Genomic DNA, 57671 nt, shown 5'->3' on the forward strand with positions numbered 1-57671 from the left:
CAGGGGCTGACGCTATCGCGAGCAGGCTCGCTCCTACATGGATTACATGCAACCTTTAGCTCATCTCCCCCTCAACCCGATCCCTTCCCGCCTGCTTCGCCGCGTAAACCCCCGAATCCGCGCGCAACAGCAAGGCATCGGCGCCCTCCCCGACCCGCCAACCGGCAATCCCGAAACTGGCGGTGACCGTACCGACTCCTTCAATGGGTGAACTGCGCAAGCCTTGCCACAATTGCCGGGCCAACATATAGGCCTGTTCGCCGCTGATATCCGGGCACAGCACCATGAACTCCTCTCCGCCCAGGCGGCAGAACACATCGGTGCGCCGCAACCGGTGGCCGATCCGTTGGCACACGGCCTGCAACACCCGATCACCGATGGCATGGCCATGCAGGTCATTGATGCGCTTGAAATGGTCGATATCGAGCATGATCACCGACAGATTCCCACCGCCACGCTCCACCCGGGCCATTTCGATGGTCAGGCGTTCCTGGAAATAACGGCGGTTGTGGATACCGGTCAGCGAATCGGTGACCGACAGCGCGCGCAACTCTTCTTCCACCCGCTTCATATCGGAAATGTCCGAGATGTAGCCGTGCCAGAGCACACCGCCACCGGGCAGTTCCTCCGGCGTGGCCTCGCCACGCACCCAACGCAGACCCCGTTGCGGCAGTTGCACGCGGTATTCCTCGCGCCAGGGGCTGAGGGTGTCGGCCGAGGCTCGGATCGAGGCGCGGACACGGGTGGTGTCCTGGGGATGAATCCGGGTGAAGATCGCTTCGGCATTGAGTAGCAGCACGTCAGGTTCGAGCTCGTAGATCTCGCGAATGCCGTCGCTGGCGTAGATCACACTGAAGCGTCCGTCGAACTCCATCTTGAACTGGTAGATGCCACCAGGCACGTGGGCGCTGAGCTTCTTCAACAACAGGTCCCGCGCCGCGAGTGCCTCGTGGACCCGCTTGCGTTCGGTGATGTCGATGCACACCGCCAGGTGCCCGACCCACAGGCCTTGTTCGTCGAGCACCGGCGTGGCGAGCATGTTGACCATCAGATGGCTGCCATCGCCGCGTACCAGCGTCCACTCCCGCGCCTCGTGGTCGCCCTCCGTGTCGCCTTCGACCAGCATCGCCTGGCAGGTCGGCACCGGTTTGCCATAGCGGGTGCTCAACTCTGCCGAGCGAGCGACCAGTTCCCTGGGCAGGTGCAGGTTCTCCAGGGTCATATGCCCCACCACTTCGGCACTGGAATAGCCGAGCATCTGCTCGGCACCGGCGTTGAAGGTGCTGATGACCCCGCGCAGGTCGGTGGCAATGATCGCGACCTGGGTGGCGGCATTCAGCACGCCACGCAACTGGCCGTGGGTGCCACGCAACTCCTGCTCTCGATCGCGCAGCTCCCGAGTGCGTTGCTCCACCAGTTTCAACGCCCGCTGCCGCTGACTGACCAACACATACAGCAAGGCACTGAGCATCACGCTGAGCAATCCACCCAACACCACCACACTGGTCACGGAGGAATGGTTGGCCTGCACGAACGCGTCGCTGGGCTGGATATCGACTTGATAGTCGTGGTCGGCCATGCGCAACAGGCGCGTGGTGGACAGCTCGCCGATGGCCGGCGGGTTGGGTGACTCAAACAGCACTTCGTGCTGGTCATCGGTAGACAAATCGAGGATGCGCACCGAGAGATAGTCATGGCTGGCGTCCGGCAGTCCGTCCGCCAGCAACTGGCGCATGCTGATCACGGCCATGACATAACCGTAGGGCTTCACGGCCTTGTGGTCTTGACTGTTGTGCTGCGTGACCGGTGCGACCAGCAGCACACCACGCGCATAAGCCGGCTCGATACTCACCAGATGCATCGGTTGCGACACCGCCATGCCGCCATGCCGATCGGCCCGATCGAGCGTGGCACGCCGCAGCGGCTGGGCCAGCAAGTCGTAACCGAGAGGAGAACCGAGTTTGCTTTGGGTCTGGCTATACAGCACCGCCACGTACTCATCTCGTTCTCCGGCCAGTTGCAATTGGCCGTCCGCGTTGAGTTCTCTCAGGGTGAAACTGCTCAAACCTTCGTCACGCACTCGGCGCTCGAACGCCGAACGCTCGTCACGGGTGACCCGCTGGGCGTAGGAATACGCCTGGGTCCGCAGCAGTAAAGGTTGGGTGTAGCCGTCGAATTCCGCTCGGGACACCGAATCGGAATTGGCGAAAAACCGGCGCAGACCGTCGAGGCGCTGCTCCTGATCTTCGAAACGCTCTTCGATACGGCTGTAACGCTCACTGACCAGCAGTTGGAAGCGTTGCCGCAATTGATGGTGAAACAGATTCAGCGTCGACCACGCCAGCAACCCGGTGAGCACCCCGCCGATCAGCAATACCAGCAGTGCGACCAGCCAGGCCGAGGCATCTTCGCTGATAAACCCCAGGATCTTTGGGCGCATGGCGTGCAACGACATAAAACACAACTCAAAACGCCAGGTGCGGGAAAGCCCTTTGGCCCTGAGTTGAGTTATAGCTATTAGCCACTAATTTGACCAGCACTGTAGGAGCGAGCTCTGCTCGCGATGGTCGATAACGATAACGCATGCTTTCTGAATACACGCGGCGCTTTCGGGTTCATCGCGAGCAGGCTCGCTCCTACAGTGAATCAGCACAGCTATTTAGCGAGCCGTGACTTTCCAGGCGCGATGGATCTTGGTGTTGCGGGCAAAGTCCGGATCGATGGTCTGGGCGGTGATCTCCTCGACCGCATAGCGCTCGCCGAGATTGGCTTCCAGTTCGAACTTGCGGAAGTTGTTGGAGAAGTACAACACGCCGCCGGGCGCCAACCGCGCCATGGCCAGGTCGATCAGTTGCACCTGGTCGCGCTGCACGTCGAAGACACCTTCCATGCGCTTGGAGTTGGAGAACGTCGGCGGGTCGATGAAGATCAGGTCGTACTCGTCACGACTGGCTTCAAGCCAGGCCATCACATCACCCTGCTCCAGGCGGTTCTTGTCGGAAAAACCGTTCAGCGACAGGTTGCGCCGAGCCCAGTCCAGGTAGGTTTTCGACAGGTCGACACTGGTGGTGCTGCGCGCACCGCCCTTGGCCGCATGCACACTGGCCGTCGCGGTGTAGCAGAACAGGTTGAGGAAGCGTTTGCCGGCCGCCTCTTTCTGGATACGCATGCGCATCGGCCGGTGGTCGAGGAACAGACCGGTGTCGAGGTAGTCGGTGAGATTCACCAGCAGCTTGATCCCGCCTTCATTGACCTCGACGAACTTGCCCTGTGCCGCCTGGCGCTCGTACTGCCTGGTGCCGCTCTGACGCTCGCGGCGCTTGACCACCACACGGCTCTTGTCGATGTTCAACGCCTGCGGGATGGCTGCCAGGGCATCGAACATACGGCCCGAGGCCTTTTCCGGATCGATGGATTTCGGCGCGGCGTATTCCTGGACGTGGACCCAATCGTGATACAGGTCGATGGCCATGGAATATTCCGGCATGTCGGCATCGTACACGCGGTAGCAGTCGATGCCTTCACGCTTGACCCACTTGCCCAGGGCCTTGAGGTTCTTTTGCAGGCGGTTGGCGAACATCTGCCCGCCTTCGCTCAGGCGCGGCTGCTCGACCACCGGAGCCGGTGCCGGCGTCGGTTTGATCGGATTACCGTTTTTGTTGAACTTGCGTTCCTGCGGTTCATTCGGTGTCTGATCGTAGGCGGCTTGCTCGCGCTCGACCTGACGCTGTTCCGGAGTACGACGCTCGCCGGTGACGAATTGGTCCGGCAGCACCTTGATCAGCAGCAGCTTGCACGGCAAGGCACCGTTCCAGAACGAATACTGCTTGTGGCTGCGGATACCCATGCGCTTGCCCAGGTCCGGCGCGCCGGTGAACACCGCCGCTTCCCAGTTCAGGCAGGCCTGACGCAGGCGCTCGCCGAGGTTCTGGTAGAGATAGAGCAGGCTCGCCTCATCGCCCAGACGCTCGCCGTACGGAGGGTTGCAGATGACCAGGCCTTTCTGGTTCTGGTCCGGGCGCGGTTCGAAAGTCGCGACTTCGCCCTGGTAGATCTTGATCCACTCGCTCAGGCCGGCGCGCTCGACGTTATTGCGGCCCGGTTGAATCAGTCGTGGATCGGCTTCGTAGCCGCGGATCCACAACGGAGTCTTGGCCAGGCCGGCAGCGGCGCGCTCGGACGCTTCTTCGTGGAGTTTTTTCCACAGCGCCGGGACGTGACCGAGCCAGGCGGTGAAGCCCCACTGCTCGCGGCGCAGGTTCGGCGCGATGTCGGCGGCGATCATCGCCGCTTCCACCAGGAAGGTGCCGACACCGCACATCGGGTCAGCCAGTGCGCCGCCTTCGGCCGCGATTCGTGGCCAGCCGGAACGGATCAGGATGGCGGCCGCGAGGTTTTCCTTGAGCGGCGCCGCACCTTGCTGCAGGCGATAGCCGCGCTGGTGCAGGCTGTGGCCCGACAGGTCCAGGGACAGAATGGCTTCGCCGCGATCCAGGCGCAGGTGAATGCGCAGGTCCGGGTTGAGCTTGTCGATGGACGGACGGTCGCCTTGCGGGGTGCGCAGTTTGTCGACGATGGCGTCCTTGACCTTCAGCGCGCCGAAGTGGGTGTTGTCGATACCCGAGCCATGGCCGCTGAATTCGACGGCCAGGGTGCCGTCATTGAGCATGTGGTCTTGCCACTCGATGTCCAGCACGCCGTGGTACAGGTCTTCGGCGTCCTTCATCGGAAAGCGCTTGAGCACCAGCAGCACGCGGTTGGCCAGGCGCGACCACAGGCACAGGCGATAAGCGGTTTCCATGGTAGCCATGCCGCGCACGGCGGAGGTGTGTTCCCGCGCTTCCTCAAGGCCAAGCCCGACGGCTTCCTCGATGAGCAGGCCTTCAAGGCCTTTTGGGCAAGTGAGGAAGAGTTCGAAACGATCGGACATGGGAATTCCAGAACCTTTAGCTGAGTGACCGGGCAACGCATTGCCGGTCCGGTTTTCAATCAGGCGCTTTTCTCGAAGAGCGCCCGCGTGGCACGAAGGTGTGCCGCTCCACCCCTGCTGCCCGGGTTAAATGAGCTTAGATGCAAGGACAGATAAAAAAGTTGATGCAACAAAATGTCATAAGTCGACCCTTCGTCGAATAGTGCATCCCGGCAACGGGAGCCATTCTCACTAAAGGATTAAGCCCATCATCCAGCGCAGGGCCGATCATACCGGGGTTTGGTCAATAAATACGCTACAAACGCTCTGTTACTTATGGCGTTAGCACATTAATGGTTACGTCCTTATGACAAAACGATCATTCCCTCGATGTGACGCATTGGTTAGAACTCAATACAGGTTGGCGCCGCAATGACGCCAACACCTTGGCTCGTCACGCCGGCAACGAGCCCCCAACGGCAGAGTTTTTCTGCCAGACCTCAATAGAGGTCGACGCGATAAATACAGTCAACAAGTGAGGGCAACACCCTATGAGAAGACTTAAGCGTGATCCGTTGGAAAGAGCATTTTTGCGCGGATATCAATATGGCGTTGGTGGTAAATCCCGTGAGCTTTGCCCATTTACTCTACCGTCGGTACGTCAAGCCTGGATCAACGGCTGGCGAGAAGGACGCGGCGACAACTGGGACGGTATGACCGGCACTGCGGGAATCCACAGACTCAACGAACTTCACGCCGTCGGCTAATTACAGGGCACAACACTCCGACACGACAATCTGAACTTGTACTGAATTAACCACGCACGTCCCATCCGGACGGCGGGCTCCGGCCCAGGGGCTCCTTTATGGAGCCCTTTTTTATGCCTGCTCGTTGGTCCAAACAATCCCCTGTAGGAGCGAGCTTGCTCGCGATGGACCCGAGAACACCGCGTGCATCCAGAAATCACGCGTCATCGTTACCGACCATCGCGAGCAAGCTCGCTCCTACAGGGGATCAGCGTAGCGCTGCGATGGCGTCTACCGACTCGCGAATCAGCGCCGGGCCTTTGTAGATGAAGCCCGAGTAGATCTGCACCAGGCTCGCGCCTGCGGCGATTTTCTCTGCCGCGTGCTTGCCTTCGGTAATGCCGCCCGCCGCAATGATCGGCAAACGCCCGCCCAGCTCCGACGCCAGCACTTGCACGGTGTGGGTGCTCTTGTCACGAACCGGCGCACCGGACAGACCGCCGGCTTCTTCGCCATGCTCCATGCCTTCGACGCCTACGCGGCTCAGGGTGGTGTTGGTGGCGATGACGGCATCCATCCCGGTTTCGATCAGCGCTTGCGCAACTTGTGCGGTTTCTTCGTCGTTCATGTCCGGCGCAATCTTGATCGCCAGCGGTACATGTTTGCCATGACGCAATGCCAGTTCCGCGCGGCGTTCGGCCAGATCGGCCAGCAACTGCTTGAGCGAGTCACCGAATTGCAGGCTGCGCAGGCCCGGTGTGTTCGGCGAACTGACGTTGACTGTCACATAGCTGGCGTGGGCGTAGACCTTGTCCAGGCAGATCAGGTAGTCGTCCACGGCACGCTCGACCGGCGTATCGAAGTTCTTGCCGATGTTGATGCCCAGCACGCCCTTGTACTTGGCCGCCGCCACGCGGGCCAGCAGGTGGTCGACGCCGAGGTTGTTGAAACCCATGCGATTGATGATCGCCTCGGCTTCCGGCAAGCGGAACAGGCGTGGCTTCGGGTTGCCTGGTTGCGGGCGCGGCGTGATGGTGCCGATTTCGACAAAACCGAAACCCAGCTGGGCGAAACCATCGATGGCCGCGCCATTCTTGTCCAGGCCGGCGGCCAGGCCTACCGGATTGGGAAAGTCCAGGCCCATGACATTCACCGGCAGCTTCGCCGGGGCCTTGCACAGCAAGCCGTTGAGCCCAAGACGCCCGCCCGCGCCGATCAGGTCCAGGGACAGATCGTGGGAGGTTTCCGGGGAGAGTTTGAACAACAGCTGACGGGCCAGGGTGTACATGGGCGGATTTGACTCGATTGGCGGCGAATTGAGGGGGCGATTATAGCCGGGCAACGGTGTGGCAAGCGAGGCGCGTGATCAAATCAGCGGTTAATGGCATATGCCTTGCACCACTCTGGGCACCAGCACCCATGCCAACGACCGAATGTGTGCAAAGACAATGGCGTCGTCCCCGGCCTGCTCATGCAAGAACCCGGACGACGTTTTTTTTGCAAGGTGAATACACGATGAACGAACCGTCAGCCGGCCCCCTGGCCTGGGTCCATGGCAGTGATGCCCCGGAAAAAACCGAAATCAATCTCGGCTTCATGGCCCTGAGCGACTGCGCCTCGGTGGTTGTCGCCGCCACCCAGGGCTTCGCCCAACCCCACGGTTTGACCCTGAACCTCAAGCGACAATCGTCCTGGGCCAACCTGCGGGACAAATTGGTCAGCGGCGAACTCGATGCCGCCCACAGTCTCTACGGTCTGATTTATGCCGTTCACCTGGGCATCGGTGGCGTGGCCGCGACCGACATGGCCGTGTTGATGGGCCTGAATCAGAACGGCCAGAGCATCAACCTGTCCCGCGGTTTGCAAGCGCTTGGAGTGACCAGTCCTGAAGCACTGGATCGGCACGTGCACCAAACTCGCTCAAAACTCACCTTCGCCCAGACGTTTCCCACCGGAACCCACGCCATGTGGTTGTATTACTGGCTCGCCAGCCAGGGCATTCACCCGCTGCTGGATGTCGACAGCGTGGTGGTACCGCCACCGCAAATGGTCGCGCATTTGCGGGCCGGGCGTATCGACGGCTTCTGCGTCGGCGAACCCTGGTCCGCCAGCGCCGTGCAACAGGACCTCGGCTTCACCCTGGCCACGACTCAGACCATCTGGCCCGATCATCCGGAAAAGGTCCTCGGCTGCACCCGTGCGTTCGTCGAGCAATACCCCAATACCGCCCGGGTGTTGGTGATGGCGGTTCTGGAAGCCAGCCGCTTCATCGAAGAAAGCACCGAGAATCGCCGCAGTACCGCACAATTGCTCAGTGCCGCGCAGTACCTTGACGCGCCACTGGACTGCATCGAACCACGCCTGCTGGGCGAATACGCCGACGGCCTTGGTCACCGCTGGCAAGACCCGCACGCGCTGCGCTTGCATGGGGATGGCGAGGTCAACCTGCCGTACCTGTCCGACGGCATGTGGTTCATGACCCAGTTCCGCCGCTGGGGCTTGTTGCGCGATGACCCGGACTATCTCGAGGTGGCCCGGCAGGTCCAGCAACTGGACCTCTACCGTGAAGCCGCTCGTGCCGTCGGCGTCGCTTCATCAGCCGGGGAAATGCGCAGCAGCCAATTGATCGACGGCAAGATCTGGGACGGCTCGGACCCGGCCGGTTACGCCCGCAGTTTCAAACTGCACGCCATGAGCGACAGCTCGCACCGATCCGCCAGCCGCTGACAGGAGACCACGAACATGCTGCGTATCCTGCTGATCAACGACACCGCCAAGAAAGTCGGACGCTTGAAGGCCGCCCTGACCGAGGCCGGATTCGAAGTGATCGATGAATCCGGCCTGACCATCGACCTGCCTGAACGCGTCGAAACGGTGCGTCCGGATGTGATTCTGATCGATACCGAGTCACCGGGTCGCGATGTGATGGAACAAGTGGTGCTGGTGACGCGCGACCAGCCACGACCGATTGTGATGTTCACGGACGAACACGACCCCGATGTGATGCGACAGGCGATCAAGTCCGGGGTCAGCGCCTACATCGTCGAAGGCATTCACGCACAACGCCTGCAGCCGATTCTCGATGTGGCCATGGCACGCTTCGAGAGCGACCAGGCCCTGCGTGCCCAGTTGCATGCCCGTGACCAGCAATTGGCCGAGCGCAAGCGCATCGAACTGGCCAAGGGGCTGCTGATGAAAATGAAGGACTGCAACGAGGAAGAGGCCTACACGCTGATGCGCCGCCAAGCGATGAGCCGCCAGCAGAAGCTGATACAGGTGGCGGAGCAGATCATTGCCATGAGCGAGTTGCTCGGCTGAAGTCCTGTAGCGCCTGTCCGGGCGCCATCGCGAGCAGGCTCGCTCCCACAGGTGATTTGTGTTCGACGCCATTCCCTTGTGGGAGCGAGCCTGCTCGCGAATGGCGGCGACTCGATTTCGAGTGTTGGCACAGATCTCGCTAAGTAATCACCACAGGTAACCAACGGCGGTTGCCCCACCTACGACAAAGACGTCGCTCACCTCATTTGCCCTTGGCGGATCGGGTGGCGGCGTTTTTTCGTTTTGGCCCCACAGCACGGGGTCGGTGGTGCGGCCGTATCGGCGCCCCACCTGCAAGCTCATGACTCCTTTCGAGACTCTTCACAGCTGAGGTGCGCAATGAATTCAAGCTTCTGGAAATCCGGCCATACCCCCACATTGTTCGCAGCCTTCCTCTATTTCGACCTGAGTTTCATGGTCTGGTACCTGCTCGGTCCTCTGGCGGTGCAGATCGCCGCCGACCTGCACCTGACAACGCAGCAAAGGGGGCTGGTAGTCGCCACGCCGATTCTGGCCGGGGCGGTGTTGCGCTTCGTGATGGGGATGCTGGCTGATCGCCTGTCGCCAAAAACCGCCGGCCTGATCGGCCAGGTCATCGTGATCTGCGCCCTGTTCGGCGCCTGGAAACTCGGGATCCACAGCTACGAGCAGGCGTTGCTGCTGGGCCTGTTCCTCGGCATGGCCGGCGCTTCGTTCGCCGTCGCCCTGCCCCTGGCCTCGCAGTGGTATCCGCCGCAGCATCAAGGCAAGGCCATGGGCATCGCCGGCGCGGGCAACTCGGGCACAGTGCTCGCCGCATTGATCGCTCCGGTGCTGGCGGCGGCGTTTGGCTGGAGCAACGTGTTCGGCTTTGCCCTGATTCCGTTGATCCTGACCCTGATCGTCTTCGCCTGGCTGGCCCGCAATGCCCCCGAGCGGCCAAAAGCCAAATCCATGGCCGACTACTTCAAGGCCCTGGGTGACCGTGACAGCTGGTGGTTCATGTTTTTCTACAGCGTGACGTTCGGCGGCTTCATTGGCCTGGCCAGCGCCCTGCCCGGTTACTTCAACGACCAGTACGGCCTGAGTCCGGTGACTGCCGGTTACTACACCGCTGCCTGCGTGTTCGGCGGCAGCCTGATGCGCCCCTTGGGTGGTGCACTGGCTGACCGGTTCGGCGGCATTCGGACTCTGTTGGCGATGTACACCGTCGCGGCGACCTGCATTGCCGTGGTCGGTTTCAATCTGCCGAGTTCCTACGCCGCACTGGCACTTTTCGTCTGCACCATGCTCGGTCTGGGTGCAGGCAATGGCGCGGTATTCCAGTTGGTGCCCCAGCGTTTTCGCCGGGAAATCGGCGTGATGACCGGCCTGATCGGCATGGCTGGTGGCATCGGCGGGTTTGCCCTCGCGGCCGGCATGGGCGCGATCAAGCAAAGCACCGGCAGTTATCAATTGGCGCTGTGGTTGTTTGCCAGCCTCGGCGTCCTGGCCTGGTTCGGTCTGCACGGCGTGAAACGTCGCTGGAGAACCACCTGGGGTTCGGCCGCCGTGACGGCTGCGCGGGTCTGACGCCTCGATGAGCCTGCAACTGAGTTTTGCCGAAGCCAGCGCCATCGGTCCTCGCGAGGAAAACCAGGACGCCCTGCGCCTGGTCACGCCGGCTCCGGCGCTGGCCGCGAGCAAGGGTTACCTGTTCGCGATTGCCGACGGTGTCAGCCAATGTGCCGATGGCGGGCTCGCCGCCCGTTCGACCTTGCAGGCACTGGCGCTGGACTACTACGCCACCCCGGAAACCTGGGGCGTCGCCCAGGCACTGGATCGCCTGCTACTGGCACAAAATCGCTGGTTGCAGGCTAACGGTGGCGGCCAACCGCTGCTGACCACCGTCAGTGCCTTGGTGATGCGCGGCCGGCGTTTTACCTTGGCACATGTCGGCGACTGCCGGGTTTATCGCTGGCACGCCGACACGCTGCAACGGGTGAGCGAGGATCACGTCTGGGACCAGCCTGGCATGCAGCATGTGCTTAAACGGGCCCTGGGGCTGGATCAACATCTGGTGCTGGACTTTCTGGATGGCGAACTGCGTTTGAACGAGAGTTTCGTGCTGCTCAGCGACGGCGTCTGGGCCGTCCTGGGCGATACCGCCATTGCGGGCATTTTGCGCGATCAACCTGACCTGAACAGTGCCGCGCAGACGTTGGTCAGCGCCGCGCACCTGGCTGGCAGTCAGGACAACGCCAGCGCCCTGCTGGTGCGGGTCGATGCCCTTGGCGAAACCAGCATCGGCGATGCACTGATTCATCTGCAGCAATGGCCACTCCCGCCTGCATTGAAGCCAGGCCAGACCTTCGAAGGCTGGCAGATTGAAGGGATCCTCGGCCAAAGCCAGCAATCACTGCTCTACCGGGTACGAGATGCTCAACAACAGCCTTGGCTGCTGAAAACCTTGCCCGGTGCGCTTCGTGACGATCATCAGGCCGGGCAGGCATTGTTGTCGGAGGAATGGTTCCTCAAACGTGTGGCCGGGCGGCATTTTCCTGAAGTTCATGCCGCCAGTCAGCGTCAGCATTTGTACTACGTGATGCGCGAATATTCCGGATATACCCTGGCTAAATTGCAGGAGCGTGTCGGAACGCTGCCACTGGCTCAATGGCTGGACCTGGCCGAACGCCTGCTGCGAGCGGTCGGCATACTGCATCGACGCCAGATTCTGCATCGTGATATCAAACCGGAGAACCTGCTTCTGGGGGACGACGGCGAGTTGCGCCTGCTGGATTTCGGTCTCGCGTACTGTCCCGGGCTGTCCGAAGATCAAGCCTTCGCCCTGCCCGGAACGCCCAGCTATATCGCACCGGAAGCCTTTCGCGGGGATTTACCGACACCGCAACAGGATTTGTATGCGGTCGGCGTGACCTTGTATTACCTGCTTACCGGGCATTATCCCTACGGCGAAATCGAAGCGTTCCAGCGCCCACGGTTTGGTGTGCCGGTCAGCGCCAGTCGCTACCGGCCCGACCTGCCGGAATGGATCGCGCAAAGTCTGGAACGCGCGGTGGCGGCAGCTCCGGATCAGCGCTTTGAAACAGCGGAAGAATGGTTGTTGCTGCTGGAACAGGGAGAACGACGCAGTTTGAGCGTGCGCCCCAAACCTTTGCTAGAGCGCGAACCGTTGAAAGTCTGGCGGACGTTGGCGCTGGTGTCCTTGCTGGTGAATCTGGTGCTGCTGTTTTTGTTGTTTCATGGCTGAGTTTTTCACTGCACCCAACAGATTTTTTGATTTTTCTGCTTCAAAACCGGGCGTCGCGCCTTGAACCAGTGCACGCAAACACCCTCCTCCCATGACGAGAGCCCATAAATCGGGCCCTTGCGAAACTTGGCACAACCACTGCATTACCTTTCCCAACATACATAAAGCCCGGCCTTCAACGTAGAAAGCTGCGCTGCCCGAGAGAACGGGACCAGGACAAAGGCGTCCTCGCTAGGCAACTAGCGGGACGCCTTTTTTTGTTTGCGCAAAATTTGTCGAGCATGGCCTGAACCCTGATGAGGCAGGCCTGAGCTCCCCCGGAGAACCTGATGAAAAAACTAAAACTGGTGATGATCGGCAACGGCATGGCCGGGGTTCGTACCCTGGAAGAACTGCTCAAGCTGAGTAATGAACTGTACGACATCACGGTCTTCGGCGCCGAACCGCACACCAACTACAACCGCATCCTGTTGTCGCCGGTGCTGGCGGGCGAACAGACCTTCGAAGAGATCGTGCTCAACGACCTGGACTGGTACCTGGAAAACAACATCAAGCTGCTGCTCAACCGCAAGGTGGTGGAGATCGACCGGGTCAAGCGCCGGGTCATTGCCGAAGACGGCAGCGAAGCCGAATACGATCGCCTGCTGATCGCCACCGGCTCGACGCCCTTCATCCTGCCCATTCCCGGCAACACCCTTGAGGGCGTGATCGGCTACCGCGACATCGCCGACACCCAGGCCATGATCGACACCGCGAAAACCCACCGGCACGCCGTGGTCATCGGTGGCGGCCTGCTCGGCCTGGAGGCCGCCAACGGCCTGATGCTGCGGGGCATGCACGTGACCGTGGTGCATATCGGCGAGTGGTTGCTGGAACGACAACTGGACAAGACCAGCGGCCAGCTGCTGCAAAGCGCGCTGGAATCTCGCGGCCTGCACTTTCGCCTGTGCGAGCAGACCCAGGCCTTGCATGACGCGGGCAACGGCCGGGTCGGTTCGGTGCAATTCAAGAACGGCGACATCATCCCCGCCGACCTGGTCGTGATGGCCGCTGGCATTCGTCCCAATACCGAACTGGCGGAGAAATCCGGCATTCCGTGCAGCCGCGGGATTCTGGTCAACGACACACTGCAAACCTACGACCCACGGATCTATGCCATCGGTGAGTGCGCCAGCCACCGCGGCATCGCCTATGGCTTGGTGGCGCCGCTGTTCGAACAGGCCAAAGTCTGCGCCAACCACCTCGCCCAACTGGGGTTTGCCACCTACAAGGGGTCTGTGACCTCAACCAAATTGAAGGTCACCGGCATCGACCTGTTCTCCGCGGGCGACTTCATGGGCGGTGAAGGCACCGAGACCATCACCCTCTCGGACCCGATTGGCGGGGTCTACAAGAAACTGGTGATCAAGGATGACGTGCTGGTCGGCGCCTGCCTGTACGGCGATACGGCAGATGGCGGCTGGTATTTCCGGCAGATCCGTGAGAATCACGCCATCGACGAGATCCGCGATCATCTGATGTTTGGCGAAAACGCTTTGGGCGACGTAGGACATCAGGGCCAGGACAAAGCCATGAGCATGGCCGAAACGGCCGAAGTCTGCGGCTGCAACGGCGTGTGCAAAGGCACCATCGTCAAGGCCATTCAGGAGCATGGTCTGTTCAGTGTCGACGACGTCAAGAAACACACCAAGGCTGCCAGCTCCTGCGGCTCCTGCGCCGGCCTCGTCGAACAGATCCTGATCAACACCGTGGGCGGCGCGGCGGACGTCAAACCGAAAAGCGAAAAGGCCATCTGCGGCTGCAGCGACCTCAATCACGGGCAAATCCGCCAGGCCATCCGCGAGCAGCACCTGCTGACCATCGCCGGCACCATGAGCTACCTGAACTGGCGCACCCCCAACGGCTGCGCCACCTGCCGGCCGGCGCTCAACTACTACCTGATTTCCACTTGGCCGGGCGAGGCCAAGGACGACCCGCAATCGCGCCTGATCAACGAACGCGCCCACGCCAACATTCAGAAAGACGGCACCTACTCTGTAGTCCCGCGGATGTGGGGCGGCGTGACCAATCCTTCAGAGCTGCGGCGCATTGCCGACGTCGCCGACAAGTACAACGTACCGATGGTCAAGGTCACCGGTGGCCAGCGCATCGACCTGCTGGGCATTCGCAAGCAAGACCTGCCGGGGGTGTGGAAAGACCTGGACATGCCGTCCGGCCACGCCTACGGCAAATCCATCCGCACGGTGAAAACCTGCGTCGGCAGCGAGTTCTGCCGCTTTGGCACGCAGAACTCCACACAACTTGGCATTGAACTGGAACATGACCTGTTCAACATGTGGTCGCCGCACAAGGTGAAGCTGGCTGTCTCCGGTTGCCCGCGCAACTGCTCGGAAGCCGGTATCAAGGATGTAGGAATTATCGGTGTGGACTCCGGCTGGGAGATGTACATCGGTGGCAACGGCGGGATCAAGACCGAAGTCGCGGAATTCTTCGTCAAACTGAAAACCGCCGAAGAAGTCCGCGAATACAACGGTGCATTCCTGCAGCTCTATCGCGAAGAAGCCTTCTACCTCGAACGCACCGTGCACTACCTGCAACGGGTCGGCATGGAACACATCAAGAAAGCCGTGCTGGAAGATCCGGAGCGGCGCAAGGCACTCAACGATCGCCTGCAATTCTCCCTGTCGTTCGAACAGGACCCGTGGAAGGAGCGCCTGGAGCAGCCGCAGCTGAAAAAAGAATTCGACGTCATCCCCGTGAAAAACCTGGAGGTGCTGGCATGAACTGGCTGGATATCTGCGCACTGGAAGAGATCAATGCCCTGGGCTCGCGGATCATCGCCGGACCAAAGGGAGACATCGCGATTTTTCGTACCAGCGACGACGAAGTGTTCGCCCTTGACGACCGCTGCCCGCACAAGGGCGGCCCGTTGTCCCAAGGTCTGGTGTACGGCAAGCGGGTGGCCTGCCCGTTGCACAACTGGCAAATCGACCTGGAAAGTGGCGAAGCCCTGGCCCCGGACATCGGCTGTGCCCATCACCATCTCGCCCGGGTGGAAAATGGCCGGGTGATGCTGGCCCTGCGGGATGCAGGCTGATGGACCGCCAGATCACTGCGTCCACCTGCTGTTACTGCGGGGTCGGCTGCGGGGTGCTGATCGAGCACGACGGTTCACGCATCCTCGGCGTCAGCGGCGATCCCGCGCACCCGGCCAATTTCGGCAAACTGTGCAGCAAGGGTTCGACCCTGCACCTGACCGGCGACTTGACGGCGCGGGCGTTGTACCCCGAACTGCGCCTCGGTAAAGGCCTGGCCCGCCACCGCACCGATTGGGATGCCGCCCTCGATCATGCCACCAGTGTATTCGCCGCGACCATTGCCGAGCATGGCCCGGACAGCGTGGCGTTCTACATTTCCGGGCAACTGTTGACCGAGGACTACTACGCCTTCAACAAGCTGGCACGTGCCCTGGTAGGCACCAACAACATCGACAGCAATTCGCGTCTGTGCATGTCCTCGGCGGTGGTCGGCTACAAGCGCAGCCTGGGTGCCGACGCCCCGCCCTGCAGCTACGAAGACCTGGAGCTGAGCGATTGCGTGATGATCGTCGGCAGCAACATGGCCTACGCCCACCCGGTGCTGTTTCGCCGGCTGGAAGCCGCCAAATCCCGCCGACCGCAGATGAAGGTCATCGTCATTGACCCTCGTCGTACAGATACCTGCGATCTGGCTGACCTGCACCTGGCGATCTTGCCTGGCACCGACGTCGCCTTGTTCCATGGGATTTTGCATCTGCTGCTGTGGGAAGACTGGATCGATCGTGACTTCATCCGCGACCACACCGAAGGCCTGGCTGAACTGAAAAACCTGGTGCGTGACTACACACCGCAAATGGTTTCGCAGCTCTGCGGTATCAGCCTCGAACAATTGCAGCAGTGTGCCGAGTGGATCGGCACATCACCGAGCTTTCTGTCGCTGTGGTGCATGGGGCTTAACCAGTCCACTGCCGGCAGCGCGAAAAACAGTGCATTGATCAATCTGCACCTGGCCACCGGGCAGATCGGTCGTCCCGGTGCCGGACCTTTCTCTCTCACCGGTCAGCCAAATGCCATGGGCGGACGGGAAACCGGCAGCCTGTCCAACCTGCTGCCCGGCCATCGTGACGCCGCCAATGCGCAACACCGCGAGCAAGTGGCATCCTACTGGGGCGTCGAGCAACTACCGGAAAATCCCGGGCTCACCGCGATCGAGCTGTTCGAGCAAGTGCGCAACGGCAAGATCAAGGCACTGTGGATCGCCTGTACCAACCCCGCGCAATCCATGCCGGACCAGACGGCCGTGCGCGCAGCCTTGCAAGGCTGCCCGTTCGTGGTGTTGCAGGAAGCCTTCAGCACCACTGAAACCGCGAAGTTCGCCGACCTTCTGCTGCCCGCCGCCAGTTGGGGGGAAAAGGAAGGTTGTGTGACCAACTCCGAGCGACGCATTTCCCACGTACGCCAGGCAATCGTCGCACCGGGTGAGGCGCGGCCGGACTGGGCAATCACCGTAGATTTCGCACAACGCCTGGAAAAGCACCTGCGTCCCGGCCAAACCAGCCTGTTTGAATTTGATAACCCCGCTCAGGTCTTTGACGAATACAAACAACTGACTCAAGGTCGCGATCTGGATCTGTCCGGTATCAGCCATGCACTGATCGATCGTCTCGGCCCGCAGCAGTGGCCCTTCCCTGCAGGTGCCGTTGAAGGCACGGCACGGCTGTACGTCGACGGGATATTTGCCACTGCCAATGGGCGCGCACAGTTCGTGGCCGATCCATACCGCGCCGCCAAAGAGCAACGCGATGCACGCTTCCCGCTGACCCTGATCACCGGCCGCCTGCGCGATCAATGGCACGGCATGAGCCGCACCGGCACCGCCGCGCAGCTATTTGGCCATGTCAGCGAAGCGGAGTTGAGCCTGCACCCGGACGAACTGCGCCGCCATCGCCTGCAGCCGGGGGATCTGGTCAGTCTGAAAAGCCGACGCGGCGCAATCGTCGTCGCAGTTGCCAGCGATGACAGCGTGCGCCCGGGCCAGGCCTTTTTGCCGATGCATTGGGGCGACCGTTTTCTCAAGGGCGGGGTGAACAGCCTCACCCTGCCCGCATTCGATCCTTTGTCGAAACAGCCCGAACTTAAACACAGCGGCGTTCGCCTGGATCCGGTGGATTTGCCCTGGAAACTGTTCGCACTGATCGAGGGCGATGTTCAACGGCACTTTGAGACGCTACGACCGCTCTGCGAGGCGTTTTCCTACGTCAGTCTCAGTCTGGTTGGTCGTGAGCGCCCTGCCCTGCTTGTACGGGCTGCCAATACTTCAGCGCCTTCGGTAGAGCTGCTAAGCGAAATCGATAAAAACCTGGCGCTCGATGACGGCCCGGTGCTGGCATACGACGACCCTCGACGGGCCATTGGCAAGCGCGTGCGAATCGAAAATGGCCGGATCACTGCCATTCGACTGGCCGGTGAAACCCTTGCCCAACACTGGTTGCAGGGGCTTTGGCTCGAAGGTCGCACGGACCAGCAATTGCGGCGCTGGTTGCTTGCGCCACTGAGCGCACCACCGGGCAATCTCGATGCGCCGGTCAATGCGAACAAGATCCTGTGCAATTGCAAGAACGTCGACCAGAACGCGATCCGCGCCGGTATCAGCCGAGGCCTGGACTTGCAGGGACTCAAGCAAGAACTGGGTTGCGGCACCCAATGCGGGTCCTGCGTTCCGGAAATCAAACGCCTGCTGGCTGCCACGGCGCGGCCAATCACCGTCATCTCGTGAGGAAAACACTATGAGTGCAAAAGTCTGGCTGGTAGGTGCGGGCCCTGGTGATCCGGAGTTACTCACGTTGAAAGCGGTACGCGCCTTGCGGGAAGCAGATGTGGTGCTGATCGATGATCTGGTCAATGTCGCGGTACTCGAGCATTGCCCTGGCGCGCGGATCATTCCGGTGGGCAAGCGCGGCGGCTGCCGCTCTACCCCGCAAGCGTTCATCCATCGCTTGATGCTTCGCTATGCCCGGCAGGGTAAATGCGTGGCGCGGCTCAAGGGCGGCGATCCGTGCATTTTCGGCCGAGGTGGAGAAGAGGCGCAGTGGTTGCGTGAGCGAGGGGTCGAAGCCGAGTTGGTCAACGGCATCACTGCCGGGCTGGCGGGGGCGACGCAATGCGATATTCCGCTGACTTTGCGCGGTGTCGCCCGCGGTGTCACGCTGGTCACCGCACACACCCAGGACGACAGCCAATTGAACTGGCAGGCACTGGCCCAAGGCGGAACGACGTTGGTGATTTACATGGGAGTGGCCAAGCTCGGTGAAATCCGTGAGCAGCTATTGGCCGGCGGCATGACGACGGATACGCCCGTGGCCATGATTGAAAATGCCTCCTTGCCCCATCAGCGGGAATGTCGGAGCACTCTCACAGACATGGATGAAGCGGCCTGCAGATTCCAGCTGAAAAGCCCCGCCATATTGGTGATCGGTGCAGTGGCAGCCTGTGCAACTCAATCCCTGGGGGAGCTTGATTTGCCTGTGATGGCGGCAGATCAGTCAGCTTAGTTTCACCTGTTTCACCAAATCGCAGACAAAGAAAAGCCCGGCCTGAGCCGGGCTTTTCAGAGCTGCGAGCTAATTACTTAGCTTGAGCTTCAACCTGCGCTTCTACGCGACGGTTAACAGCGCGACCAGCTTCAGTTTTGTTGTCGGCAACTGGGCGGGATTCGCCGTAGCCAACGGACTGAACGCGGGACGACTCAACACCGTACTGGTTGGTCAGAACTTGCTTAACGGCGTTTGCACGACGCTCGGACAGTTTCTGGTTGTAAGCGTCAGGACCGACGGAGTCAGTGTGACCTTCAACAGTAGTGGTGGTGGATGGGTACTGCTTCATGAAGTCAGCCAGGTTCTTGATGTCGCCGTAGCTGTTTGGCTTGACTGCTGCCTTGTCGAAGTCGAACTTCACGTCCAGCTCTACACGAACGACTTCAGCAACAGCTGGGCAGCCATCAGCATCAACAGTTACGTTGGCCGGGGTGTCCGGGCACTTGTCAACGTTGTCGCAAACGCCATCGTTGTCGCTGTCGGAGCAAACTTCTGGAGCTGGAACTGGAGCAGCAGCTGGCTTGCTGCCGCCGCCGAAGTTCACACCGAGACCGACGCTAGGAGCCCACTCGGTGTTGCCCTGGTCGATGTTGTACTGAGCTTCAACGCCTGCACGGGCGTAGAAGTTGTCGGTGAAGTACAGCTTGGCACCGCCGCCAACGTTGGCGAAGGTGGAACGGTTACGACCGTTCGAGCCGTTCTGGTCGATGCTCTGGTCGGAGAAACCGCCCGAGACGTAAGGACGCAGCATGTCGCCTGGGTTGTTGAAGTGGTACAGAGCGTCCAGAGCGGTGTTCGCGCCTTTAACGTTCTTGCCGTCGTTTGCACGGGCGTTGTGAACTTCGTCGTAGGCCAGACGCAGTTCAACGTCGTCAGTCAGGAAGTAACCGATCGAACCGCCCGGATTGATACCGTCGTTCTTGAAGTTACGGTCGCTATCGAAATATTGCTTCTTTGCGTAGCCTTCGATTTCAACTGCGCCTTGGCCTTGTGCCAGTGCGCCGAACGAAGTAGCGGCAATAAGAGTACCAATGGCCAAGCCCAAGGTGTTTTTCAGTTTCATCCGTTAAATCCCCATCTGGTGATTGTGAAGCAGTCCCGCAAACCGGGGGACAACTCGGCGGCAAGTCTAACAGAACTTGCCTACACGTAAGAGATATTTGCGCTGAACTAAGTTTCAGCAATGCCTGCAAATTTCTCACGCAATTTATCTAGAGCGCGTTTGTACCGCATTTTTGTTGCACTCAAACCCATATGCATGATGTCTGCGATCTCCTGAAACTCCAGCTCTGCGACAAATCGTAGCACCAGAATTTCCCGGTCAATCGGGTTCACATACACCAACCAGCGATCAAGTCCACCCTTTTCCTCAGGTTTCGGCGTCTTTTCTTCGGACGCTTCCTCGAGGGGGTCAAGACTCAATGCGTCCATCAAGCGACGCTTTCGCCGTTCCTTTCGATACTGTGTAATGCACTCGTTGTACGTGATGCTATATAGCCATGTCTTGAACTTCGATTTACCTTCGAAGTTCTTCAGGCCATACAGCACCTTCAACATGACCTCCTGACAGACATCGTCTGCGTCGCGATCGTTCCCGAGATATCGTGCACACACATTAAATAATGTTCGTTGGTAACGCCGCATCAGTTCTTCATAGGCGCGTGTTACGTGAAACAGCTCGGAATGCGAGCGCGCGACCAACTCCTCATCAGAGAGCTCGCGGGGGTCGTAGCGCATGGATAACGATTGGGCTTTATTCAAAACAAGTCGGGCCGACAGTCAGGTCAATGTCCGCCGCAGCCAGCGTGAGCAGGCATTTTGCGGCGGCATACATTAGCAGGGTTTGCCGGGTTAGCGGCTACTCACATGCTGCTCAAGGAGGATCCGATTGGAAAGAGAGACTAGCTCACCCTCATCGGTCAGCAATGTGGTTTTAACCGTGCCGATCTCTTCGATCTGGCCTTCGACCTCGCCAACACGCACTTGTTGCCCAACCTGGTACAGCTCACGCACGTAGATTCCCGCAAGAATCTGGCCGGCAATTTCCCGGCTTCCCAATCCCATGGCCAGCGCTACCGCCAGACCAACGGTTATCAACACAATCACAATCACATGGTTCAGCAGGTCAGTCTTGACCTCCAACTGGCTGATTGCAACCGAAATACTGATAATGATCACCAGTCCCTGGGCAATCCGTCCAAGCCCTGAAGCATAGTCCAGCCCCACGCCTTCTGCCGCTCCGCGCACCAGCCCGTTGGCCAGTTGCGCCAGCAAGACACCTACCAGCAACACCAGCGCCGCGCCGAAAACCTTCGGCAAATACAACGCTAGCATGTCCAGCGTAGCTGAAACTCGCTCAAGACCAAGGGATTCTGCGGCAGAAACCAGAAAAATCAGCAGAACGAACCAATAGACGATCTTGCCGATCAGGGTCGAAATAGGCACTTGCAACCCGGCGCGGGCCAGCAATTTGGTCAGGCCGGTGCCTCCCATCAAGCGGTCAAGGCCCAATTTGGCGAGCAATTTGGACAGCAGGGTGTCGAGCAGCTTGGCCACGACAAAACCCAACAGCAGCACGACCAGTGCGCCGAACAGGTTCGGAATGAAGTTCGCAACCTTGGTCCACAACGCAGTCATTGCAGTGACGAGGCTCTGAGTCCAGAGATCAAGTTCCATATTCAATCAGCCTTATCAGCAGTGCGAGCAGCAGGTTTACGAAGACGGGATACCGGCGCGACATGGGCCGATCCGTTATTCAGGGCGATCATCAGTGCGGGCAACCAGCGCCCCAGCAGGCTGAACAAATCACCGGCGCCAACCTGGCGGTTGGCGGTTTTCAGCACACGCCCCAGGCACGCATCGTCGTCCCGGGTGGACGGTGAGGCGTTGAGCATGTCGCGTAAAGACTGTTCAAACGGATCGTGCATACGCACCTCTCGTGATGTCTGTGGGAGACGCGGTCAGTTTTGCTCGGGTCACATGCTTTCCCTCAGACCCAGCGCAATCGTCGGAACAACCACCACTGCCCCAGCGCCACCGAGACCATCATCAGGCAGGCGATCAGAAAGCCGTAAGGGCTGGCAGAGAACGGAATTCCACCGACGTTGATCCCCAAAAGCCCGGTCAGAAAACTCATCGGCAAAAAGATCCCGGTGATGATCCCGAAGCGATACATCGTGCGATTCATGCGCACGCTCAAGCGGCGGTCTTCAGCCTCCAGGACCAGCCCCACCCGTTCCCGGGTCAATTCCAGCTCTTCAAGGTAGCGGGTCAGGCTGTTGTTCAATTCGTTCCAGTAATCGCCATCGTCCTCGACGAACCAGGGCAACTTGATCCGCGTCAATTGACCGAAAATGTCCCGCTGCGGAGCAAGAAAGCGCTTCAACGCAGCCGCCCGGCGTCGAATCTGCAAAACCGATCCGTGTTCAGGAGTATACCGTTCGTCGGCATCCAGTTTTTCTTCTTCCTCATCGACCACTTCCGAGAGACAGCTGACCAGATCCTGCACTTTGTTGGTGAGGTACTGCGCCATGCAAAGGATGAGTTCGGAGGCGGTTTTCGGCCCCTTGCCTTCGGACAGTTGCACCAGCAACTCGTCAGTGGCACGCAACGGACGCAAACGCAGGGAAATGACACGCTGGGCAGAGCCGAAGATCCGCACCGACACCATGTCTTCCGGCTCGGCACCGGGGTTCAGATTGACCCCGCGCAAAAATAGCAGCAGTTCGCTGTCGGAAAGCTGTAAAAGTCGCGGACGGGTGTTTTCTTCGAGTAACAGGTCACAGCTGAACTCGCTCAGACCACTGGATTTGCGTAACCAGGTCCGGGTTTGCGGATGACTGCGATCCCAGTGCAGCCACAGGCTTTCATGGGCCTGCAGCTGCAAGTCATCGAGCTCAGTCCGGGCAATCGAACGCGCGCCGCCTTTACCGTCCAGCACCAGGGCATGCACCAGCCCCCATTGCGCGTTTTCTTCCTCGAACATCCGCACTCCTTTGGTCGACCAGCGCTTTATTCAGGCATTTTCAGCGGGCTGGGCGAGATGATCACGCCGTTGTTGTCCGCATAGATGTAATGACCCGGGTGGAAGGTCACGCCGGCGAAGGTCACGGCAACGTTGAGATCGCCGATACCGCGCTTGTCGGTTTTCATTGGGTGGCTGGCCAGCGCCTGAACCCCCAGGTCGGTTTGCGCGATGACGTCGACGTCACGGATGCAACCGTAAATCACCAGGCCTTCCCAGCCATTCTTGGCCGCTTTCTCGGCGAGCATGTCACCCAGCAGTGCGCGGCGCAGGGAGCCTCCGCCATCGACTACCAGGACCTTGCCATCCCCCTTGAGCTCGACTTGCTCCTTGACCAGCGAGTTGTCTTCGAAGCACTTGATGGTCACGATTTCGCCGCCGAAGGAATCACGGCCGCCGAAATTGCTGAACATCGGTTCCAGCACCTGCACCAGTTCCGGATAGGCATCGCAAAGGTCAGGCGTGAGGTAATGGATCATCGAGAAACTCCTGTGAAGAGGAAGACAGCACGAACATCAGTGATGACTCAGCCACGCAAAGTGACCAGAACAGCTCAATGCGTCATATCTTAGCCGCAAGCCGACCAGAGCGAAATGCCCTTGTTAGAGCATCGGGCTCAGATTGCCGCGACCAAATCCTGTTGCGCGCCCGGCAAAGGTGTCTGCTGATCGGCCAGCCAGCGAGTCACCAAAGGCCAGACTTCAGCCTGGGCTGCCTTGCTGACGAGCATTTCCACGTGACCGAAATTGTCGCCGAAGCCCTGCTCGCGTCCCAGGTGGATGAATTGCTTGTGCTCGGAACCGAACTGCTCGAACAGTTTGCGACACGCCCAGGCCGGGTCCTGATGATCACCCGCGGCACTGACCGCCAATACGGGCAACTTGACCTCGGCCAGGCCTGCCCACCAGTCCTTGTCGGCATCACCGAAGCGCCCGAACAAGCCAAACCAGCGCATGCTTTCCAGAGCCAGGCCGATGGGCTCGTCCTCCGGGCCGCGCTTGAGCCTTGAGCCGGACAACTGGGCAAAACGCTTGAGAATGAAGCGACCGCTCCACTCCACCGGTGGAATCTTCAATGGCCAGTAAGTACGACTGACTTGCGTACCGAAAAACGCCGCCGAGGCCACGACCGGCTCACCGATGTACTCGCCACCCAATGCTGCGGCCAGTGTAGTACCGCCCAGCGAGTGACCGATCCAGTGCGGCACCTGCCCGCTCTGTTCGCGCACGAACGCGCCAATGGCCGGCAGGTCATAGCGTGCGTAGTCGGCGACACGGTTCTTGCGGTAGTCATGGTTACGCTGGGACAGGCCGTGACCGCGCATTTCCGGAATCCAGACGTCGAATCCCTGACGGGCCAGGTAAGCGCCCAACCCCAGGCCTTTGGGAGAAAACCAGAACCGGCGATTGGAAAAGCTGCCGTGCAGCAGGATCACCGGCACGCCACGGGAGGACGACTCATCGGCCATGCCAAGGCGTGTCACAGCCAGTTCGACGGTGAAGTCGGGGCTGTTACCGGGTTTCAAACGATACACATCTTCGCTCAGATCACCGCGCCGTTCGGCGCTGATCAGGGCGACAGGAAATAGGTTGCTGCTGCTTTGCATAATCTCTTGCACAAAAAAGGGCGGCATCCAGATGGAGCCCGCCCTGCTTGAATCTTAAAGGCACCGCCCCGTGTGGGAGCGGATCAGGCCGAAGCTTGACCTTCCGCCAGGAAGAACCAGGTTTCCAGTACGGAGTCCGGGTTCAACGAAACGCTTTCAATGCCCTGCTCCATCAGCCACTTGGCCAGGTCCGGGTGGTCCGAAGGACCCTGACCGCAGATGCCGATGTATTTGCCGGCCTTGTTGCACGCGGCAATGGCATTGGCCAGCAGCTTCTTCACCGCCGGATTACGCTCGTCGAACAGGTGGGCGATGATGCCGGAGTCACGGTCCAGGCCCAGGGTCAGTTGGGTCAGGTCGTTGGAGCCGATGGAGAAACCGTCGAAGAACTCGAGGAACTCTTCAGCCAGGATGGCGTTGGATGGCAGTTCGCACATCATGATCACGCGCAGGTCGTTCTGGCCACGAGCCAGACCGTTTTCCGCCAGCAGATCCACCACCTGGCTCGCTTCGCCCAGGGTACGGACGAACGGCACCATGATTTCGACGTTGGTCAGGCCCATCTCGTTGCGCACGCGCTTGAGAGCGCGGCATTCGAGTTCGAAGCAGTCACGGAACGATTCGCTGATGTAACGCGAGGCACCGCGGAAGCCCAGCATCGGGTTTTCTTCTTCCGGTTCGTACAGCTTGCCGCCGATCAGGTTGGCGTATTCGTTGGACTTGAAGTCCGACAGGCGCACGATGACCTTTTTCGGCCAGAACGCAGCCGCCAGGGTGCTGATGCCTTCAACCAGTTTCTCGACATAGAAGCCGACCGGGTCGTCGTAACCGGCGATGCGCTTGTCGACGCTTTCCTTGATGTCCAGCGGCAGACCGTCGTAGTTCAGCAGTGCCTTGGGGTGCACGCCGATCATGCGGTTGATGATGAACTCGAGGCGGGCCAGGCCCACACCGGCGTTCGGCAGCTGCGCGAAGTCGAAGGCACGGTCCGGGTTGCCGACGTTCATCATGATCTTGAACGGCAGCTCCGGCATGGCGTCCACGGAGTTCTTCTTGATATCGAAGCCCAGTTCGCCTTCGAAGATGAAACCGGTGTCGCCTTCAGCGCAGGAAACGGTCACGCCCTGGCCGTCTTTCAACAGCTGGGTGGCGTTGCCGCAACCTACTACCGCTGGAATACCCAGCTCGCGAGCGATGATCGCCGCGTGGCAAGTACGTCCGCCACGGTTGGTGACGATGGCGCTGGCGCGCTTCATGACCGGTTCCCAGTCCGGGTCGGTCATGTCGGAAACCAGTACGTCGCCTGGCTGGACCTTGTCCATCTCGGACACGTCCTTGATGATGCGGACCTTGCCGGCGCCGATGCGCTGACCGATGGCACGACCTTCCACTAGCACGGTACCGGTCTCTTTCAACAGGTAACGTTCCATGACGTTGGCCTGGGTGCGGCTCTTCACGGTTTCCGGACGGGCCTGCACGATGTACAGTTTGCCGTCGTCACCGTCCTTGGCCCACTCGATGTCCATCGGGCACTTGTAATGCTTCTCGATGATCATCGCCTGCTTGGCCAGCTCGCTGACTTCAGCGTCGGTCAGGCAGAAACGTGCGCGTTCAGCCTTGTCCACGTCGACGGTCTTGACCGAACGACCGGCCTTGGCCTCGTCGCCGTAGATCATCTTGATGGCCTTGCTGCCCAGGTTGCGGCGCAGGATGGCCGGACGACCGGCTGCCAGCGTGCCTTTGTGGACGTAGAACTCATCCGGGTTCACTGCGCCTTGTACGACGGTTTCGCCCAGGCCGTAGGCGCCGGTGATGAACACCACGTCACGGAAGCCCGATTCGGTATCGAGGGTGAACATCACGCCGGCGGTGCCGGTTTCGGAGCGGACCATGCGCTGCACACCAGCGGACAGGGCGACCAGCTTGTGGTCGAAGCCCTGGTGCACGCGATAGGAAATGGCACGGTCGTTGAACAGCGAGGCGAACACCTCTTTGGCGGCGCGAATGACGTTTTCGACACCACGGATGTTCAGGAAGGTTTCCTGCTGGCCGGCAAAGGATGCGTCCGGCAAGTCTTCGGCGGTGGCCGAAGAACGCACGGCCACGGCCATGTCAGGGTTGCCGGCGGACAGCGTGGCGAACGCGGTACGGATTTCGGCATTCAGTTTTTCAGGGAACTCGGCTTCCATGATCCATTGGCGGATCTGGGCACCGGTCTTGGCCAGGGCATTCACGTCATCGACGTCCAGGGCATCGAGCGCATCGTGAATCTGCTGATTCAGGCCGCTCAGTTCCAGGAAGTCACGATAAGCCTGAGCGGTCGTGGCGAAGCCGCCGGGCACCGATACACCGGCACCTGCAAGGTTGCTGATCATCTCGCCCAGGGATGCGTTCTTGCCCCCCACATGCTCTACATCATGGACGCCGAGCTTATCGAGGGAAACTACGTACTCTACCAAGGTGATCTCTCCACTAACTGTGTTGGAAAAGCTCAGAAACCGGCTGCTTGAATGTGCATTTGCCGGCTATATGGCCTGGACCTGGAAAATAAGTGAGAATGCGGGCCAATGGCGGCCGGCAAATCGCGCCTATCATATCCAAGATTCGTCACTAGCTTAAGGCCCAAGGTGCAAATGAAACGATCTGCTTTCTTTATCTCCGATGGTACCGGTATTACTGCCGAAACCCTGGGTCAAAGCCTTCTGGCGCAGTTCGAAAACATTACCTTCAGCAAAGTCACGCGGCCGTACATCGACAACGTGGACAAAGCTCGGGCCATGGTACAACAAATCAACAAAGCCGCCGAAACCGACGGCTTCCGTCCGATTATCTTCGACACCATCGTCAATCAGGACATTCGTGAGATTCTCGCAACCTCGAATGGTTTCATGATCGACATTTTCTCGACGTTCCTGGCACCGCTTGAACAGGAACTGACCGAGCATTCTTCCTACACCGTGGGCAAGTCCCACTCCATCGGCGCCAACACCAATTACATGGAGCGTATCGAGGCCGTTAACTTCGCCCTCGACAACGACGACGGCGCCCGCACGCACTATTACGACAAGGCCGACCTGATACTAGTGGGCGTGTCGCGATGTGGTAAGACGCCGACGTGCCTGTACATGGCGATGCAATTCGGTATCCGTGCAGCCAACTATCCGCTGACCGAAGACGACATGGAACGCCTGCAACTGCCGTCCGCCCTGCGCGCCCACCAGCACAAGCTGTTCGGTCTGACCATCGACCCCGACCGCCTCACCGCGATCCGCAACGAGCGCAAGCCCAACAGCCGCTATTCGAGCTACGCCCAGTGCGAGTTCGAAGTGCGCGAGGTGGAAAACCTGTTCCGCCGCGAGAACATCCCGAACATCAACTCCACGCATTTTTCCGTGGAGGAAATCTCCGCGAAAATCCTTGTGGAGAAAGGCGTCGAGCGGCGGTTCAAATAAATCTCTATTGCCTGTTCTGGCCTCATCGCTAGCAGGCTAGCTCCCACAGTTGATTTGTGTTCACCGCAGATCCCTGTGGGAGCTAGCCTGCCAGCGATTGAACGATAACGCGGTCTCCTAGATAACAAACAAATCCACAAACCGGTTTACCGCTGTCGCCTCGAGTTTCTGCTGATCCTTGCACAGCGCGAAAATCTCCTCACTGCGCTGCCCGGTGAATCGTGTCAGCAAGTTCGCCCTGAACTTGTCCTCCAGCAACGGAATCCCTTCAGCCCGACGCCGACGATGCCCGATCGGGTACTCCACCACTACATTTTCGGTACTCGAACCGTCCTTGAAAAACACCTGCACCGCGTTGGCAATCGAGCGTTTGTCGGGCTCCAGATACTCGCGGGTGAAACGCGGCTCCTCAACAATCACCATCTTGTCGCGCAGCACATCGATGATCGGATGTGCCTTGTGAAAATCATCTTCGTAGTACTCGGCAACCAGATTGCCGAAAGCCAGCGGTACAGCCGTCATGTACTGGATGCAGTGATCGCGATCAGCAGCATTGGCCAGTGGGCCGACCTTGGAAATGATGCGAATCGCCGACTCGTGCGTAGTAATCACGATCCTGTCGATTTCATGCAGTCGATTGCGCACCTGCGGGTGCAGAGTCACCGCCGCCTCACAGGCCGTTTGCGCGTGGAACTCGGCCGGAAAACTGATCTTGAACAACACGTTCTCCATCACATAACTGCCATACGTCCGCGAAAAACTGAACGCACGCTTGTCTTCAGGCTTGAGCGCCAGATCATTGTTGGTGTGGCTGAACAATACGTCGTAAAACCCCCACTGCCTGGCACTCAATACACCGGGAATGCCCATCTCGCCGCGCATCGCCATGTCCGCCAAACGCACGCCACGACTGGACGCATCACCCGCCGCCCAGGATTTACGCGAACCGGCATTCGGTGCATGCCGATACGTGCGCAATGCCTGACCGTCAGCAAAGGCATGAGACAACGCCGACAACAACTGCTCGCGATTGGCACCCATCAGCTTGGCTGTGACCGCGGTAGAGGCGACTTTCACCAGAATGACGTGATCGAGGCCGACACGGTTGAACGAGTTTTCCAGGGCGATCACGCCTTGAATCTCGTGGGCCATGATCATCGCTTCAAGCACTGTACGCATGGTCAGCGGTGCCACGCCATTGGCCAGGTGCTTTTGTGATAAATGGTCGGCTACGGCGAGAATACCGCCGAGGTTGTCCGACGGATGCCCCCACTCCGCCGCGAGCCAGGTGTCGTTGTAGTCGAGCCAGCGCACGATGCAGCCGATGTCCCACGCCGCCTTCACCGGATCGAGTCGGTAACTGGTCCCCGGCACCCGGGCGCCGAACGGCACGACGGTGCCTTCCACCACGGGTCCCAGATGCTTGGTGCACTCCGGAAAACGCAGGGCCAGCAGGCCGCAACCCAAGGTATCGATCAGGCAGTTGCGCGCGGTATCCAGCGCCTCTGCGGACTCGATCTTGTAGTTGAGGACGTAATCGGCAATGTCCTGCAGGACCTTGTCGTAGTCCGGACGGTTGTTCAGGTCGACGTTGGCACTCATGTTCGATTCACTCTATGAAGTGGGTCGTTGATGGGACCTCGATTCAGGGCATTCTCAGTCAATGACAATTCTTACTATTGAAATCCATTCCACTGTGGGAGTGAGCTTGCTCGCGATGGCGTCGGCACATCCAGCATTGATGTCGTCTGACACTCAGCTATCGCGAGCAAGCTCGCTCCCACAGGGTTTTCGGTGATCTTAGAAAGAATCACCCGGCACACGCACAAAGCCTTCCATCAACACCCGCGCACTGCGGCTCATGATTGCCTTGTTCACAGTCCACTCGCCGTTCACCAGACTGGCCTCGGCGCCTACACGCAAAGTGCCGGACGGATGTCCGAAGCGCACCGCGTTGCGTTCGATGCCGCCCGCTGCGAGGTTGACCAGAGTGCCGGTGATCGCTGCCGCCGTGCCGATTGCGACGGCCGCCGTGCCCATCATTGCGTGGTGCAGCTTGCCCATGGACAACGCACGCACCAACAGGTCGACATCGCCTGCCGCAATGGCTTTGCCGCTGGACGAAACGTAGTCCGCCGGCTTGGCCACGAAGGCCACTTTTGGTGTGTGTTGGCGTTTGGCCGCTTCGTCGATATTGGCAATCAGGCCCATGCGCAATGCACCGTAAGCGCGGATGGTTTCGAACATCAGCAAGGCTTTCGGGTCGCCATTGATCGCGCCCTGCAACTCGGTGCCCTTGTAGCCGAGGTCTTCGGCATTGACGAAAATCGTCGGGATGCCGGCGTTGATCATGGTCGCCTTGAAGGTACCGACGCCGGGCACTTCCAGGTCATCCACGAGGTTGCCGGTAGGGAACATCGAACCGCCGCCGCCCTCTTCGTCCGCCGCCGGATCGAGGAACTCGATCTGCACTTCGGCCGCCGGGAAGGTCACGCCGTCGAGTTCGAAATCGCCGGTCTCCTGCACTTCACCATTGGTGATCGGCACGTGGGCGATGATGGTCTTGCCAATGTTGGCCTGCCACACGCGAACCACCGCCACGCCGTTGTGCGGGATGCGGCTGGCGTCGACCAGGCCATTGCTGACGGCAAACGAACCGACCGCCGCCGACAGGTTGCCGCAGTTGCCGCTCCAGTCCACGAAAGGCTTGTCGATGGACACCTGACCGAACAGGTAATCGACATCGTGAGCAGCCTTGATGCTTTTCGACAGGATCACGGTTTTGCTGGTGCTGGAAGTCGCGCCGCCCATACCGTCGATTTGCTTGTCGTACGGGTCGGGGCTGCCGATCACGCGCAGCAACAAAGCGTCGCGGGCCGGGCCCGGGACCTGTGCCGCTTCAGGCAAATCCTTCAGGCTGAAAAACACACCTTTGCTGGTGCCGCCGCGCATGTAAGTTGCTGGAATCTTGATCTGAGCTGCGTGAGCCATGGTGCTCTTACTCCTAACCTTGAAAACAGACACGGGACTCAAAGTCCCGTGTCTGCACAGCTGTATTAAACGGCAACCGCCGATTCTTCGAGGAAGTCCTGGGCGAAGCGTTGCAACACGCCGCCAGCCTCGTAGATCGACACTTCTTCAGCGGTGTCCAGGCGGCAGGTCACCGGCACATCGACGCGTTCGCCGTTCTTGCGATGGATCACCAGCGTCAGCTCGGCACGCGGGGTGCGGTCGCCAATCACGTCGTAGGTTTCGCTGCCGTCGATGGCCAGGGTGTGGCGGTTGGTGCCCGGCTTGAATTCCAGCGGCAACACGCCCATGCCCACCAGGTTGGTGCGGTGAATGCGCTCGAAACCTTCGGCTGCAATCGCTTCCACACCGGCCAGACGCACGCCCTTCGCCGCCCAGTCGCGGGACGAACCCTGACCGTAGTCTTGACCTGCGATGATGATCAGCGGCTGCTTGCGCTCCATGTAGGTCTCGATGGCTTCCCACATGCGCATCACTTTGCCTTCCGGCTCGACACGGGCCAGCGAACCCTGCTTGACCTTGCCGTTTTCCTGAACCATTTCGTTGAACAGTTTCGGGTTGGCGAAGGTCGCGCGCTGCGCGGTCAGGTGGTCACCACGGTGAGTCGCGTAAGAGTTGAAGTCCTCTTCCGGCAGGCCCATTTTCGCCAGGTATTCGCCGGCGGCGCTGTCGAGCATGATGGCGTTGGACGGCGACAGGTGATCGGTGGTGATGTTATCCGGCAGCACTGCCAGAGGGCGCATGCCCTTGAGCGGACGAGCGCCGGCCAGCGCGCCTTCCCAGTACGGCGGACGGCGGATGTAGGTGCTCATTTCGCGCCAGTCGTACAGCGGCGCGACTTTCGGGCCGGTGTCTTCGTGGATGGCGAACATCGGGATGTACACCTGGCGGAACTGCTCCGGCTTGACCGAAGCTTTCACCACGGCGTCGATTTCTTCGTCGCTCGGCCAGATGTCTTTAAGGCGGATTTCCTTGCCATCCACCACGCCCAGCACATCTTTTTCGATGTCGAAACGGATGGTGCCGGCGATGGCGTAAGCAACGACCAATGGCGGCGACGCGAGGAACGCCTGCTTGGCATACGGGTGAATCCGGCCGTCGAAGTTGCGGTTACCAGACAACACGGCAGTGGCGTACAGGTCGCGGTCGATGATCTCCTGCTGGATCACCGGGTCCAGTGCGCCGGACATGCCATTGCAGGTGGTGCAGGCGAAGGCCACGACGCCGAAACCGAGCTGGTCCAGCTCTTCGGTCAAACCGGCTTCATCGAGGTACAGCGCGACGGTTTTCGAACCCGGTGCCAGGGACGACTTGACCCATGGTTTGCGGGTCAGGCCGAGCTTGTTGGCGTTGCGCGCCAGCAGGCCGGCGGCGATCACGTTGCGCGGGTTGCTGGTGTTGGTGCAGCTGGTGATGGCGGCGATGATCACCGCGCCGTCCGGCATTTGACCCGGCACATCGTCCCATTGGCCGGAAATGCCTTTGGCTGCCAGATCCGAAACCGCGACACGAGCGTGCGGGTTGCTCGGGCCAGCCATGTTGCGCACGACCGAAGACAGGTCGAAGGTCAGGCCACGTTCGTACTGCGCGCCTTTGAGGCTGTCGGCCCACAGACCGGTCTGCTTGGCGTAGTTCTCAACCAGTTGCACCTGCTCGTCTTCACGGCCGGTGAGTTTGAGGTAGTCGATGGTCTGCTGGTCGATGTAGAACATCGCCGCCGTGGCGCCGTATTCCGGGGCCATGTTGGAGATGGTCGCGCGGTCGCCGAGGGTCAGCTTTGACGCGCCTTCGCCAAAGAACTCCAGCCACGCGCCAACGACTTTTTGCTGGCGCAGGAACTCGGTCAGCGCCAGCACCATGTCGGTGGCGGTGATGCCCGGTTGCAGCTTGCCTGTCAGTTCGACACCAACGCTTTCCGGCAGACGCATCCACGATGCGCGGCCAAGCATCACGCTTTCGGCTTCGAGACCACCGACACCGATGGCGATCACGCCCAACGCATCGACGTGCGGGGTGTGGCTGTCGGTGCCGACGCAGGTATCAGGGAAGGCCACGCCGTCACGCACCTGGATCACCGGAGACATCTTCTCCAGGTTGATCTGGTGCATGATGCCGTTGCCCGGTGGGATCACGTCGACGTTCTTGAACGCCTTCTTGGTCCAGTTGATGAAGTGGAAACGGTCTTCGTTGCGACGGTCTTCAATGGCGCGGTTCTTCTCGAACGCCTCGGGATCGAAACCACCGCGCTCCACGGCCAGAGAGTGGTCGACGATCAGTTGGGTCGGCACCACCGGGTTGACTTGCGCAGGATCGCCGCCTTGCAGAGCGATGGCGTCACGCAGGCCGGCGAGGTCGACCAGCGCGGTCTGGCCGAGAATGTCGTGGCACACCACGCGAGCCGGGAACCACGGGAAGTCGAGGTCGCGCTTGCGCTCGATGAATTGCTTCAGGGATTCGGTGAGCGTGGCCGGGTCGCAGCGACGCACAAGGTTTTCCGCCAGCACACGGGAGGTGTACGGCAGGGTGTCGTAGGCGCCAGGCTGGATCGCCTCGACTGCCGCGCGGACATCGAAGTAATCCAGGTGGCTGCCAGGCAGCGATTTGCGGAATTCAGTGTTCATCGGTCAGGACTCGGTCACGGTAGTTACAAAAGGCGGGGCCTGGCACCGGGTTCGAAATCAACACGATCCACTGTAGGAGCGAGCCTGCTCGCGATGGTGTGTCAGACGACACCCGTGTGAATGACACACCATCGCGAGCAGGCTCGCTCCTACAGGGATCTGCGTTGAATTCAGATCCCTGCGTCAAACCTCCACCATTCAGCGTTGTTCGATGGGTACGAACTTGCGCTGTTCAACGCCGGTGTATTCGGCGCTTGGACGGATGATGCGGTTGTTGGCACGTTGTTCGTACACGTGGGCGGCCCAGCCGGTCAGGCGTGAGCAGACGAAGATCGGTGTGAACAACTTGGTCGGGATGCCCATGAAGTGGTACGCCGAGGCATGGTAGAAGTCGGCGTTAGGGAACAGTTTTTTCTGCTCCCACATGGTTTGGTCGATGGCTTCGGACACCGGGAACAACACCTTGTCGCCCACTTCGTCAGCGAGTTTTTTCGACCAGCCCTTGATCACCTCATTGCGCGGATCGTTGTCCTTATAGATCGCGTGACCGAAGCCCATGATCTTGTCTTTGCGCTCGAGCATGCCGAGGGTGCCCTTGATCGCGTCTTCCGGCGACGAGAAACGCTCGATCATTTCCATCGCCGCTTCGTTGGCGCCGCCGTGCAGCGGGCCGCGCAGCGAGCCGATGGCCGCGGTGATGCACGAATACAGGTCAGACAGGGTCGACGCGCAAACACGTGCGGTGAAGGTCGATGCGTTGAACTCGTGCTCTGCGTAGAGGATCAGCGAAACGTTCATCACCTTGACATGCAGCTCGCTCGGCTTCTTGCCGTGCAGCAGGTGCAGGAAGTGTCCACCGATGGACTGCTCGTCGCTCACGCAATCGATGCGCTTGCCTTCATGGCTGAAACGATACCAGTAGGTCATGATCGCCGGGAACGCGGCCAGCAGGCGGTCGGTCTTGTCGTGCTGCTCGGAGAAATTGTTCTCCGGCTCCAGGTTGCCCAGGAACGAGCAGCCCGTGCGCATCACGTCCATCGGGTGGGCGTCGGCGGGGATGCGTTCCAGCACTTCTTTCAGTGCTTGCGGCAGGTCGCGCAGCTTGCTCAGTTTGTCGATGTAGGCGTTCAGTTGCGCCTTGCTCGGCAGTTCGCCGTACAGCAGCAGGTAGGCCACTTCTTCGAACTGTGCGTCAGCCGCCAGTTCACGTACGTCATAACCACGGTAGGTCAGACCGGCACCCGACTGGCCCACGGTGGACAGTGCGGTTTGCCCGGCGACCTGGCCACGGAGCCCGGCGCCACTGAGTACTTTTGCTTCGGCCATTTTTTGTCTCCAATATTCTTTTTGTCAGAGAAACCTGTAGGAGCGAGCCTGCTCGCGAAGGTGGATGTAACACCTCGGTGCATCAGGGACACCACGTAATCGTTGACGTCCATCGCGAGCAGGCTCGCTCCTACATATAAAAAGTTCGATTATTTCTTGGCAGCGAACAACGCATCGAGCTTCTGCTCGAAGGTGTGGTAGTCGATGCGATCGTAAAGCTCCATGCGGGTCTGCATGGTGTCGATGACGTTTTGTTGAGTGCCGTCGCGACGGATCGCGGTGTAGACGTTTTCCGCAGCCTTGTTCATGGCGCGGAACGCCGACAGCGGGTACAGCACCAGCGATACGTCGGCAGCAGCAAGCTGCTCGGTGGTGTACAGCGGCGTCGCGCCGAACTCGGTGATGTTGGCCAGGATCGGCGCTTTCACACGGCTGGCGAACAGCTTGTACATTTCAAGCTCGGTGATGGCTTCCGGGAACACCATGTCGGCGCCGGCCTCGATGCACGCAGCGGCGCGATCCAGGGCAGACTCCAGTCCTTCCACCGCCAGGGCGTCGGTACGGGCCATGATCACGAAGCTGTCATCGGTACGGGCATCGACGGCCGCCTTGATGCGATCGATCATTTCCTGCTGGGTCACGATTTCCTTGTTGGGACGGTGACCGCAGCGCTTGGCGCCGACCTGGTCTTCGATGTGAATCGCTGCGGCGCCAAACTTGATCATCGACTTGACGGTGCGAGCGACGTTGAACGCCGAGGAACCGAAACCGGTGTCCACGTCCACCAGCAGCGGCAGGTCGCAAACATCGGTGATACGGCGCACGTCGGTCAGCACGTCATCCAGGCCGGTGATGCCCAGGTCCGGTACGCCGAGGGAGCCTGCAGCCACCCCGCCACCCGACAGGTAGATCGCCTTGAAACCGGCGCGCTTGGCCAGCAGCGCGTGGTTGGCGTTGATCGCACCGACCACTTGCAGTGGATGTTCGCTGGCGACCGCATCGCGGAAACGCTGGCCTGGAGTGCTCTTGTTCAAACTCATGACTCACCTCGTTTGGCTGTCGGGTTAGCGCCGTCCTGGTAATGACGGGCGATGTTGCGTTTGGAGGCGCCGATGTGACGGCGCATCAACAACTCGGCCAGCTCACCGTCACGGTCGGCGATGGCATCGAGAATTCGGTGGTGCTCGGCAAACGCCTGGTGCGGGCGATTGGGCGTGGTGGAAAACTGGATGCGGTACATGCGCACCAGTTGATACAGCTCGCCGCAGAGCATTTGGGTCAGCGTGCGGTTACCGCTGCCCTGGATGATTCGGTAATGAAAGTCGAAATCGCCTTCCTGCTGGTAGTAGCCTCTCCCGGCCTGAAACGCTTCATCGCGCTCGTGGGTTTCCAGGACCCGACGCAGCTCGTCGATTTCTTCGAGGCTCATGCGCTCGGCGGCCAGTCGACAGGCCATGCCTTCCAGGGATTCGCGAATTTCGTATAGCTCAATCAGTTCGGCGTGGTTGAGCGACACCACCCGGGCGCCGACATGCGGTACGCGAACCAGCAGGCGCTGACCTTCCAGACGGTGGATGGCCTCGCGCAACGGGCCACGGCTGATGCCGTAGGTGCGCGCCAGTTCCGGCTCGGAGATTTTGCTGCCCGGCGCGATATCGCCTTTGACGATAGCCGCCTGAATGCGTCGGAAGACGTTCTCGGAAAGTGTCTCCGTATCGTCTTGCGTAGAAACCGGGGGATCGAGTTGATCCAGCATATTGTCGACACCTTGTAAGCCAATGCCGCAAAAACTAACGAATACAGGCGGCACAGTCAAAGGTTAAATCGATATTGTCGACAATCTTCTGATAACCGGTTGCACCATTACGAAGCAACCCCCTCTATTTATAGCCACCGGCCAGCGCTGGCGCCAACAGACCACCGTGCTAGAATGCCGCCCGCATTTGTTTGTCACATCTGCACTGCCTGTCATAAAAACCTGACAGGCATACGAGGGAGCTTGCGCAGCGATGCCAGGGCCTTGAATCAAGTCGGACCGCTGCGCACCAGGATTTATGAGACTCAAGCCCTTCCCCACCTTCCTTTATTTCTTTTGCCTGCCCGGCTTCGCAATGGCCGGGGAAAAGACCGTGTATGGCCTCAATGAGTACGCATCGCTCAATGGCATCGATCTGGAAGTGGCGGCCAAACTCGACACCGGGGCAAAAACCGCGTCCCTGAGTGCACGGGATATCAAACGTTTCAAACGCAACGGCGAGTCGTGGGTGCGCTTTTACCTGGCCATCGACGCCGCCCATTCGCACCCGATCGAACGCCCGCTGGCCCGCGTCAGCAAGATCAAGCGCCGGGCCGGCGACTACGACCCGGAGGAAGGCAAGAAGTACACCGCCCGCCCGGTGATCGAACTGGACATCTGCATGGGCTCGGCCCTGCGCAGCATCGAAGTGAACCTGACCGACCGCAGCGCTTTCCAATACCCGCTACTGATTGGCTCCGAAGCGCTCAAGCGCTTCGATGCACTGGTTGACCCCAGCCTTAAATATGCTGCCGGCAAACCTGCCTGCACCACCGACGCTCATACCGCCGAGTAATTCAAATGCGCTCTCTTACCCTTCACCTGAAACTGCTGATCGCCATCCTGGTGGTGCTGGGCATTTCAGTTACGGCCTACCAGATCTTCGTCCTGGGCATCCCGGTGACCGAAGACGCCACCGACGACCTGTGGAACATCGACGCCAAGGTCGAGTTCGTCGCCAGTGCCAAGGACCCGGTCAAGATCCAGATGTTCGTGCCTCCGCTGAGCCGCGACTTCGTCAGCCTCAACGAGAGCTTCATCTCCAATAACTACGGCGTGGCCGTGAACCGGGTCGACGGCAACCGCAAGGTCACCTGGTCGGCGCGCCGGGCCAAAGGCAATCAGACGCTGTACTACCGCCTGGTGCTGACCAAGCGTTATTCCGGCGAGAAAGCCAAGATCAAAGGCCCGACCTTTCGCGACAGCCTGACCATCGAAGGCCCGGAAAAAATCGCCGCCGAAGCCCTGCTCGCACCGATTCGCCAACACTCGGCCGACGTCGAAACCTTCGTCGGCGAAGCCATCAAGCGGGTCAACAACCTCAACGACGACAACGTGAAACTGTTGCTGGCCGGCGACCCATCCGCTGCGCACAAGGCGAAAATCGTCGAGTTGCTGCTGTCCATCGCCCACGTACCGATCGAGAAAGTCCACACCATCCGCCTGGTGGCCGACCAGCCGCAAATGCCGGAACTGTGGCTGCGCAGTTTCAATGGCAGCGACTGGCTGTACTTCAACCCGGAAACCGGTGAACAGGGCCTGCCGACCGACCGCCTGCTGTGGTGGACCGGCGACGAAAACCTGATCACCGTCGATGGCGGCAAGAAAGCCAACGTGACCTTCAGCCTGAACAACAGCGAAATGAACGCCATTCGCCTGGCCAAGCTGACCGACGAAAACACCGACGCCAACTTCCTCGAATACTCGCTGTACGGCCTGCCGCTGCAGACCCAGCAGACTTTCATGATCATGGTGATGATCCCGATCGGCGTGCTGGTGATCCTGATCCTGCGCAACCTGATCGGCATCCAGACCCTGGGCACCTTCACCCCGGTGCTGATCGCCCTGGCCTTCCGCGAAACCCAGCTCGGCTTCGGCATCATGCTGTTTACCATCATCACGGCGCTGGGCCTGTCGCTGCGTTCCTACCTTGAACACCTGAAACTGCAAATGCTGCCGAGGCTGTCGGTGGTGCTGACGTTCGTGGTGGTGTTGATTGCGGCGATCAGCCTGTTCAGCCATAAACTCGGCCTGGAACGCGGCTTGTCCGTCGCGCTGTTCCCGATGGTGATCCTGACCATGACCATCGAACGCCTGTCGATCACCTGGGAAGAGCGCGGCGGTGGCCATGCCATGAAAGTGGCCATCGGCACGCTGTTCGCCGCGTCCCTGGCGCACCTGATCATGACCGTGCCGGAACTGGTGTACTTCGTGTTCACTTTCCCGGCGATCCTGCTGATCCTGGTAGGTTTCATGCTGGCCATGGGGCGTTATCGCGGTTATCGCCTGACCGAACTGGTGCGCTTCAAGGCCTTCCTGAAAAAGGTTGACGCCTGATGTTCGGCCTCTGGAAGACCTGGAAGGCCCTGGAAGCCCGGGGCATCATGGGAATCAATCGGCGCAACGCAGACTACGTGCTCAAGTACAACAAGCGCAGCCTGTACCCGATCGTCGATGACAAGATCATCACCAAGGAGCGCGCCATCGCCGCCGGCATTCATGTACCGGAACTCTATGGGGTGATTTCCACCGAGAAGGAAATCGATAACCTCGAAGAGATCATCGGCGCACGCAATGACTTCGTGATCAAACCGGCCCAGGGCGCTGGCGGTGATGGCATCCTGGTCATTGCCGACCGCTTTGAAGGGCGTTATCGCACGGTGTCCGGCCGGATCATCAGCCATGAAGAAATCGAGCACCAGGTTTCCAGCATCCTGACCGGCCTGTACTCCCTGGGCGGTCACCGCGACCGGGCGCTGATCGAATACCGCGTGATTCCGGACCAGATCTTCAAGAGCATCAGTTACGAAGGCGTACCGGACATTCGCATCATTGTGTTGATGGGCTACCCGGTGATGGCCATGTTGCGCCTGCCGACGCGCCAGTCCAACGGCAAGGCCAACCTGCACCAGGGCGCCATCGGTGTCGGCGTGGACCTGGCCACCGGCCTGACCCTGCGCGGCACCTGGCTGAACAACATCATCAACAAACACCCGGACACCACCAACGCAGTGGATGGCGTGCAACTGCCCTACTGGGACGGTTTCATGAAGCTCGCCGCTGGCTGTCATGAGTTGTGCGGCCTGGGCTACATCGGTGTCGACATGGTCCTGGACCAGGAAAAAGGCCCGCTGATTCTGGAACTCAACGCCCGGCCCGGGCTGAATATCCAGATTGCCAATGACTGCGGCCTGACGTTGCGTACTCATGCGGTCGAGGCACGGCTGGAAGACCTGAAGACCCGTGGCGTGACCGAAACGGTCGAAGAGCGCGTGGCGTTTGTGCAGGAGTTGTTTGGGCATATTCCTGCGGTCGAGGGCTGAGCAACTCCAGTAGGAGCGAGCTTGCTCGCGATGGACGTCAACGATAACGCGTGCTTCCTGGATGTACGCGTTGCTCTCAGGTTCATCGCGAGCAGGCTCGCTCCTACAAGCACCCAATCTTCCAATTTCCGACATCCCTCTAGGACCAAATCCTGCAGAGGACTACAATCGCCACCCCGCCTCGATGGCTGACTTCCCCCGCCCATGTTGATCTGCTCCGTACACCCGCTGCCCTATCGCGCCAACCCCGCCGAATATTTCGCGGCGATTCGCCATGCGCCCGGCGCCGTCCTGCTCGACAGTGGCCGCCCCAGCGCCGACCGCGGTCGCTATGACCTGCTCAGCGCCTGGCCATTGGAGCAATTGACGGTATCACCCGACGAAAGTGGCGACGCGTTCCTGCAACGCCTGCGCGACAACCTGACACGACTGGGCGAAGCCACTCTGCCGGCACCTTATGAGTTGCCGTTTGCCGGTGGGTTGATCGGCTATCTGAGTTACGACTTCGGCCGACATCTGGAGCGCCTGCCGAGCCAGGCCCGTGACGACCTCCATTTGCCCGACGCGCGTTTCGGCTTGTACGGCTGGGCATTGATCAGCGACCACCTGTCGCTGAGCAGTCAATTGGTGTTCCACCCGACCCTGCCCGACAGCGAGCGTCAGCGCCTGATCGAGCTGTTCAGCCAGCCTGCCCCGCAAGAGGTCGCGCCCTTCAAACTGCTCACCCCGATGACCGCCGACTTGAGCGCAGACGAGTATCAACAGGCCATCGAACGCATCCAGCAGTACATTCAGGCCGGCGACTGTTACCAGGTCAATTTCGCCCAACGGTTTCGCGCGCCTTGCCAGGGTGATTCGTGGGCCGCTTACTGTGCGCTGCGCGCAGCATGCCCAACGCCTTTTTCCGGTTTTCAGAGCTTGCCCGACGGCGACGCCGTACTCAGCCTGTCGCCGGAACGCTTCGTCAAAGTCAGCCAGGGTCATGTGGAAACCCGCCCGATCAAGGGCACCCGCCCGCGGGGCCTGACGCCTGAGCAAGACGCCGCGAACGCCGCCGAATTGCTGGCCAGCCCCAAGGACCGCGCGGAAAACCTGATGATTGTCGACCTGCTGCGCAATGACCTCGGTCGCACCTGCCGCACCGGTTCAGTACGGGTGCCGGAACTGTTCAGCCTGGAAAGCTATCCGAACGTGCACCACCTGGTGAGCAGCGTCACCGGTGAACTGGCGGATGAGCGCGATGCCCTGGACCTGATCGCCGGCAGCTTCCCTGGCGGCTCGATTACCGGCGCGCCAAAGATTCGCGCCATGCAGATCATCGACGAGCTGGAGCCGACCCGGCGCGGCCTGTATTGCGGTTCGTTACTGTACCTGGACGTACGCGGCGAGATGGACAGCTCCATCGCCATTCGCAGTTTGCTGGTCAAGGACGGGCAGGTGTGTTGCTGGGGCGGCGGCGGGATTGTCGCGGACTCGGAGTGGCAGGCCGAATATCAGGAGTCGATCACCAAGGTGAAGGTCTTGCTCGATACGCTGCAAAACCTGTAGGAGCGAGCCAGCTCGCGATGGTCGTCAACAATAACGCCGGAAACCTGACACCCCGCGGCGCTCTCAGGCTCATCGCGAGCAGGCTCGCTCCTACAAGGTCGAGGTTACAGGCTCAAAGTGCGGTTCGAAGCCTTGATGAACTCCTGCTTCAGCGCTTCAAACGTATGCACCGCCGGGAACTGCGGGAACTGCGCAATCACATTGTCCGGCGCATGGAACAGAATCCCGGCATCGGCTTCGCCCAACATCGTGGTGTCGTTGTAGGAATCCCCTGCCGCGATCACCCGGTAGTAGAGGCTCTTGAAGGCCAGGACCGACTGACGTTTTGGATCTTTCTGACGCAGTTGATAGTCAGTGACTCGCCCGGTGTCGTCAGTAATCAGGCGATGACAGAGCAAGGTCGGGAAGCCCAGCTGACGCATCAGCGGCTGGGAAAACTCATAGAAGGTGTCCGACAGGATCACCACCTGGAAGCGCTCGCGCAGCCAGTCGACGAACTCGATGGCGCCGTCCAGCGGCTTGAGCGTGGCGATCACCTCCTGAATGTCGGAGAGCTTCAGGCCGTGCTCGTCGAGGATCCGCAGGCGCTGCTTCATCAGCACGTCGTAGTCGGGAATGTCCCGGGTGGTGGCCCTGAGGGATTCGATCCCGGTTTTTTCGGCGAAGGCGATCCAGATTTCCGGAACCAGCACACCTTCAAGATCCAGACAGGCAATTTCCACAAGACACTCCCATTTGTATTGATTATTGAGTCGAGCGAGCAAAAAGACTGCCGAACTCTAGCGACTCGGGCCTGCCTGCGCAACGCAGAGGATGCCCCGGCCCGCGCAGCTTTTTGTTACCATCGACCCCATATAGAGCGCCCAGCGCCACCGACCTGTAGGAAGCCGCCCTGATGAGCCCAACGTTCGACGTCGTGGAACTCGCCACGACCTATGCCAACAAGTCCGCCCAGGACATTCTCAAACTCGCTTTTGCCGAGTTCGGCGATGACCTGTGGATATCTTTCAGCGGCGCCGAAGACGTAGTGCTGGTGGACATGGCCTGGAAGCTGAACAAGAACGTCAAGGTGTTCAGCCTCGACACCGGCCGCCTGCACCCCGAGACCTACCGCTTCATCGATCAGGTGCGCGAGCACTACAAGATCGACATCGAACTGGTGTCGCCGGACCACACGAAACTTGAACCGTTCGTTAAGGAAAAAGGCCTGTTCAGTTTCTACAAGGACGGTCATGGCGAATGCTGCGGCATCCGCAAGATCGAACCGCTGCGCCGCAAGCTGTCAGGCGTGAAGGCCTGGGCCACCGGCCAGCGCCGGGACCAGAGCCCCGGCACCCGCAGCGCCGTCGCGGTGATGGAAATCGACACCGCGTTCTCCACCCCGGAACGCACCCTGTACAAGTTCAACCCGCTGGCACAAATGACCAGCGAAGAGATCTGGGGCTACATCCGCATGCTGGAGCTGCCGTACAACAGCCTGCACGAACGCGGTTTCATCAGCATCGGCTGCGAACCCTGCACCCGCCCGGTACTGCCGAACCAGCACGAGCGCGAAGGCCGCTGGTGGTGGGAAGAAGCGACGCAGAAGGAATGCGGGCTGCATGCGGGGAATATCATTAGCAAATCGAAAGCGTAAACCCCGCGTTATCGTTGACGACCTCGCGATGAACCCGAGAACGCAGCCGGGTATCAGGCACCCCGCGTTATCGTTGACGACCATCGCGAGCAGGCTCGCTCCTACAGTGTTATCTGCAGCTTCAAAAAATGTGTACACAGGAATGTCACCATCAGTGCCATTTATGTGTGCACTTTTTGTTTCCGCGCCCCCAAAAGTTACATCCCTCCGCTTGCCTGGCGCCGCCACTCCCTCCTGAATCCCCTCCGGAAAATAAATACCTGATCAAACAGTCAATTTATATTGATTGCTTTTCAGTAACTTGGCGAAAAGCCATAACAAAAAGAAATGAGCAATGCCTTTCATAGAACTTCCGACTGGCATGGATCTGGCTTAAGTGCATACATGTTTTGTATACAATAAAATCAAAACATACACACACTTTAGATCCGCAAGCCTGAAGCGCCCTATCCCGTACAGGCTGCAGATGCCCCGTAACCAATGATATTCGCCACCCGCGACGAAGATTTGTCGAGCCAACGCTCATGCACAGTCATCGCGGCGTCGAGCATCAGGAGCCTGCCGGAATGCGTACTAGTCTCTCCAATAACAACATCGCGCTGGATCTACCCTCCTCCCATTCCACCCACACCGCCGACAATCAGGCGCATCACGCCCCCGTGGTGCTCAGCCCCCGATTGCACAACAAGGACCTGGCGCCGACCAAGGCCGAAGGTCGGCGCTGGGGCCGCTACAGCATCTTTGCCCTGTGGACCAACGACGTGCACAACATTGCCAACTACTCGTTTGCCATCGGTCTGTACGCTTTGGGTCTGGGTGGCTGGCAGATTCTCCTGTCCCTGGGGATCGGCGCGGCGCTGGTTTACTTCTTCATGAACCTGTCTGGCTACATGGGCCAGAAAACCGGGGTGCCGTTTCCGGTCATCAGCCGGATCAGTTTCGGCATTCACGGTGCGCAAATTCCTGCGTTGATCCGCGCCGTTATCGCCATCGCCTGGTTCGGCATTCAGACGTACCTTGCGTCCGTGGTCTTTCGCGTGCTGTTGACGGCGGTCCATCCCGGCTTCGCCGACTACGACCACGACTCGATCCTCGGCCTGTCGACCCTGGGCTGGGTGTGTTTCGTCGCGATCTGGTTCGTGCAACTGGCGATCCTTGCCTATGGCATGGAGATGGTGCGGCGCTACGAGGCATTTGCCGGCCCGGTGATTCTGCTGACCGTTGCCGCCCTTGCCGCGTGGATGTACACCCAGGCCGATGCGACCATCGCCTGGTCGATCCGCGAACCGCTGACTGGCGGTGAGATGTGGCGCAACATCTTTGCCGGTGGCGCGTTGTGGCTGGCGATCTACGGCACCTTGATCCTCAACTTCTGCGACTTCGCCCGCTCTTCGCCGTGCCGCAAGACCATCAAGGTCGGAAATTTCTGGGGCTTGCCGGTGAATATCCTGGTGTTCGCCAGCATCACCGTCCTGCTGTGCGGCGCGCAATTTCAGATCAATGGCCGGATCATCGAAAGCCCGACCGAAATCATCGCCTCGATCCCCAATACCTTCTTCCTGGTGCTCGGCTGCCTGGCGTTCCTGATCGTCACCGTGGCAGTGAACATCATGGCCAACTTCGTCGCCCCGGCGTTCGTGCTCAGCAACCTGGCGCCCAAGTACCTGACCTTCCGCCGCGCCGGGCTGATCAGCGCGACCATCGCCGTGCTGATCCTGCCGTGGAACCTCTACAACAGCCCGCTGGTGATCGTGTATTTCCTGTCCGGCCTCGGTGCCCTGCTCGGCCCGTTGTACGGGGTGATCATGGTCGACTACTGGCTGGTGCGAAAAGGCCGGGTCAACGTGCCGCAGTTGTACAGCGAAGACCCGAACGGCGCGTATTACTACAGCCGCGGGGTCAATTTGCGCGCCGTGGCGGCGTTCATTCCCGCCGCCCTCATCGCCATTGTCCTGGCCCTGGTGCCGGGTTTCCACAGCGTATCGCCGTTCTCCTGGCTGATGGGTGCCGGCATCGCCGGGATGCTCTACCTGATCATCGCCAAGCGCCAACCGCTCTACACCGATGTCAGCGGCGAAGCCATCGCGGTCGACAACGTCAGCCACTGATCCTGTCGCGGCCCGCCGTTGTCGGGCCGCAGAACCAACTGCAATAAGGACTCCCCATGCGCATTCTCGTGGTCAACGTCAACACCACCGAATCCATCACCCAGGCCATCGCCCGCTCGGCGCAGGCCGTCGCGTCGCCCGGCACGGAAATCGTCGGCCTCACCCCGTACTTCGGCGCCGACTCCATCGAAGGCAATTTCGAAAGTTACCTGGCGGCCATCGCGGTCATGGACCGGGTGATGTCCTACGACCAGCCGTTCGACGCCGTGATCCAGGCCGGCTACGGCGAACACGGCCGTGAAGGCTTGCAGGAACTGCTCAATGTGCCGGTGGTGGACATCACCGATGCCGCCGCCAGCACGGCAATGTTTCTCGGTCACGCCTATTCCGTGGTCACCACCCTCGACCGCACCGTGCCGCTGATCGAAGATCGCCTCAAGCTCTCCGGCCTCTGGGACCGTTGCGCCTCGGTACGGGCCAGTGGTTTGGCCGTGCTGGAACTGGAACACGAACCGCAGCGCGCACTGGAGGCCATCGTGCATCAGGCCGAACTGGCGGTGACCCGGGACAAGGCCGAAGTGATTTGCCTGGGCTGCGGCGGCATGGCCGGGCTGGACGAGCAGATTCGCCGGCGTACCGGGGTACCGGTGGTGGACGGCGTGACGGCGGCAGTGACCATTGCCGAATCATTGGTGCGACTGGGGCTGTCGACATCGAAAGTGCGGACCTATGCGACGCCGCGGCCGAAAAACATCATTGGCTGGCCGGGGCGGTTTGCCCGGTAGACCGCGTTATCGTTCATCGCGAGCAGGCTCGCTCCCACAGGGAATTTGCTTGCGTCGCAAATCCAGTGTTGGGAGCCTGCTCGCGATGGCCGCACCCCGGTTTCAAGACTTGCTCAAACAGCACTAAACCTCTGCCCCAACCCCCGCTCGGCAAACTGCTCAATGACGAATTCCACAAACGCCCGGGTCTTGCCAGGCAGCAGTTTGTGTTCGGCGTAATAGATGGAAATATTGCCATCGTCGACATACCAGTCCGGCAACACCCTCTGCAACGTCCCCGCCTCCAGATAGCCCACGGCAAACGGCATGCTCACCAGCGCAATGCCCAGGCCCTGGGTGGCCGTGGCGCAAGCGGCCTCCGAGTCGCTCAGGGTCATCCGCGTCTTGAGGGCCAACGAACTGTGTTGCTGGGTGCGACTGGTCAATTGCCAGGAGCGCACGCGACCGGTCTGCGGCGAGCGAATGAGGATGCCGTCGTGCTGCTTGAGATCATCGGGCTCGAGGATCGCTTCGTGCGCCGCCAGGTAACCCGCAGAGGCTACCAACACGCGATGGGCTGGCGTCAGCTTGCGTGCCACCACCCCTTGAGGCAGTTCGAATCCGCCACCGATCGCGGCATCGAAACCCTGGCCGATCAGGTCGACCTGACGGTTGTCGAAATGCCAGTCCGGATTGATCGCCGGAAAACGCCGCAAGAACTCCCCGAGCAGCGGCACGATATACAAGCGTCCGAACACCGTGCCCATGCTGACCTTCAAGGTGCCTGCCGGGCGTCCCTCGGCGCTGGCGAGATTAGCCACGGCATTCTGGATGGTGTGCAGACTGGCACTGACTTCACCAAGGAAAAGTTGACCGGCCTCCGTCAGGGTCAGGCTGCGAGTGCTGCGCTGGAACAATCTGACGCCCAGGCGCGCCTCGAGTTTGGCAACGCTCTTGCCCACCGCCGCCGGTGTCAGGCTCAAGCGACGCGCCGCTTCGGCAAAGCTGCCGACCTCGGCACTGCGCACAAAGCATTCGATACTGCTGAAGGTTTCCATAGGCGCCACTATAAACTTTTGGTTTACACAGACTATCGCAATTATGGTCTACACAGCAGGTAATCCTGAATCGATACTAGGCTCCATCAACCGGGACATCTCGCCTCGGGACTTGGAGATCGACATGACTACTCAGAACCTCAGCGGCAAAGTGGCATTGATTCAAGGTGGTTCCCGCGGTATCGGCGCCGCCATCGTCAAGCGCTTGGCCGCTGAAGGCGCGACCGTTGCCTTCACTTACGTCAGCTCCACGGCCAAGGCCGAAGAACTGCAAGACAGCATCATCGCCAAGGGCGGCAAGGCCCTGGCCATCAAGGCCGACAGCGCCGACGCCGACGCCATCCGCGGTGCCGTGTCCACCACGGTAGAAGCCTTCGGTCGCCTGGATATCCTGGTCAATAATGCCGGCGTACTGGCGGTCGCACCGCTGGCCGAGTTCAAACTCGAAGACTTCGACCAGACCCTGGCCATCAACGTGCGCAGCGTGTTCATCGCCACCCAGGCCGCCGCCAGGCACATGACCGAAGGCGGTCGCATCATCAACATCGGCAGCACCAATGCCGACCGCATGCCCTTCGCCGGTGGCGGCCCGTACGCCATGAGCAAGTCGGCGCTGGTCGGCCTGACCAAAGGCCTGGCCCGTGATCTCGGCCCGCAAGGCATCACTATCAATAACGTGCAACCGGGCCCGGTCGACACCGACATGAACCCGGCCCACGGTGACTTTGCGGAAAGCCTGATCCCGTTGATGGCCGTGGGCCGTTACGGCAAGGCCGAAGAGATCGCCAGTTTCGTCGCCTACCTCGTCAGCCCTGAAGCGGGCTACATCACTGGAGCCAGCCTGACCATCGACGGTGGTTTCGGCGCCTGATTCGTATCTGCCAACTGCAATAACTGTGGGAGCGAGCCTGCTCGCGAAGAGGGAGTATCAGACACCTTGATGTTGTCTGAAACACCGCCTTCGCGAGCAGGCTCGCTCCCACATTGGCCAGAGTCGAGCCGTCTTTTTGCTAGGTCCACTCAAGCGCCGGCAAACCAAAAGCACTCGGCACAAACGCCTTCAGCGTACGAAGAATGCCATCGGCATGTGCGTACCTGGCGTCGGCCATTGCCGCATCCGGAATTGCAATCGCCGTCATCCCCGCCGCTTTCGCCGCGGTGACACCGAAAGGCGAATCCTCGAACACCAGGCAATCTTCGGGTGCAACACCCAGGCGCCGCGCCGCCGTCAGGAAAATATCCGGTGCCGGTTTGGCCGCGCCCACCTCGGGGTCATCGGCGGTGACGATGAAGTCGAACAGGGCGAACCAGTCGCGGTGCAAGGTGGTTTTCTGGCCGAACGACTGACTCGACGAACTGGTGCCCACGGCAATGGGAATGTTGTTGGCCTTCAGATGCCGTACCAGTTCCTGTGCGCCGGGCATTGCCTGTGCTGTAGGAAAACGCTCGCGCATCAGCGGCTCGCGGATCACCAGAAATTCTTGCGCCGTAATCGGCAAGTCCAGCGCTTCAACCACATAGCGCGCCAGATCGCCTGCGCCCCGGCCAATGATGTTCTGTTTGATGCTCCAGTCGAACGTCCGGCCGTAACGCGCGGCGATGATGGACGTGACTTCGGTGTAAATGCCCTCTGTATCCAGCAACAAGCCGTCCATATCGAAAATCACGGCCTTGATCGGGCCGATTGCTTTCAGTGGTGCATTCATCGCATCTGATCCGTTTTCTAAGTCATCCCGGGCAGCTCAGGTACGGCCGATGCCCCATGGATTAAAGGATTCAGCAGCATAGCGAGCGCCACCGGTCCAGAGCAATGATCAAATCCCAATCGACGCCGAATGGCCCTCCGCGATTTAGCGAATCGCCCTACAGCAAGCGCCACCTTTCCCGACTTCTTTCCTCGCTGATCCCCCGCAGAGTTTCGCGCTCCATACTCCGCCAAGCGAAAGACAGCAGATGTTCGATCCCCAAGAGGTATTGGCATGCCCCGCCAGCGGTCCCCTGACACTTCGCTCCGGTAGGCAGGAACGCCGCGAGGACGCCTCCAGGAAAGCGAAAAACCCCAACGACGACAGCGCCGACACCGTCGAGCGAACCGCCACCCACAACGGCCCGGTGTCGATGGTTACCGGCGAAGGATTGCTGTCCCTCACCGACGGCACCCTCGACGGGATCCTGCCCTTCGATTTCACCCGCCTCTATCGCACCAGTGCCGTTGAAATCGACAGCGGCCTCGGTTTTGGCTGGAGCCATTCACTGTCCCAGCACCTGGAACTCCACGGCGATAAGGTACTGTGGATCGACCCCGAAAACCGCCGCACACCCTTTCCCCGCCCGACGGCGACGCGGCCGGTGCTCCACAACAGCCTGTCGCGGGCGGCGATTTACCTCGGCGAGAAGCCGGACGAACTGATCCTTTCCCCGGCCGGCGACCGCGCGCGGTTCTACCACTTTCATGACGGCCGGCTCAGCGCGATCAGCGACGCCTACGGCAACCGCCTGACAGTAGAGCGGGACCGCTGTGACCGGATCCAACGCCTGGACAACGGCGCCGACCGCGCCTTATTGCTGCGTTACGACCTCAAGCACCTGGTGGCCGTCGACTATCAGGTGTTTCAGCGCGGCGATCCCGAGACGAACACCTGGCGCACCGAACAGACACTGGTCAGCTACCGCTACGACGCCCGCCAGCGCTTGATCGAGGCAACCAACGCCGCGGGTGAAAGCGAGCGCTATGACTACGACGAGCAGCACGTCATCCTGCAACGGCAACTGGCTGGTGGCGCGAGTTTTTTCTGGGCGTGGGAACGCTCCGGCAAGGCAGCCCGCTGCATCCATCATTGGGCCTCGTTTACCCAAATGGAGGCGCGTTACGCCTACGACGATCAAGGCCGCCTGATCGCTGAGCAGGACGCCCTCGGCGCCGTCACCGGATACCAATATGACAAAGTCGGTCGGCTGGTTACGCTGCTTGCGCAGAATGAGGCGCCCACGTCCTGCGAGTATCGTCACGGCGTCCTGCACACCCACACGCGGGGTCAGGAGACGTGGACCTGTCAGCGCAATCTCCAGGGCGATATCACTGCCGTTACTGATTCGGACGGGCAGATCACCCGCTATGTCTACGACCCGCAGGGGCGCTTGCTGACAATCCGATTCCCCGACCAGAGCAGTCACCGGTTTGTCTCGAACGCCTTGGGGCAACTGTTGGAGGAGACTTTGCCGGACGGTACCCAGCGCACTTTTTCCTACGATGTGCTGGGCCGGCGGATTACCGGGCAGGACGAACACGGTGCGGTCACCAGCTATGAGTGGGACGCCGTGGGTCGACTGACACGGACCACACTGCCCACCGGTGCCTGCCGTGCCTGTCGCTACAACGCCTACGGCCAGGTCACCGCCGAAACCGACGAACTGGGACGGGTAACCCGTTACGAATACGCCGACGACCTGCACTTGGTCAGCCGTCGGATCAACCCCGACGGCAGCGCACTGAAGTACGGCTACGATCATGCGCAGCTATTGCTCACCGAGATCGAAAACGAGGTCGGCGACACCTATCGGCTGGACTACACGCCAGGCGGATTGATCCGACAGGAAACCGGCTTCGATGGCCGTCGTACCACTTATGCGTATGACGGTAATGGTCAGTTGCTGGAGAAAACCGAGTTCGGCGACGACGGTTCGCAACTCGTCACGCAGTACCAACGCGACAGTGCCGGGCGCCTATTGCTCAAGACCCTGCCCGACGGGATCAAGGTCGAGTACCACTACGACAACTTCGGGCGACTGGTCCGCGTCGATGACGGTCAGGACCATCCGCTGGCGTTCGAATACGACTGCCAGGGCCGGCTGATCACCGAGCATCAGGGCCGGGTCACCCTGCGTTACGTCTACGATGCCTGCGGTCGGCTCAAGCGACTGCGCCTGCCGGACGACTGTGTCCTTGTCTACCACCATGCCAAGGGCGGCGTCCTCACTGCCATCGATCTCAATGGCACGCGCCTGACCAGCCACCGTTTTGTCGGCGGGCGCGAACAGCAACGCCAACAGGGCCTGCTGCTCAGCGATTACGCCTACGACGAGCAAGGCCGTTTGCAGGCCCATGCCGTCAGCCAAAAGCAACGACCGATGTACAGCCGCGAGTATGCCTACAGCGCCAAGGGCAATCTCCTGCAGATTACCGACAGCCGTCGGGGCCAACGCCACTATCAATACGATGCACTCGATCGCCTGACCGGCGCACACCACGCCCGCGACCCGTTCGCGGAGAGCTTCACCCATGACCCGGCCGGCAACCTGCAGATCCACGGCCGTCCGAGCCCGTTCGTGCACCAGGGCAACCGCCTGCGCCGCCATTGCAACAGCCACTACGTCTACGACGTCTTCGGCAACCTGATCCGAGAACACCGCGGTATGCCGCCTCTGGTCACCCAATACACTTACGACAGCCAGCACCGCCTGATCAGTATCAGCACCCCGGACGGTAAAAGTGTCAGCTACCGCTACGACGCCTTCGGCCGGCGCATCCGCAAAACCGTCGACGGCCAGACCACGCAATTCTTCTGGCGAGGCGACCGGCTCATCGCGGAAAGCGCTCCCCGACACTACCGCAGTTACATTTACGAACCCGGCAGCTTCCGCCCGCTGGCGCTGCTCGACGGCAAGGGCCGGGCAGACGTCCGCCCGTTCTACTACCAACTCGACCATCTCGGCACCCCGCAGGAACTGACCAGCTACAGTGGTGCCATCGTCTGGTCGGCGAAATACACCGCCCACGGCAAACTCCGCGAACTGAGCCAGGGCGCCGGCGAACGATTCGAACAGCCGCTACGGTTCCAGGGGCAATACTTCGACGCCGAGAGCGGCCTGCACTACAACCGCCATCGCTACTACCATCCCGACATCGGTCGCTATCTGACGCCGGATCCGGTCAAACTGGCCGGTGGGTTGAACCCGTATCGGTACACCCGGAACCCGACAGGGTGGGTGAATCCATTGGGGTTGGACGGGAATTGCCCGCAGGCGAACAAGCCGGAATGCTCGGCTCCATTTGGGGAAGGAGGGGCAAAGGTTGATGTGGGGGAGCCTGGTGTGCCCTCTCCAACCTTCGAATAAATACGCGTATCACGCAGACTCACGGGAGTCCCGGGCTTGCTCACTGTCGTTTCGTAATAGCTGGCTCACTCGCACCCGCGCCATCGTCCCGATCATCGGAATCGGCCTCAATATCGTCCTTGCTCGGAACCTGCTCCACACCTGCATCATCATCGTCCGGCGGTCGTTGATCGCGGCTCAAGGAATCGGTAGGCGACGGCAGCGGATACTCCGGTGTTTCATCAGCGTCGGGGACTTTCCGATCAGTCTTCATATCGCACCTCTCGCGTGACCTGAAGTGAAGGCCATGACCTGGCGAGGATCGGACGATGGACGCGTTCGATCAGTTGGACAACCAGTCATTCCGCCAACTGGGCTCGATCAATCTTCGTCCTCTTCCTCATCGTCAAACTCGATATTCCCCACATCGCCCAAATCATCAGCATCGTTAAGCGGCACCGTCGCATCATCCATCAGCGATCCCGGATCCTCATTGCCGGGATCGTTGATAGATGGCAGTCCGCTCGGGTCTTTTTCTTCCTTGCCTTTGCTTTTCACTGTCATGGGATGCCTCACTCAACTAGCGATGCTTTTTGTGGTGTTTGTTCGAATGTTTATAACCGTTACCGGAATGGGAATGACCGCTGTCACTCCCCAGATCATTGCCGACCGCACCGCCGGCTGCACCGCCCAGGCCTGCGCCGATGGCCGATCCGGTCGAACCGCCAAGACTGTTGCCGACCACCGATCCACCCGCCGCGCCCAAACCACCGCCTACCGCCGCCTCGGTGCGACTGCGCTTGGGTGCGGCAATGGCACTGCCGGCCGCTCCGCCGACACCTGCACCAATCGCTGCCCCCGTACTACCGCCCACCTGACCACCGACAACGTTGCCCAACACCCCACCAAGACCACCGCCCACCGCGGCATCTCCATTACCTCCCGCCAGTGCCGCCTGAGAGATCAGCCATCCAAAAACAATCGCAGGCAACATCAATCGTCGAGCACTCAGGCTTGCGGTTTTCTTGCCGTTGGTTTTCGGGTCCATGGCGTGCCTCACATTTTTCAGGGGTATGGAAGATTTGAGCCGCGGCACCGTAAAACGTTCATAAATGAAAAAGCCCGGCATCAAGCCGGGCTCTTTTTAGATGCACAATCAGGATCAGTGACCCTTGTGACCCTTGGCCAGGTTGCTGCCTACGCCACCGCCCAATGCACCGCCCAGGCCAGCACCGATGGTGGCGCCGGACTTGCCGCCAAGGCTATTGCCGATCACCGAACCACCGGCCGCGCCAACACCGCCACCGATAGCAGCGCTGGTGCGATGACCTTTTTTGGCGGCAACTGCACTGCCCGCCGCGCCAGCGACGCCCGCGCCAATCGCTGCGCCAGTGCTGCCGCCCATCTTCTGGCCGACCACGTTACCCAATGCGCCGCCCAAGCCACCGCCCAGCGCGGCAGTGCCGTCACCAGCCATTGCACCTTGAGCAACCAGAAGCCCCAGAACCAGAGCGGGCAGTGTTAAACGCATGACAAAAACCTCAAAAAATAGGGGTACACAAAAAGGGGGCGAGATTGAATGCTTTTGCGCGGATAAAGTCCAGCACACCGATCCAACTTCGCGATTGGCGACGGTTGGACAGCGTTTACCGAAAAGGTTTTATCGCGGACAAAAAAAAGCCCGCTGGGGAAACGGGCCAGGTGTTGCTTTCTAACGGATGAGTCGAGATTACGAAGGGACCTGTGAAAAGTTTGTGAAAAATCACTCCCTTCAAAAAAATTGTCATGAAATTTTTCAGACACAAAAAATCCCGTTCTATGACGGGGTCTGTCTAACGTTCGGTTACTTCCTGACCGGTGCTGTCACCCTGGGTAAGAATTTGCCCTTCAGTACCCGGCACGCCCTGGTCTTGATCTTGCCGACCTCAGTCTGGTCCTCGCCGAAACTCGCCACATACTGGGTCTGACCACACCGCACGGCGTTGTTGATCGGAAATTCTGCGCCATCGTCCTCGATATATGGATCAGCCATCTCTTCACCCCTTTCAAAACGCGCGATCGACACCGGCAAACCCTTTGCCTGAAAGAATATCGATCGCCAAGGTTTTTCAGACTAGCCGGTCACCAACAGACCCGCTGTTCGGATTTTCCCGTGACCGACGAATGGCTTCTCACCTTTCACCTCAACTTGACCGCCGTCCCGGCCACAAACACCACGACCATCCCGCCCTTGCCGGCCGGCATGCTGATCTCATAATCAAGCCCGACCACCGCGTCCGCCCCAAGCGCCAGCGCCCGCTCCCTGATCTCATCGGTGGCCTGAATGCGCGCTTCCTTCAACGCTCGTTCCAGTGTCTGGGAACGCCCGCCGAAAAAGTCGCGCATCCCGGCAAACACGTCGCGGACAACATTGATCCCTTGCACCGACTCGGCGCTGACGATGTCCAGGTAGGCGGTAATTTGCCGGCCTTCGATGGCGTGGGTCGTGGTGACGATCATGGGCGTTCCTTACTGTTCAGAAATTCAGCCAGCGCCTCAAACGCCGGCAACGTGACGGGATCGTTGGCCGAGTTACTGGCCACCGGATGGGTTGCGTAGCGGACGATGACCATCTCGGCCTTCGGGTCGACATAGATGCGCTGCCCATGGACCCCACGCGCCATGAACGCCCCGCCCTCCTTTCAATTTTCAGTTGGATTTCGCAGGTACATCGCTGAAGTCATAGATACCCTTAAAAAGATTCACATGGATCCTGGAACAGGTATCCGGATTTTTTCGGATGTAGACAACGTCATTTTCCACTGGCCCGCAGGTCGTGACCTTGGACGCGTCAGCGAGAACCGCATACCGGATTAAAGGATCAACTTGTGATGAAGCGAGCATGCCGGCTCCCATCAGGGTCCCGATGAAGAAAATCTTCAGCCCTGGAACGTGTTCTTCGGCAGACGCGCCAATCCTCACACCAAACAACGCCTTCATCTGCCAACAGACGAGCATGCAAATGCTGATCAACAGCAGTGAAATGGGTACAGATAAAATGACACCACCGATTGTCGAGGCGTACCTGATATTTTCGACTTCAATTCCAGTGGTAGCGTTGATGGTTTTCTCCGCTACGATTTTACAAATGTAAAAAACGATTGCTGTGTAGGCCAGGGAGCTTGGCCATTTCTTTGCAAAAGCACTGATGTTCTTGCGGTTGCAAAAAGCAAAATACGCACCACATGAAAATACAGACGTAAAAATTAAAGCCGTCAGCGTCTCGTGCTCAAGAAACTGCGCAAGCCACACCGCAAAAATCAACACGGCAGCCTTGATCATGTTCTTTATTTCAATGCTCATACTTGCGAAAAACCCTATTCAAAAACTGTGTCATGCATAGGAAGCAGCATATCGAGGCGCCCTCGCTCTGGCTGTAGGAGAGCTCCGCGAGTTTCGAAGGACCTTACGCTTGCTTCGTTTTCGCTTGGATATCGGCACGATGATGTATTTGGGGCCGGATTGCGGAGTAGATGGCCATACGAACGGGAATATGATCCGGCAACATTCCCTATCGCTCTTTTTCAGACGCCAAAAACCACAAACCCCCGACTTTCTCTAGGAAAGTCAGGGGTTTGTGTTTGCAGAATGTGGCGGTGAAGGAGAGATTCGAACTCTCGATACAGTTTCCTGTATACACACTTTCCAGGCGTGCTCCTTAAGCCACTCGGACACTTCACCGTATCTCTTCAAACAAGTTCTGTCTGTCGAGGCGCGCTAATGTAGTCGAAAGCTTTTCCGATGGCAAATATTTTTTTCAGAATTTTCATGCGGTTAACGCGATTCAGCGTTTGCGGTCGTTCCGGGCCATGGCAAACCGGCCAATCTCCGGCTTCGTGCCCTCTTCTATATAGAGGGGAATGCGCGGCAGGCGCGGCGGGCTACGCTTGGCGGGCGGGAAAAGGGTGACTGGTGGGTCAGCCACGGCGCTTTACCTGGCCTGCGGCGGTGGGTAACGTCTGCCCAACTTTATTGAAAGGAATAGCGTCATGAGTGAGTTGATTTCTTACCATCTCGAAGACGGTATCGCGACCCTGACCTTGAACAATGGCAAGGTCAATGCCATCTCTCCGGATGTGATTGCCGAGTTCAACGCTGCGCTGGATCGGGCCGTGACGGATCGTGCGGTGGTGATCATTACCGGCCAGCCGGGCATTCTCTCTGGCGGTTATGACCTGAAGGTGATGACGGCCGGCCCCAGGGAAGCCGTGGCATTGGTGACCGCCGGCTCGACCCTGGCCCGCCGCCTGCTGTCGCACCCCTTCCCGGTGATCGTGGCGTGCTCGGGGCATGCGGTGGCCAAGGGTGCGTTCCTGCTGTTGTCGGCCGACTATCGCATCGGTGTAGACGGTCCATTCAGCATCGGCCTGAACGAAGTGCAGATCGGCATGACCATGCACCACGCAGGCATCGAGATCGCCCGTGACCGCCTGAACAAAGTGGCGTTACAGCGTTCGGTGGTCAACGGCGAGATGTTCAATCCACAAGGCGCCGTGGCAGCCGGCTTCCTTGATGTGGTGGTCTCGCCTGAAGAACTGCAAGGCGCGGCGCTGGCGGCGGCTCGTCAGTTGAAGAAGATCAACATGACCGCGCACAAGAACACCAAACTGAAAGTGCGCAAGGCGTTGCTGGAGGCCCTGGACAACGCGATCATCCAGGACCAGGAACATTTGGGCTAAGCCCGGAACTGCTGCAACGAAAAGCCCGACCGTCGTGTCGGGCTTTTTCATAGGTGTCTTGGTTAAACGTCTGCAAACGCTCTAGACCGCGTCTGACCAAATAGTCGGCAACATCAGCTCAAACATCGGCCATCTCCCACTTCCCTGGGAGCAATTGCCGAAAACAGTGCACATCCGTACACTGCGCCACCTTTTGTCCCGGTGGGGCCTGTAAATGCTGTTTTTGTTCCGTATGTCGTTGATGAGCATGCACTTTATTGTGGCGGGGATGCTGGGAGTGATTCTCGGCCTGTGTCGGCCATTCAATCCGGACAACAGCCGCCTGTGCGCACGCCTGTATGCATGGCCGGCCATGTGTATTTTGCGTTTGCGGGTGAAAGCCGAAGTCGGGCCGTTGATGGATAAACCCGACAGCTGCGTGATCATCGCCAATCACCAGTCCAACTACGACCTGTTTGTGTTTGGCAACGTGGTGCCCCGCCGCACCGTGTGCATCGGCAAAAAGAGCCTGAAGTGGGTGCCGCTGTTCGGGCAGTTGTTCTGGCTGGCCGGCAACGTGCTGATCGACCGTGGCAATGCGCAAAAGGCACGCCAGTCGATGTTGACCACCACCCACACCCTGCAAAACAAAGACACTTCGATCTGGGTTTTCCCGGAAGGCACGCGCAATCTGGGTGAGGACTTGCTGCCCTTCAAGAAAGGCGCGTTTCAGATGGCTATTGCCGCCGGGGTGCC

At 60.0% G+C, this 57671-nt stretch carries 48 protein-coding genes, 1 tRNA gene and 1 pseudogene (1 of these 50 running past the window's edge); 21 read left to right on the top strand and 29 right to left on the bottom strand.

Features of this window, described 5'->3' with window-relative positions:
- Nucleotides 1-55 precede the first annotated feature (55 nt).
- Together BSF44_RS21110 and rlmKL are read right to left on the bottom strand one after the other, a co-directional pair.
- The gene (locus tag BSF44_RS21110) at nucleotides 56-2455 is read right to left on the bottom strand and encodes a GGDEF domain-containing protein (protein WP_095945157.1); all 2400 of its coding nucleotides are present in this window, start codon (nucleotides 2453-2455) and stop codon (nucleotides 56-58) included.
- A gap of 204 nt (nucleotides 2456-2659) precedes the next feature.
- On the bottom strand, nucleotides 2660-4930 hold the full coding sequence (gene rlmKL, locus BSF44_RS21115; protein ID WP_095945158.1) for a bifunctional 23S rRNA (guanine(2069)-N(7))-methyltransferase RlmK/23S rRNA (guanine(2445)-N(2))-methyltransferase RlmL: 2271 nt from the start codon (nucleotides 4928-4930) through the stop codon (nucleotides 2660-2662).
- A gap of 530 nt (nucleotides 4931-5460) precedes the next feature.
- Between rlmKL and rmf the strand changes: the two genes are divergently transcribed.
- A complete protein-coding gene (gene rmf, locus BSF44_RS21120; protein WP_003223300.1) occupies nucleotides 5461-5676 on the top strand; it encodes a ribosome modulation factor in 216 nt (71 codons plus the stop codon).
- A gap of 247 nt (nucleotides 5677-5923) precedes the next feature.
- On the opposite strand, the gene BSF44_RS21125 is transcribed toward rmf, so the two are convergent.
- Nucleotides 5924-6943 (bottom strand): quinone-dependent dihydroorotate dehydrogenase, encoded by a 1020-nt coding sequence (locus BSF44_RS21125; protein WP_095945159.1) that lies wholly within the window; start codon nucleotides 6941-6943, stop codon nucleotides 5924-5926.
- Nucleotides 6944-7170: 227 nt separating this feature from the next.
- On the opposite strand from BSF44_RS21125, the gene BSF44_RS21130 reads away from it, so the two are divergent.
- The 8 genes from BSF44_RS21130 (at nucleotide 7171) to cobA (ending at nucleotide 18791) form a co-directional block, all read left to right on the top strand.
- Nucleotides 7171-8382: a CmpA/NrtA family ABC transporter substrate-binding protein gene (locus tag BSF44_RS21130; protein WP_095945160.1), complete on the top strand. Its 1212-nt coding sequence runs from the start codon at nucleotides 7171-7173 to the stop codon at nucleotides 8380-8382.
- A gap of 15 nt (nucleotides 8383-8397) precedes the next feature.
- Entirely contained in the window at nucleotides 8398-8973 is a 576-nt protein-coding gene (locus tag BSF44_RS21135; RefSeq protein ID WP_008048624.1) for an ANTAR domain-containing response regulator, read from the top strand.
- A gap of 339 nt (nucleotides 8974-9312) precedes the next feature.
- Nucleotides 9313-10524, top strand: coding sequence for a NarK/NasA family nitrate transporter (locus BSF44_RS21140; RefSeq protein WP_008048622.1), 1212 nt, complete (start codon nucleotides 9313-9315; stop codon nucleotides 10522-10524).
- 7 nt (nucleotides 10525-10531) lie between these two features.
- On the top strand, nucleotides 10532-12202 hold the full coding sequence (locus BSF44_RS21145; protein WP_095945161.1) for a bifunctional protein-serine/threonine kinase/phosphatase: 1671 nt from the start codon (nucleotides 10532-10534) through the stop codon (nucleotides 12200-12202).
- A 329-nt stretch (nucleotides 12203-12531) separates the two neighbouring features.
- Complete coding sequence (gene nirB, locus BSF44_RS21150; RefSeq protein WP_095945162.1) at nucleotides 12532-14985, top strand: nitrite reductase large subunit NirB; 2454 nt, start codon at nucleotides 12532-12534, stop codon at nucleotides 14983-14985.
- Nucleotides 14982-15299, top strand: a complete 318-nt coding sequence (gene nirD, locus BSF44_RS21155) for a nitrite reductase small subunit NirD (RefSeq protein ID WP_046042889.1) — start codon at nucleotides 14982-14984, stop codon at nucleotides 15297-15299. Before nirB ends, nirD begins: the two co-directional genes overlap by 4 nt.
- Nucleotides 15299-18016 carry a nitrate reductase gene (locus BSF44_RS21160; protein ID WP_095945163.1) on the top strand — a complete coding sequence of 906 codons (2718 nt, stop codon included), beginning with the start codon at nucleotides 15299-15301 and terminating at the stop codon, nucleotides 18014-18016. The genes nirD and BSF44_RS21160 overlap by 1 nt, the downstream gene beginning before the upstream one ends.
- 10 nt (nucleotides 18017-18026) lie before the next feature.
- The gene (gene cobA / locus BSF44_RS21165) at nucleotides 18027-18791 is read left to right on the top strand and encodes a uroporphyrinogen-III C-methyltransferase (RefSeq protein WP_095945164.1); all 765 of its coding nucleotides are present in this window, start codon (nucleotides 18027-18029) and stop codon (nucleotides 18789-18791) included.
- A 73-nt stretch (nucleotides 18792-18864) separates the two neighbouring features.
- On the opposite strand, the gene BSF44_RS21170 is transcribed toward cobA, so the two are convergent.
- The 8 genes from BSF44_RS21170 to ppsA form a co-directional block, all read right to left on the bottom strand.
- Nucleotides 18865-19896, bottom strand: a complete 1032-nt coding sequence (locus BSF44_RS21170; protein WP_095945165.1) for an OmpA family protein — start codon at nucleotides 19894-19896, stop codon at nucleotides 18865-18867.
- Nucleotides 19897-20003: 107 nt separating this feature from the next.
- Nucleotides 20004-20594: an RNA polymerase sigma factor SigX gene (gene sigX, locus BSF44_RS21175; RefSeq protein ID WP_095945166.1), complete on the bottom strand. Its 591-nt coding sequence runs from the start codon at nucleotides 20592-20594 to the stop codon at nucleotides 20004-20006.
- Between the two features lie 90 nt (nucleotides 20595-20684).
- A complete protein-coding gene (locus BSF44_RS21180) occupies nucleotides 20685-21509 on the bottom strand; it encodes a mechanosensitive ion channel domain-containing protein (RefSeq protein WP_053157419.1) in 825 nt (274 codons plus the stop codon).
- Nucleotides 21510-21511: 2 nt separating this feature from the next.
- A complete protein-coding gene (locus BSF44_RS21185; protein ID WP_008048593.1) occupies nucleotides 21512-21760 on the bottom strand; it encodes a hypothetical protein in 249 nt (82 codons plus the stop codon).
- Between the two features lie 62 nt (nucleotides 21761-21822).
- Nucleotides 21823-22818: a zinc transporter ZntB gene (locus BSF44_RS21190; RefSeq protein WP_095945167.1), complete on the bottom strand. Its 996-nt coding sequence runs from the start codon at nucleotides 22816-22818 to the stop codon at nucleotides 21823-21825.
- Between the two features lie 26 nt (nucleotides 22819-22844).
- A complete protein-coding gene (rraA, locus tag BSF44_RS21195) occupies nucleotides 22845-23333 on the bottom strand; it encodes a ribonuclease E activity regulator RraA (RefSeq protein ID WP_172435379.1) in 489 nt (162 codons plus the stop codon).
- Between the two features lie 140 nt (nucleotides 23334-23473).
- On the bottom strand, nucleotides 23474-24463 hold the full coding sequence (locus BSF44_RS21200; RefSeq protein WP_095945168.1) for an alpha/beta fold hydrolase: 990 nt from the start codon (nucleotides 24461-24463) through the stop codon (nucleotides 23474-23476).
- A gap of 83 nt (nucleotides 24464-24546) precedes the next feature.
- Complete coding sequence (gene ppsA / locus BSF44_RS21205) at nucleotides 24547-26922, bottom strand: phosphoenolpyruvate synthase (protein ID WP_095945169.1); 2376 nt, start codon at nucleotides 26920-26922, stop codon at nucleotides 24547-24549.
- 174 nt (nucleotides 26923-27096) lie between these two features.
- On the opposite strand from ppsA, the gene BSF44_RS21215 reads away from it, so the two are divergent.
- Nucleotides 27097-27915 carry a pyruvate, water dikinase regulatory protein gene (locus tag BSF44_RS21215; RefSeq protein ID WP_008048584.1) on the top strand — a complete coding sequence of 273 codons (819 nt, stop codon included), beginning with the start codon at nucleotides 27097-27099 and terminating at the stop codon, nucleotides 27913-27915.
- 117 nt (nucleotides 27916-28032) lie between these two features.
- Here BSF44_RS21215 and prpD read toward each other — a convergent pair whose 3' ends face one another.
- The 6 genes from prpD to BSF44_RS21245 all read right to left on the bottom strand — a co-directional run bounded on the left by prpD (nucleotide 28033) and on the right by BSF44_RS21245 (nucleotide 36648).
- The gene (gene prpD, locus BSF44_RS21220; RefSeq protein ID WP_095945170.1) at nucleotides 28033-29517 is read right to left on the bottom strand and encodes a 2-methylcitrate dehydratase; all 1485 of its coding nucleotides are present in this window, start codon (nucleotides 29515-29517) and stop codon (nucleotides 28033-28035) included.
- 198 nt (nucleotides 29518-29715) lie between these two features.
- Nucleotides 29716-30906: a 2-methylaconitate cis-trans isomerase PrpF gene (prpF, locus tag BSF44_RS21225; protein ID WP_095945171.1), complete on the bottom strand. Its 1191-nt coding sequence runs from the start codon at nucleotides 30904-30906 to the stop codon at nucleotides 29716-29718.
- A gap of 65 nt (nucleotides 30907-30971) precedes the next feature.
- Nucleotides 30972-33566: a Fe/S-dependent 2-methylisocitrate dehydratase AcnD gene (acnD, locus tag BSF44_RS21230; RefSeq protein WP_095945172.1), complete on the bottom strand. Its 2595-nt coding sequence runs from the start codon at nucleotides 33564-33566 to the stop codon at nucleotides 30972-30974.
- 198 nt (nucleotides 33567-33764) lie between these two features.
- Nucleotides 33765-34892, bottom strand: a complete 1128-nt coding sequence (gene prpC, locus BSF44_RS21235; RefSeq protein ID WP_095945173.1) for a 2-methylcitrate synthase — start codon at nucleotides 34890-34892, stop codon at nucleotides 33765-33767.
- A 149-nt stretch (nucleotides 34893-35041) separates the two neighbouring features.
- Nucleotides 35042-35932 (bottom strand): methylisocitrate lyase, encoded by an 891-nt coding sequence (gene prpB, locus BSF44_RS21240; protein WP_095945174.1) that lies wholly within the window; start codon nucleotides 35930-35932, stop codon nucleotides 35042-35044.
- Nucleotides 35929-36648: a GntR family transcriptional regulator gene (locus tag BSF44_RS21245; protein ID WP_008048579.1), complete on the bottom strand. Its 720-nt coding sequence runs from the start codon at nucleotides 36646-36648 to the stop codon at nucleotides 35929-35931. Before BSF44_RS21245 ends, prpB begins: the two co-directional genes overlap by 4 nt.
- Before the next feature lie 298 nt (nucleotides 36649-36946).
- On the opposite strand from BSF44_RS21245, the gene BSF44_RS21250 reads away from it, so the two are divergent.
- The 4 genes from BSF44_RS21250 (at nucleotide 36947) to pabB (ending at nucleotide 41558) form a co-directional block, all read left to right on the top strand.
- On the top strand, nucleotides 36947-37483 hold the full coding sequence (locus tag BSF44_RS21250; protein WP_095945175.1) for an ATP-dependent zinc protease: 537 nt from the start codon (nucleotides 36947-36949) through the stop codon (nucleotides 37481-37483).
- A gap of 5 nt (nucleotides 37484-37488) precedes the next feature.
- Entirely contained in the window at nucleotides 37489-39024 is a 1536-nt protein-coding gene (locus tag BSF44_RS21255; RefSeq protein WP_095945176.1) for an inactive transglutaminase family protein, read from the top strand.
- Nucleotides 39024-40010 carry an alpha-L-glutamate ligase-like protein gene (locus BSF44_RS21260; RefSeq protein ID WP_095945177.1) on the top strand — a complete coding sequence of 329 codons (987 nt, stop codon included), beginning with the start codon at nucleotides 39024-39026 and terminating at the stop codon, nucleotides 40008-40010. The genes BSF44_RS21255 and BSF44_RS21260 overlap by 1 nt, the downstream gene beginning before the upstream one ends.
- A gap of 204 nt (nucleotides 40011-40214) precedes the next feature.
- Complete coding sequence (pabB, locus tag BSF44_RS21265) at nucleotides 40215-41558, top strand: aminodeoxychorismate synthase component I (RefSeq protein ID WP_095945178.1); 1344 nt, start codon at nucleotides 40215-40217, stop codon at nucleotides 41556-41558.
- Between the two features lie 104 nt (nucleotides 41559-41662).
- Here pabB and thrH read toward each other — a convergent pair whose 3' ends face one another.
- Complete coding sequence (gene thrH, locus BSF44_RS21270) at nucleotides 41663-42280, bottom strand: bifunctional phosphoserine phosphatase/homoserine phosphotransferase ThrH (protein ID WP_057715714.1); 618 nt, start codon at nucleotides 42278-42280, stop codon at nucleotides 41663-41665.
- Nucleotides 42281-42453: 173 nt separating this feature from the next.
- Between thrH and BSF44_RS21275 the strand changes: the two genes are divergently transcribed.
- The 3 genes from BSF44_RS21275 to BSF44_RS21285 all read left to right on the top strand — a co-directional run bounded on the left by BSF44_RS21275 (nucleotide 42454) and on the right by BSF44_RS21285 (nucleotide 46087).
- A complete protein-coding gene (locus BSF44_RS21275; protein ID WP_095945179.1) occupies nucleotides 42454-43194 on the top strand; it encodes a phosphoadenylyl-sulfate reductase in 741 nt (246 codons plus the stop codon).
- Between the two features lie 566 nt (nucleotides 43195-43760).
- Nucleotides 43761-45302: an NCS1 family nucleobase:cation symporter-1 gene (locus BSF44_RS21280; protein ID WP_095945180.1), complete on the top strand. Its 1542-nt coding sequence runs from the start codon at nucleotides 43761-43763 to the stop codon at nucleotides 45300-45302.
- 56 nt (nucleotides 45303-45358) lie between these two features.
- A complete protein-coding gene (locus tag BSF44_RS21285; protein ID WP_095945181.1) occupies nucleotides 45359-46087 on the top strand; it encodes an aspartate/glutamate racemase family protein in 729 nt (242 codons plus the stop codon).
- Nucleotides 46088-46200: 113 nt separating this feature from the next.
- Here the strand turns inward: BSF44_RS21285 and BSF44_RS21290 are convergent, their stop codons facing one another.
- Nucleotides 46201-47124, bottom strand: a complete 924-nt coding sequence (locus BSF44_RS21290; protein ID WP_095945182.1) for a LysR family transcriptional regulator — start codon at nucleotides 47122-47124, stop codon at nucleotides 46201-46203.
- 124 nt (nucleotides 47125-47248) lie between these two features.
- Here BSF44_RS21290 and BSF44_RS21295 point away from each other — a divergent pair, with 124 nt between their 5' ends.
- Nucleotides 47249-47995: a 3-oxoacyl-ACP reductase family protein gene (locus BSF44_RS21295; RefSeq protein ID WP_095945183.1), complete on the top strand. Its 747-nt coding sequence runs from the start codon at nucleotides 47249-47251 to the stop codon at nucleotides 47993-47995.
- Nucleotides 47996-48134: 139 nt separating this feature from the next.
- On the opposite strand, the gene BSF44_RS21300 is transcribed toward BSF44_RS21295, so the two are convergent.
- Nucleotides 48135-48830: an HAD-IA family hydrolase gene (locus tag BSF44_RS21300; protein WP_095945184.1), complete on the bottom strand. Its 696-nt coding sequence runs from the start codon at nucleotides 48828-48830 to the stop codon at nucleotides 48135-48137.
- A gap of 412 nt (nucleotides 48831-49242) precedes the next feature.
- Here BSF44_RS21300 and BSF44_RS21305 point away from each other — a divergent pair, with 412 nt between their 5' ends.
- A complete protein-coding gene (locus BSF44_RS21305; RefSeq protein ID WP_371918288.1) occupies nucleotides 49243-52239 on the top strand; it encodes an RHS repeat-associated core domain-containing protein in 2997 nt (998 codons plus the stop codon).
- A gap of 40 nt (nucleotides 52240-52279) precedes the next feature.
- Here BSF44_RS21305 and BSF44_RS21310 read toward each other — a convergent pair whose 3' ends face one another.
- The 9 genes and pseudogenes from BSF44_RS21310 to BSF44_RS21350 all read right to left on the bottom strand — a co-directional run bounded on the left by BSF44_RS21310 (nucleotide 52280) and on the right by BSF44_RS21350 (nucleotide 55938).
- The gene (locus BSF44_RS21310; protein WP_095945196.1) at nucleotides 52280-52492 is read right to left on the bottom strand and encodes a hypothetical protein; all 213 of its coding nucleotides are present in this window, start codon (nucleotides 52490-52492) and stop codon (nucleotides 52280-52282) included.
- Nucleotides 52493-52599: 107 nt separating this feature from the next.
- Entirely contained in the window at nucleotides 52600-52782 is a 183-nt protein-coding gene (locus BSF44_RS21315) for a hypothetical protein (protein ID WP_095945185.1), read from the bottom strand.
- A 16-nt stretch (nucleotides 52783-52798) separates the two neighbouring features.
- On the bottom strand, nucleotides 52799-53266 hold the full coding sequence (locus BSF44_RS21320; RefSeq protein ID WP_095945197.1) for a YMGG-like glycine zipper-containing protein: 468 nt from the start codon (nucleotides 53264-53266) through the stop codon (nucleotides 52799-52801).
- A gap of 114 nt (nucleotides 53267-53380) precedes the next feature.
- Entirely contained in the window at nucleotides 53381-53749 is a 369-nt protein-coding gene (locus tag BSF44_RS21325) for a bacteriocin (RefSeq protein ID WP_095945186.1), read from the bottom strand.
- Between the two features lie 312 nt (nucleotides 53750-54061).
- The gene (locus BSF44_RS21330; protein WP_095945198.1) at nucleotides 54062-54250 is read right to left on the bottom strand and encodes a hypothetical protein; all 189 of its coding nucleotides are present in this window, start codon (nucleotides 54248-54250) and stop codon (nucleotides 54062-54064) included.
- A gap of 146 nt (nucleotides 54251-54396) precedes the next feature.
- Entirely contained in the window at nucleotides 54397-54717 is a 321-nt protein-coding gene (locus BSF44_RS21335) for a YbjQ family protein (protein ID WP_095945187.1), read from the bottom strand.
- Nucleotides 54714-54890 (bottom strand): annotated as a pseudogene (locus BSF44_RS21340) (6-aminohexanoate hydrolase); the annotation flags it as partial. The pseudogene BSF44_RS21340 and the gene BSF44_RS21335, both read right to left, overlap by 4 nt.
- Before the next feature lie 16 nt (nucleotides 54891-54906).
- Nucleotides 54907-55539 (bottom strand): hypothetical protein, encoded by a 633-nt coding sequence (locus BSF44_RS21345; protein ID WP_141250067.1) that lies wholly within the window; start codon nucleotides 55537-55539, stop codon nucleotides 54907-54909.
- Between the two features lie 309 nt (nucleotides 55540-55848).
- Nucleotides 55849-55938, bottom strand: a tRNA-Ser gene (locus BSF44_RS21350).
- A 308-nt stretch (nucleotides 55939-56246) separates the two neighbouring features.
- Here BSF44_RS21350 and BSF44_RS21355 point away from each other — a divergent pair.
- Both BSF44_RS21355 and BSF44_RS21360 read left to right on the top strand, forming a co-directional pair.
- The gene (locus BSF44_RS21355; RefSeq protein WP_095945189.1) at nucleotides 56247-56936 is read left to right on the top strand and encodes a crotonase/enoyl-CoA hydratase family protein; all 690 of its coding nucleotides are present in this window, start codon (nucleotides 56247-56249) and stop codon (nucleotides 56934-56936) included.
- Nucleotides 56937-57150: 214 nt separating this feature from the next.
- A protein-coding gene (locus BSF44_RS21360) for a 1-acyl-sn-glycerol-3-phosphate acyltransferase (RefSeq protein WP_095945190.1) crosses the window boundary here: on the top strand, nucleotides 57151-57671 show its 5' portion. It continues 202 nt past the right edge of the window; only the first 521 of its 723 coding nucleotides appear in the window; it begins with the start codon at nucleotides 57151-57153; the stop codon falls past the right edge of the window.

Origin of the sequence: Pseudomonas sp. ACN8, from assembly GCF_002303925.1 — a bacterium.
GTDB lineage: Bacteria > Pseudomonadota > Gammaproteobacteria > Pseudomonadales > Pseudomonadaceae > Aquipseudomonas.

Coding starts and splice junctions, on each gene's coding strand:
- BSF44_RS21110 (WP_095945157.1), bottom strand. CDS start 2,455: ATGTCGTTGCACGCCATGCGCCCAAAGATCCTGGGGTTTATCAGCGAA.
- rlmKL (WP_095945158.1), bottom strand. CDS start 4,930: ATGTCCGATCGTTTCGAACTCTTCCTCACTTGCCCAAAAGGCCTTGAA.
- rmf (WP_003223300.1), top strand. CDS start 5,461: ATGAGAAGACTTAAGCGTGATCCGTTGGAAAGAGCATTTTTGCGCGGA.
- BSF44_RS21125 (WP_095945159.1), bottom strand. CDS start 6,943: ATGTACACCCTGGCCCGTCAGCTGTTGTTCAAACTCTCCCCGGAAACC.
- BSF44_RS21130 (WP_095945160.1), top strand. CDS start 7,171: ATGAACGAACCGTCAGCCGGCCCCCTGGCCTGGGTCCATGGCAGTGAT.
- BSF44_RS21135 (WP_008048624.1), top strand. CDS start 8,398: ATGCTGCGTATCCTGCTGATCAACGACACCGCCAAGAAAGTCGGACGC.
- BSF44_RS21140 (WP_008048622.1), top strand. CDS start 9,313: ATGAATTCAAGCTTCTGGAAATCCGGCCATACCCCCACATTGTTCGCA.
- BSF44_RS21145 (WP_095945161.1), top strand. CDS start 10,532: ATGAGCCTGCAACTGAGTTTTGCCGAAGCCAGCGCCATCGGTCCTCGC.
- nirB (WP_095945162.1), top strand. CDS start 12,532: ATGAAAAAACTAAAACTGGTGATGATCGGCAACGGCATGGCCGGGGTT.
- nirD (WP_046042889.1), top strand. CDS start 14,982: ATGAACTGGCTGGATATCTGCGCACTGGAAGAGATCAATGCCCTGGGC.
- BSF44_RS21160 (WP_095945163.1), top strand. CDS start 15,299: ATGGACCGCCAGATCACTGCGTCCACCTGCTGTTACTGCGGGGTCGGC.
- cobA (WP_095945164.1), top strand. CDS start 18,027: ATGAGTGCAAAAGTCTGGCTGGTAGGTGCGGGCCCTGGTGATCCGGAG.
- BSF44_RS21170 (WP_095945165.1), bottom strand. CDS start 19,896: ATGAAACTGAAAAACACCTTGGGCTTGGCCATTGGTACTCTTATTGCC.
- BSF44_RS21180 (WP_053157419.1), bottom strand. CDS start 21,509: ATGGAACTTGATCTCTGGACTCAGAGCCTCGTCACTGCAATGACTGCG.
- BSF44_RS21185 (WP_008048593.1), bottom strand. CDS start 21,760: ATGCACGATCCGTTTGAACAGTCTTTACGCGACATGCTCAACGCCTCA.
- BSF44_RS21190 (WP_095945167.1), bottom strand. CDS start 22,818: ATGTTCGAGGAAGAAAACGCGCAATGGGGGCTGGTGCATGCCCTGGTG.
- BSF44_RS21200 (WP_095945168.1), bottom strand. CDS start 24,463: ATGCAAAGCAGCAGCAACCTATTTCCTGTCGCCCTGATCAGCGCCGAA.
- BSF44_RS21215 (WP_008048584.1), top strand. CDS start 27,097: ATGAAACGATCTGCTTTCTTTATCTCCGATGGTACCGGTATTACTGCC.
- prpD (WP_095945170.1), bottom strand. CDS start 29,517: ATGAGTGCCAACGTCGACCTGAACAACCGTCCGGACTACGACAAGGTC.
- prpF (WP_095945171.1), bottom strand. CDS start 30,906: ATGGCTCACGCAGCTCAGATCAAGATTCCAGCAACTTACATGCGCGGC.
- acnD (WP_095945172.1), bottom strand. CDS start 33,566: ATGAACACTGAATTCCGCAAATCGCTGCCTGGCAGCCACCTGGATTAC.
- prpC (WP_095945173.1), bottom strand. CDS start 34,892: ATGGCCGAAGCAAAAGTACTCAGTGGCGCCGGGCTCCGTGGCCAGGTC.
- prpB (WP_095945174.1), bottom strand. CDS start 35,932: ATGAGTTTGAACAAGAGCACTCCAGGCCAGCGTTTCCGCGATGCGGTC.
- BSF44_RS21245 (WP_008048579.1), bottom strand. CDS start 36,648: ATGCTGGATCAACTCGATCCCCCGGTTTCTACGCAAGACGATACGGAG.
- BSF44_RS21250 (WP_095945175.1), top strand. CDS start 36,947: ATGAGACTCAAGCCCTTCCCCACCTTCCTTTATTTCTTTTGCCTGCCC.
- BSF44_RS21255 (WP_095945176.1), top strand. CDS start 37,489: ATGCGCTCTCTTACCCTTCACCTGAAACTGCTGATCGCCATCCTGGTG.
- BSF44_RS21260 (WP_095945177.1), top strand. CDS start 39,024: ATGTTCGGCCTCTGGAAGACCTGGAAGGCCCTGGAAGCCCGGGGCATC.
- pabB (WP_095945178.1), top strand. CDS start 40,215: ATGTTGATCTGCTCCGTACACCCGCTGCCCTATCGCGCCAACCCCGCC.
- BSF44_RS21275 (WP_095945179.1), top strand. CDS start 42,454: ATGAGCCCAACGTTCGACGTCGTGGAACTCGCCACGACCTATGCCAAC.
- BSF44_RS21280 (WP_095945180.1), top strand. CDS start 43,761: ATGCGTACTAGTCTCTCCAATAACAACATCGCGCTGGATCTACCCTCC.
- BSF44_RS21285 (WP_095945181.1), top strand. CDS start 45,359: ATGCGCATTCTCGTGGTCAACGTCAACACCACCGAATCCATCACCCAG.
- BSF44_RS21290 (WP_095945182.1), bottom strand. CDS start 47,124: ATGGAAACCTTCAGCAGTATCGAATGCTTTGTGCGCAGTGCCGAGGTC.
- BSF44_RS21295 (WP_095945183.1), top strand. CDS start 47,249: ATGACTACTCAGAACCTCAGCGGCAAAGTGGCATTGATTCAAGGTGGT.
- BSF44_RS21300 (WP_095945184.1), bottom strand. CDS start 48,830: ATGAATGCACCACTGAAAGCAATCGGCCCGATCAAGGCCGTGATTTTC.
- BSF44_RS21305 (WP_371918288.1), top strand. CDS start 49,243: ATGGTTACCGGCGAAGGATTGCTGTCCCTCACCGACGGCACCCTCGAC.
- BSF44_RS21310 (WP_095945196.1), bottom strand. CDS start 52,492: ATGAAGACTGATCGGAAAGTCCCCGACGCTGATGAAACACCGGAGTAT.
- BSF44_RS21315 (WP_095945185.1), bottom strand. CDS start 52,782: ATGACAGTGAAAAGCAAAGGCAAGGAAGAAAAAGACCCGAGCGGACTG.
- BSF44_RS21320 (WP_095945197.1), bottom strand. CDS start 53,266: ATGGACCCGAAAACCAACGGCAAGAAAACCGCAAGCCTGAGTGCTCGA.
- BSF44_RS21325 (WP_095945186.1), bottom strand. CDS start 53,749: ATGCGTTTAACACTGCCCGCTCTGGTTCTGGGGCTTCTGGTTGCTCAA.
- BSF44_RS21330 (WP_095945198.1), bottom strand. CDS start 54,250: ATGGCTGATCCATATATCGAGGACGATGGCGCAGAATTTCCGATCAAC.
- BSF44_RS21335 (WP_095945187.1), bottom strand. CDS start 54,717: ATGATCGTCACCACGACCCACGCCATCGAAGGCCGGCAAATTACCGCC.
- BSF44_RS21345 (WP_141250067.1), bottom strand. CDS start 55,539: ATGATCAAGGCTGCCGTGTTGATTTTTGCGGTGTGGCTTGCGCAGTTT.
- BSF44_RS21355 (WP_095945189.1), top strand. CDS start 56,247: ATGAGTGAGTTGATTTCTTACCATCTCGAAGACGGTATCGCGACCCTG.